Source organism: Pseudarthrobacter enclensis (genome assembly GCF_001457025.1).
GTDB lineage: Bacteria > Actinomycetota > Actinomycetes > Actinomycetales > Micrococcaceae > Arthrobacter > Arthrobacter enclensis.
In genome coordinates this window covers 1-56,598 of record NZ_KQ758602.1, presented here as the reverse complement: position 1 = coordinate 56,598, position 56,598 = coordinate 1, and the positions used below count along the sequence as shown (strand labels likewise).

The window sequence follows — 56,598 nt, the reverse complement described above, 5'->3', positions numbered from 1 at the left end:
GGAGCAGCGGGAAGCTGAGGAACAGGCGGCCACGACGTGGGACATACCGTACACACCGAACTTCATCTCCGATGTCTACGTGACGCCCCGCGGCCCGATGGTCTGGACGGACACCAAGGGGGATTTGCCGCGGGCAATGGGAGACGCCATGCTGCGGGTGCTCCTGGACGAGCTGCGCGTGGAAGGCATCACCGCCCACGTAGTGGGTGCACCTGTGGACGTTTCCCTTGAAGGACTTCCGGTCATCCCGCTCAGCGGGTAGCCGTTAAACACGTTGCCGGCCGTCGCGTCCCCCAAGGATCGCAACGGCCGGCAAAGCGAATCAGTTCTAGCACAAGGAACGGCATTTCCCCTTGTCACAGATGGGAAGCTGACGGGGCCACGTGCTCGGCAGGTCAGTTCTTGGGACCGCCATCACTGGTCGTTCCCAGGTTGGTGGTCTCCGGGTGGGTACTGTGGGCCGGAATATGGTCCCCGTCGGTCCCGGTGGCACTTCCTGTGGTGCCGGCGTCGGACGCGGAGGGCTTGGCGCTGGCTGTGGAATCGGAGGCGTCGCGGTGCATTGCGGACCCGATGACCGTTCCGGCGCGGCGTGCCGCTTCGGTCAGGTGGTCGGCCACATCCGGGGCCTTCTCCTTGATGGTTTCGGTGGCAACACTCACCTTGTCCTGCACGGGCTTGCTGTCCCATACTCCGGCGGCGCGTGCCTTCAGTTTGTCGTAGGCTGCCCTTCCGGAACGAGATCCAAGGACGTAGCCCACTGCGATTCCAACACCCAAAAGAAGCTTGTTTTTCAAGGTGAACTCCTGCTCCGTGAGAAGGTTTCCAAAGGTCGGCGCACCCGGAAGCGGGCTGGCCGGGAAAATGAGAACCGGCCCGGGGAGAGTATCCCCAGGCCGGCTCCCTGGCGTTCCGCTGCTTTAGCGGCGCGCGCTGCTCTTAGTGACCATGCCGTAGATCGCCAGGACGATCAGCGATCCGAGAATCGCCAGCAGCCAGGTCTGCAGCGAGAAGAACTCCTGCAGTCCGCCGCCGAAGATGGCCGAGCCGATCCATCCGCCAAGGAGGGCGCCTACGACGCCGAGCACCATGGTGATGATCCAGCCGCCACCCTGCCGACCTGGAAGAATCGCCTTAGCGATTGCGCCGGCAATAAGTCCGAGAATCAGAAATGCAATAAATCCCATTTTTCGCTCCTCTTCCTAAGTAAGGACGCCCCCGGATCCCGGAGGCAGTTCATCCTCTGCCCCAATAGTAATCATGCTTACTATCGATTTGCCAACCCCGGAGATGCGAATGATGGCTGCTCAGGCCCCGTTCAGTGCCCGGTGACGTCCGAGTCGTTTCCGGCGCCCGGCCCTTCGTCGAGGGCCGCCAATTCCGCGAGATCCTGCGGGTCAAGCTCGAAATCGAAGATGTCCAGGTTCTCCCTCATCCGCTCCGGGTTCGCCGTTTTCGGAATCGTTACCAATCCGTTTTGAACGTGCCAGCGCAGCACCACTTGTCCCGGAGTCCGGCCATGCTTCCCGGCCAACCGGGCCAGGACCGGGGCGTCCAGGATGCCCGCCCCGGAACCACCCAGCGGGCTGTAGGACTCCGTCACAATGCCGTGCCGCGCGTGGAACTCCCGCTCCGCCGTGCGGGTGACGGCAGGGGTCAGCTGGATCTGGTTGACGGCGGGCACTACGTCCGTTTCCGCCATAAGCCGTTCCAGGTGTGCCGGCTTGAAGTTCGACACCCCAATCGAGCGGACTTTTCCCTCTGCCTGGAGCCGTTCGAAAGTCTTCCAGGTGGAAACGTACTCGCCCCGCGAAGGCAGCGGCCAGTGGATGAGCAACAGGTCGACGTAGTCCAAGCCAAGGCGACGCAGCGACCCCTCCAGTCCTTCCACTGCCCTGTCATTCCCCTGGAACTGCCCGTCGAGCTTGGTGGTGACGAACAGGTCGGCGCGTTCAGCGCCGCTCGCCCTGATGCCATGGCCCACGCCGCGTTCATTGCCATATTTGACTGCCGTGTCGATGTGCCGGAACCCGGCTTCAACGGCATGGACGACGGCGGCCGCCGCCTGGTCGTCGTCCAGCGGCCAGGTGCCCAGGCCCACTTGCGGGATGGAGTGTCCGTCATTGAGCGTGATGCGCGGTGCCAGTGTCATGTCACCAGTCTGCCTCAGGCACCGAACGCGCGGAGGATAGTGCCGGCGTTATGGGTCAGCACGGCCCGTGCAGTATCGGATACCTTGTCAGGGTTCTTCTGCTGGCCCAGGAACTTCAGGAAGCGCTGGACGGCCTGTCCTGCCGCAGGGGCGTCGCGGCCTTCCACGGCCTTTTGTGCCTGCTGGACCGCGGCGGTCAGCTGGCTGGCCACCGGGCCGGCAAGATCGCCCGTGTCCACCAGGTCCTCGACGGAGTGCTGGAGGGCCTTGACGCTGCCGGGAAGCCAGGCGGCGCGCAGGGGAACGTTGCCGAAGTCCATGTCTGAGGCCAGGTAGAAGTCGGTGTAGGACGGCTGGTTGTAGGTGGTGTTCTGCCGGGCCACCTCGGCACGGTACTGGGGATCGTGCATCAGGGTGTAGAGCTTGTGGTTGGTCACCTCGGTGCTGAGGTAGATCCGCAGGGCGGAGCTGTCCGCGGTTCGGACCACCATTTCTTCGCGCCAGTCGCCCAGGATGTCCGCCACCAGCCCGGGGGTGCCCTTGGTGCCGTTGTTGGTCCGCGTGCCCTCGGCGGTCAGCAGCCGGCCGCGCTTCCAGTCATCGATGGTGGGCGTCTGGTCACCTGAACCGTTGATGACCTGCGTGGTCATGTCCGCCGCCCACCGGATGCTCATGTTGGTGCCCGGGGCGGTGGTGGAGAGTTTGGTGCCGTCTGCCGCCTGCATCCCGATGGCCCAGTTCTCCAGTCCGGGAACGGACGGATCGACGTCGCCGATCATGCCGCGGCCGGTGTCCTTGCCGGAGTACGCGCCGAACAGCACCTCCCCGGTGGCGGCGTCGCGCATCGCGTAGCCGTACGGCGCGTATGTGGCGCCCTCGTGGACAGTGAAGATCTCCTTGCCGGGGCGCTGGGGGTCGATGTCGGCCACGTGCATGGCGTCGCCGTGGCCCAGCCTCGCTTCGGTCCCCGGGGCGGCGCTGCCGGCCGGCAGCGTGTCGAAGGAGCTGTACAGAAGCGAGCCGTCGTCGTCGAGCGTTGCCGAACCGTAGACGATCTCCTGCTTGCCGTCGCCGTCAACGTCCGCGGCGCTCAGGGAGTGGAAGCCCTGGGTGGTCAGCTTGCCGTACGTGGGGTCCGTGCCGTCGCGGCCATGCGGGGAATCGTTGAACGGGTTGGTCATGGGTGTCCAGCCCGAGTCCACGTTCCAAACCGGGGTGAGGTTGCTGCCGTCCCAGGTGTAGGTGGCCAGGGTGGTGCGGGTGTAATAGCCGCGGGCGAACACGGCGGCGGGCTTCTTCCCATCCACATAGGCGACACCGGCGAGGAAGCGGTCCACGCGGTTACCCGGTTCGATGCGGGCCATGGCGTAATCGCCCCACATCATGCCGTCGTCGGTCCGGCCCGGCTGGTAGGCGACGGTCTTCAGTTCCTTGCCCGTGGCCCCTTCGAAGACGGTCAGGTACTCGGGGCCGGAGACGATGAAGCCTTCGAACGCGCGAAGGTTGTTCCGGGCGCTGCGTGACGGGGCGTAGACGTCCATGAAGTAGTCGGTCAGCGCCTCGGCGTCGGCCTGGGACAGCGGGTACTTGTACTTCGGAGCGATGCCGAAGGCTTCTTCGAGGGTGGCCGGCCAGTTTCCGGCCTTCACCTCGGGGTGTTCCGTCCAGCCCTGGAAGGTCTTCACCATGTGCCGGTAGTAGTCCGCCGCGCTCATCCGGTAGTCGTCGCTGTTCGAGTACCCGGCGTTGAGGTCCTTCTGCAGCATCGTGATGAACGACTCCGCGGCCACGCTGCCGTCCGCGTTGTAGTTGGTGGTCTTGGTGCCCGGCGCGGTCTTCATCATCAGCTCAGCGCGGCCATCGCCGTCGAAGTCGTTGACCAGCATCTGGGTGTAGTGCGCCCCGGAGCGGATATTGACGCCCAGGTCGATCCGGTTCAGCAGCGTGCCGTCGGCCTTGTAGGTGTCCACGTACGTATTGCCGGTGTAGCCCACCTGCGAGACGTCCTTGGAGTTGTTCGGGTCCCATTTCACGATGAACTCATACTGGCCGTCGCCGTCCACGTCGCCTACGGAGGTGTCATTGGCTGAGTACGTGTAGGCCTGGCCCGCGGGGGTCACGCCGTCCGCCGGCTTCTTCAGCGGGATGTCCTTTGAGTTGCCGCCCCAGGGGGTTGCCGTTGCGCTTTCGTCCAGTTCTGCGCCGCCGACGACGGCCCGCACCTGGTACGTCGACGCGGCGGTCCCGGCGGGGTCCTGGTAGTTGGTGCTGTCCGTAACTGTCGCCAGCTTCTGCCCGTCCCGGTACACGTTGAAGTCCGTGCCGGTGAGTCCGGTGGCGGAGGACCCGGTGGCTTCGTTGCCCAGCAGGCGCCAGCTGAGGAACACGCCTTCGGATGTCTTGGCGGCCACCAGTCCGCGGTCCAGGTAGTCGAGCTGGATGCCCGGGGCGCCTGGCTTCGAGGGGGAGGGCCCGACGGCGGACGCCGGCGCTGCGAGGCAGCCCACCGTAAGTGCCAGGCCGAGAGTTGCAACCGACAGGAGTCGTGCGGATGCCTTGGAGGGATTCATCAGTGAATCCTTTCAATCTAAAAGTGGGAAAACGCTTCCCCAGAAATCTAGGGGTGGGGGAGGGGCAGGCGCAAGGCTTGTTTTTGCCCCCGCCACAGGGTATTTAGAACGTTGTAGAAACTACGGCTCGCCGACGCTGGAACGGTGCGGGGACGCTGAACCGGATCAGCGTCCCCGCACCGTTCCAGCGATTTCGGGGCGGCGGCCTACGGGGTCAGGCTCCGGCCCGGGCCCACGTAGTGAGCTTGTCCGAGAGTTGCATGTAGGTTTCGTCCACCTTCTGCAGTTCCGGATTGCTGTCGTGCCACTGCACGATCTCGCGGGCACCGTCCGCGAACGGGATGGTGGCGGCGTAGTCCGGGACCAGGGACTTGATTTTGGTGTTGTCGAACACCACCGAATGCGACCGGTCGCCCAGCAGATTGGGCCCGAGTTCCTGGCTGTGGGCCGCGATGGTTTCCGAGGCCACGTGCACCAGTTCCGGCTCCGGCACTCCGGCGGCGCGGGCGAACAGTCGGTAGACCTGGTTCCACGGGAGGTACTCGTCAGAGGTGATCGTGTAGCTTTCGCCTACCGCCCGCGGCCTGCCGAGCAGGCCAACGAACGCCTTTGCGAAATCCTTACTGTGGGTCAGCGTCCACAGCGAGGTCCCGTCGCCGTGGACCATGACCGGCAGGCCGGCGCGCATCCGGTGGATGTCCGTCCAGCCGCCCACCATGGCGATTTTGGTCCGGTCATAGGTGTGGGACGGCCGGATAACGGTGACCGGGAAGTCGTCCTCCCGGTAGGCCTTGAACAGAAGTTCTTCGCAGGCGATCTTGTCCCTGGAGTACTGCCAGAACGGGTTCTTCAGCGGCGTGGACTCCAGGATGGGCAGCCGGGTGGGTGGCTTCTGGTAGGCCGACGCGGAACTGATGAACACGTACTGCCCGGTCCGGCCGCGGAACAGCTCGAGCCCTGCCTGCGCCTGGTCCGGGGTGTACGAGATAAAGTCCGCAACGGCGTCGAACTCCCTCCCGCCGAGCACCTCGCGGACGGAGCCGGCATCCCGTATATCCGCATGCAGGATCTCGGCCCCGTCCGGGACCGGGCGGGTGGACTGGCCCCTGTTCAGGACGGTCAACCGGTGGCCCAGCGCGACGGCGCGTTCAGCCGCCGCCGCGCTGATAACCCCGGTGCCGCCAATGAAGAGGATGTTTCGCGGTGCCACCGTATCGGCAGCGGGGTGGAGGGTCACCACGCGTAGTCTTCCGGTGCGGTCCTGTGCCCCGGGAAGATGTCGTCCAGCCGCTTGAGTGCATCCGCGTCGAGGGTGACGTCCAGGGCCCGGACCGCCGCGTCCAGCTGCTCCTGGGTCCGCGGGCCCACGATCGGTGCCGTCACGGCGGGCTGGTGCAGCAGCCAGGCGAGGGCTACGTCCCCGGGCTCGTGGCCCAGTTCATCGGCGAAGTCCTCGTACTGGCGGATCTGGTCCTGGTGCTTCTTGAGCGTTTCGGCGGCCCGGCCCTCGGTGCGGCGGACGCCGTCGCGCTCCTTCTTGAGCACCCCGCCCAGAAGCCCGCCCTGGAGCGGAGACCACGGGATGAGTCCCAGCCCGTACTGCTGCGCGGCGGGGATCACTTCAAGCTCGACCTGGCGCATGAACAGGTTGTAGATGGACTGCTCGCTGACCAGGCCGGTGTAGTTGCGCCGGTGGGCGGCTTCCTGGGCCTGCGCAATATGCCAGCCGGCAAAGTTGCTGCTGCCGGAGTAGAGGATCTTGCCCTGCTGGACGGCCACGTCGATGGCCTGCCAGATCTCGTCCCACGGGGTGTTCCGGTCGATGTGGTGGAACTGGTAAAGGTCGATGTAGTCCGTCTGCAGCCGCTTGAGGCTGGCATCCAGGGCGCGCCGGATGTTCAGTGCGGAGAGCTTGGATTCGTTGGGCCGGTCCGTCATGGTGCCGTAGAGCTTGGTGGCCAGCACCGTGTGCTCGCGGCGCTCGCCGCCCTTGGCGAACCAGCGGCCGATGATCTCCTCGGTCCAGCCGCGGTGCCCGGCTCCGCCGTACACGTTGGCGGTATCGAAGAAGTTGATGCCATGGTCATGGGCGGAGTCCATGATGCTGTGCGCGTCGGCTTCTTCGGTTTGCGGGCCGAAGTTCATGGTGCCGAGGCACAGGCGGGAAACCTGCAGGCCGGAGCGGCCAAGGTGGGTGTACTGCATGGGGTGGTCCTTTCAGGGTTCGGCGCTGTCCGGGATTGACTGTCCGGACTTACATCTGGGTGAAGGAGGCGACGGCGGGATCCGAGCCGATGCGGGCGCCGGACTCCAGAGCGGTGAGCGCGGCCAGTTCGCTGTCCGTGAGGGTGAGGGAGGCTGCGGCAAAGTTCTCCCGCATGCGGTCCGGGTTAACGGTCTTGGGGATGACGATGTTGCCGGAGGCGAGGTGCCAGGCCAGTACCACCTGGGCGGTGGTGGCGCCGTGCCCGTTGGCGATGGCGGTGACGGCGTTGCCGTTGAGGTCACCGCCCTGGCCCAGCGGGCTGTAGGCCTCCACCTCGATGCCGTGGCTGCGGCACTTCGCCGCCAGGCCGGCCTGCTGGTAGCTGGGGTGCAGTTCGATCTGGTTCACGGCCGGCACGGTTTCGGACGATTCGAGCAGCGTGTCCAGGTGCTCAGCCAGGAAGTTGGACACGCCAATGGCCCGGATCTGCTTGTTCTCGTAGAGGCGCTCCAGTTCCTTCCAGGCCTGGACGTACAGTCCCTGCGACGGCACCGGCCAGTGGATGAGGTAAAGGTCAACGTAGTCCAGGCCAAGGGCTTTCCGGCTGTTCTGGAAAGCTTCCTGCGCTTTGCCCTGCTCACCGTTGCGCAACTTGGTGGTGACGAAGATTTCTTCGCGGGGGATGCCCGTGGCTGCAATGGCTGCGCCCACCCCGGCTTCGTTGCGGTACCCGGCAGCAGTATCGATATGACGGTAGCCGGCCTCGAAGGCGTCCTCCACGATCCGCTGGGTGTCTTCCGGTGGCACCTGGAAGACTCCGAGGCCAAGCTGGGGGATGGTGACGCCGTTGTTCAGTGTCAGCTCTGACATGATGCTCCTTGGATGTGCTCGCGCTGGTGGTTCTGCCGGCGCTGGGTTGGACGTGCTTGCGCTGGAACCGGCGTGCTGACGCCGGGTGGATGCCGTCTGCCTGACAAAGAGAAAGCGGTTTCCGCTGGCTCACCCTCGAGCCTATGCACTTTTTGCCTGGCCGTCAGCAGGTAGCGGTGATCCCGTGTGTCCTAGGACTGGAAGTCCTACCTTCGTTTGTAGGACCGTGCAGGGACGGAGGGCAGAATGGTCCCCATGGGTCAAAGCGCCGAATTCGGAAAATTCCTCAAAGCCATGCGGTCCCGGCTCAGCCCCGAAGATGCCGGAGCAGGTTCCGTCACCGGATCCCGCCGGGTGCCCGGGCTGCGGCGTGAGGAGGTGGCCCGGCTGGCCGGCGTGAGCACTGACTACTACGTCCGGCTGGAGCAGGGCCGCAACATCCACCCCTCCAGGGCCGTCCTTGACGCGGTGTCCCGGGCCCTGCGACTGAACAGCGGCGAGCAGGCGCACATGATGGACCTGCTCGAAAACTGTGCCGGCGGCCCGCGCCCGTCAGGCCAGCAGGCACAGGGAGTGCGCCCCGCGCTGCGCCAGCTCCTCGAGGCGGTGGGGGACGTGCCGGCCCTGCTGCTCGGCCGCCGCAGCGACGTGCTCGCCGCCAACCGGATGGCCCGCCTCCTCTTCACTGATTTCGGGGCCCTCCCGGCCGGGGAGCGGAACCTGACCCGCTGGCTGATCCTCGACCCGGCGGCCCGGGAACTGTTCCGCGACTGGAAATCGGTGGCGGCGGAAGCGGCGGGGGCCCTCCGGGTGGATGTCGGGAGGCACCCGAACGACCCCCAGGCAAACCAGCTGGTGGGGGAGCTGGCCGTCAACAGCGAACACTTCCGGCAATGGTGGGCCGGTCACCGGGTCGCGAGCCGCTCGGCCGGCATAGTCCGGCTGCACCACCCCGCCGTCGGGGACCTGGAACTGAACTTCGAAAGCCTGGCCCTGCCGGACGATCCCGACCAGGAACTCAGGGTGTTTTCCGCCAAACCCGTCTCGCCGTCGTCGGACGCCCTGGCGCTCCTCGGCAGCCTCGCCGCGGGCGAGGCGGCCCATCCTGCGGAACATTCCGGCCGCCTGCCTGCCGAACCGGCGCCGGAGGCCTAGCGCTCCTGTGCATTTGGCCACACGCACCGGACGACATTGGCCAGAAATCCATTTAGCGCGGGGTGCACGTTCCCTAGGCTGGGGGTACGAACTTCTTCCCCAAGGATGGTCTCAACGATGAAACGCATCGCACTCCTGAAAGAGCGCCAGGCAGGCCCCGCCGGCGCCGCTTCCACCGCCACCGGATCCCACTGCCCGGTGTCCGGCCTGTGGAGCCCGGACCACGATCCCCACACCGTGCTCTCCTTCTTCGAAGGGCACGTTTTTCCCGCGTTCGACGGCGTTCCCACAGTCTGGCGCCGCAGGTCGCCGGGCCAGGCCTACTAAAGCCGGCGCCGCCTCCGGGCAGCAGGCGCACAAAGGGCCGTGAACCCCTGGTTCACGGCCCTTTGGCACCGGCAGTTCCGGCTATTTGTCCTCGAGCCTGAACCCGAGCTTGATGGTGACCTGCCAGTCAGCCACCTTGCCCTCTTCCAGGTGCCCGCGGATTTCCTTGACTTCGAACCAGTCCAGGTTCCGCAGGGTCTGGGACGCCTTGGCGATCCCGTTCCTTACGGCGTCATCCACACCCTCGGTGGAGGTGCCGACAATTTCAGAAATGCTGTACGTGTGATTGGACAACTTCGCTCCTTGTGATCATCGTTGCTCCCGGATGCGGGCCGTTCCTGAAGACTAGTGGGGACTACCCGCGGCTGGCCATACCCCCGGGGCCGCAGGACGGCCGCGGATGCTAGGCGGACGTGCCGTTGAGCACCCTCACGTTGACCAGGGTGGCGCCGCGCCCCGTGGTCTTCAGCACCGGACCGTTCTGCGGCACGTCGGAACTTACGGTCACGTCCCTGACGGTTGCCCCGTCCGCTGCCACCAGCAGGGTCACGCCTTCACTGTTGGTCAGCACCACGTCCGCGGGGTTTCCGGTGGCGCCGGCCAGCGTGATGTTGCGTCGGTCCGCCCACAGCACGGCCGGCTCGTGGTAGGTGCCCGGCCGCAGCCGCACTTCCACGTGCGCGGCGTTCCCGGCCGGGACGGCCCCCACCGCTGCCCTGATGCTGGCGTAGTCGCCGCTGCCGTCCAGGGCCACGGTGATCACGCCCGCCCGGGCGGGGACCGTGCCGCCGATGGGCCCGGCAAACGCCTGGACCAGGGCCGGCACGGCCGGGCCGGGGGAGAGGGCGTAGGGGTATCCGGGAGTGAAGCCCGCCCCGCGGTTGGTGCCGGTGTTGCCGGTGCAGCCGGCAAAGACGTTGCCCCGTGCCACGAGTTCGCCGCCCGGCCCCTGGTGGTGCAGCGGGTTCCGGACATCGCGGAAGTAGTTGTTTTCCACCAGCAGCACGGCGGCGTTGCGGCCCAGCATCCCGTAACTGGAAATGTCCTCCAGGTAGTTGTTGAAGACGTGGGAGGCTGCCGTGTTGTCCAGGGAAGCGTTGCGCTGGTGGGTGTTCCGGATCCAGTTGTGGTGCAGGGTGAACCGGGTGACCACATTCGAGGTCCAGCCCTCGCCGAGTGCCTTGTTGTGGTCCGCGAACACGTTCCAGGACAGTGTCACGTTGTCGCAGTCCTTGCGGACGTCCACCAGTCCGTCGCCCAGCCGGGTGAAGTACATGTGGTCCACCCAGATGTGGTGCGAGGTGTCCATTTGGATCCCGTCGCGGTCGTTGTCCGGCCGTTTCCCCACGAAGTCGCCGGGGATGTAGGAATCCCGGACGGTGAAGTTCCGGAAGATGACGTTGGAAATGTTCACCAGCTTGAAGCCGGCGTTCACCACTGCGGCGCCTTCGCCGGCACCCAGGAAGGACTTGTTGGCCGTTACCGTCAGCTTCTCGTACTGCGGGAACACCAGTTCCCCTTGGATGATGACCACCAGGGGCTCAGCGGACTTCGCAAACTCCCGCAGGTGGCCGGGCGCGGTGGCATGGACCACTGCCCCTCCCGTTCCGCCCGTCGTTCCGGCCAGCCCGTGCGCGGCGACGCAGGCGAATCCCCCTGGCGCAGCCGCCCACGCGTTGCCGCCCTGTGCACGGTCCACGGGCAGGCCCGCGTCGGCGTAGCCCGTGGCGCCCGGGGCCGCCGCGGGAATCGGCCCGGCCGCGACCGCACCCTGGGCGAACAGCCCCGTTGCCGCCAGGCATCCTGCGCCCAGGCCTGCCGCCAGCAGGGAGCGGCGTCCGATTTCCTGGGGAAAGGTCCCGTCCATCTCAACCACGTCCCGTCGGAGTCCAGCCGCCCAGGAAGGCGTTGGGGGTGAACGTGGCTGCTTCCGCATCGGACAGCTGGGGGTGGAACCCGTTCACGTAGGCGCCCGGCCCCGTGTTCCGGTACTCCGCGAACCGGCCTTCGGTCCAGGAATGGCCGCCCATGTCAGCCCAGCCCTGCACGGCGATGTGGTTGCCCAGCACCGAATCACGGATGAGTGCCATCGGGAGGGCGTCCGGATCACTGCTGGCGAACCACGGCCGGCCGAGGCTGACGGTTCCCGGGGCGGCGTCGGAGGTGAGCGTGCTGTTGATGATCAGGAAGCCGTACGGGTTGGAGTTCTTGGTGCTCGGCGCCACGATGTAGCCGTTATTGGTAGTGCTGCCGCGGTCCAGCGAGTGGATGGTGCAGCCATCGAAGACGGCGGTGCCGCGGCCGTACAGGAAGTCCACGTCTCCTTCGATGTAGCAGTTCTTCAGGTAGGTCCTGGCGGTGGCGTCCCGGCCGGCGGTATCTGCAAGATAGGTGTCCTGGTTGCCGAGGAACCGGGTCCCCTCGAACGTCACCCTGTCCCCGATGCTGCGGACGGCGAGCGCCTGGCTGGGGCCGTTTGCCGCCTCGTCGTAAGAGTTTTCGACCGTCAGGTTCCGCACCGTCGTATCAGCTGCGTGGACGGTCAGGGTGGGGCTTCCGGCGGTTCCCCACGTGCCGCCGAAGAACTTCTGGCCGCCGGCGGGCGTGTCGTAGCTGATCACGACGTCGGCCGGGTTGGCGGTGGCGCCCTGGATGGTGAGGTTGGGCCGGTCCGCCCAGACGTTGACCGTCTCTCGGTAGTTGCCGGGCTTGACGGTAATGGTGCGCGCCTGGGTGCTGCCGGCGGGGACGGACCCGATCGCTGCCTGCAGGCTGCCGAAATCTCCGGTGCCGTCCAGGGCGACGGTGATCTCCGTCGTCGTGTTGCGGGCGTTGTTGTCCCGGGGGCCGGCGCCGCTGCTGACGATGCCCGGGACCGCTGCCGCCTCGTCCTTGGTGTAGGAGTAGTTGGCTGCGGGGTCGAAGGCCGTTCCCACATTGTCCTTGCGGCCGCGGGTGGAGTCGAAGATGTTGTCCCGGTTCACGATCTCGGTGCCGGGATCCTTGGCCACAATCGGGTCCTGGACGGCGGTAAAGTAGTTCCCTTCCAGCACCACTTTGGCGCTGTTGCGGCCCATCATGCCGTACTGCCCCACGTCCTGGAGGTAGTTGTTGTAGACGTGGGCGGCTGCGGTGTTGTCCAGGCTGAAGTTCCGCTGCGTGGTGTTCCGGATCCAGTTGTGGTGGATGGTCATCCGGGTGACGGCATTGGGCGTCCACCCCACGCCGAGTGCCTTGTTGTTGTCCGCGAAGATGTTCCACGAGTAGGTCAGGAAGTCCGAGTCCTTGCGGGTGTCGATGAGCCCGTCACCCATCCGTTCGAACTTCATGTGGTCCACCCAGACGTGGTGGCTGGTGTCCAGCTGGATGCCGTCCCGGTCATTGTCCGGACGCTTGCCGTCCCAGTCGCCTGGAATGTAGGAATCCCGGACTGTGAAGTTGCGGAAGATCACGTTGGAGACGTTGATGAGCTTGAATCCGGCGTTGACCACCTCAGCCCCTGCCCCCACACCGATGAAGCTCTTGTTGGCCGCAACCGGGATTTTGACGTACTGCGCGGCTTCGAGCGTGCCGTCGATGAAGATCACCAGGGGCTCGGGCGCGGCGGCGAACTCCTGCAGCTGGGCGATGGTGGTGGCGGTGACGATCCGGCCCGCCTGCCCGCCGGTGGTGCCGTCCAGGCCGTGGCCCGGCAGTGACGCGAAACCGTCCGGTCTCTGCTTCCAGGCCGGTCCCCTGTCCCCGGAGAGGGTGGAGGGGGTGTTGACGGCGGGGGCCAGGGATGGGGCCGGGAGGGGTGCCGCCATGGCCGGCACAGGGGCCAGGCCGGAGAGGATGGCGACGGCGCTTGCCGCGCCCAGGAACCTACGCAAACTCATGCAAAACTCCTTTGTTTTACGTGCCGGGGCAGCCTCCAGCCCGGGCGCGTGCAGTGGTGTTTGTGGCGATGCGTGGAGAGTGTGCCGGGCCGTTCGGACGGCCCAGTGTTATGGCAGGCGCGTGCTACTTAAGGCCCGTAGTGGCGATGCCGTTGATGAGGTATTTTTGGCCGGCGATGAAGAAGCCGATGATGGGGGCGATGGACACCACGGACATGGCGAACATGGGTCCCCACATGCTCTGCCCCTCTGAATCCATGAAGGCGCGCAGCGCCAGCGGGACGGTGTACAGGTCCTGGTTCTGGATGTAGAGCAGCGGTCCGAAGAACTCGTTCCACGTGGAGATGAACGTGAAGATCGCAGTGGTGGCCATGGCGGGAACGCACAGCGGCAGGATGACCCTCAGGAACGTGCGGAACGGTCCGCACCCGTCAATCTGGGCTGCGTCGTCCAGTTCCTTGGGGAGGGCCTTCATGAACTGCACCATGAGGAAGATGAAGAACGCGTTGGTGGCCATGAAGTTGGGCACGATCAGCGGCAGGTAGGTGTCCAGCCAGCCCAGTTGGGAGAAGATGATGTACTGCGGCACCAGGAGCACGTGCCCGGGGAGCATCAACGTTCCCAGCATCAGGGCGAAGAACAGTTTGCGGCCGGTGAACTCCATCCGGGCAAAGGCGTAGGCGGCCAGCGCACAGGAAAAGATGTTGCCGATGATGGAAAACACCACCACGACCATCGAGTTGATCAGGTAGACGTGGAACGGCTGGTTCAGTGCGGTCCAGCCTTCCGCGTAATTGCTGAAGTCCCAGTTTTCCGGCCACAGTCCCAGCTGGCGGAAGATGTCGTTGCTGGGCTTGAAGGAGCTGGAGATCAGCCACAGCAGCGGGTACATCATCACCAGCCCCACCAGGCAGAGGATCAGGTGGCGGGAGAACCGGGTGCCGCGTGTTCCGCTGAGGGCTTCTTCGGGATCCGCCTGCTTGGCCTGTTTGGCGGGTTTGGGCGTGGACTTTGGGGGTGATGCAAGGAGTGCCATGGGGTTGCCTTAGTTGTCGTAGAAGACCCAGAACTTGGATGCGATGAAGTTGATGGCCGTAAAGATGGCGATGATCATCAGCAGCAGCCAGGCCATCGCGGAGGCGTATCCCATCTCGAACTCGGTGAAGCCCTTCTGGTACAGGTACAGGTTGTAGAACAGCGTGGAGTCGGCCGGTCCGCCGGTGCCGCCGCTCATGACGTAGCCCTGGGTGAAGGTCTGGAAGGAGCCAATGAGCTGCATGATGAGGTTGAAGAAGATGATGGGGCTGATCAGCGGGATGGTGATGCTGCGGAACTGCCGCCAGCGGGACGCGCCGTCGATGGAGGCCGCCTCGTAGTACATGGTGGGGACCTGCCGCAGTCCGGCCAGGAAGATCACCATGGGGGAGCCGAAGGTCCAGACGTTCAGCACGATCAGGGTGCTCAGCGAGAAGTTGGGATCGGTGACCCAGGCGGGTCCCGCGATGCCGAACAGTCCCAGGAACCCGTTGATGATTCCCTCGTTGCCGAAGATGTAGCGCCACAGCATGACGATGGCCACGCTCCCGCCCAGCAGCGACGGCAGGTAGTACACGGAGCGGTAGATGGCCAGACCCTGCAGTCCGCGGTTGAGGACCAGTGCGATCAGCAGCGCCACGGCCAGTGAGATGGGGACCGAGACGAACGTATAGATGAAGGTGACCTTGAGCGATTGTCCCAGCCGGGGGTCCTCGGCCATGGCCTGGAAATTCGCCAGCCCCACGAAGTTGGGCTCGGTGAACAGGTTGTAGTCCGTGAACGCCAGGTACAGCGAGGCGAAGAACGGAACGATGGTGAACAGCATGCCCAGGAACCACGGCAGCAGGAACAAATAGCCCGAGCGCTGGTTGCGGCGCCGCGGAGAGCCTTGTTTCCTGCGGCCCGGTGGTCCTGCTGCGATGGTGGCCGCCGCGCCGGGGGCCTGTTTGGTCAGCACAGACATGGTCAGGCTCCTTTCGTGGAGGGGCAGGTGTTACTTGTTGATTGCCGCATTGCTCTTCTCAATGAAGGTCTTGGCGGCATCCGCAGGAGTCACCCGGCCGAACTCCACTTCGGTGGCCAACTGCTTGAGGGTGTCCGCAACCACGCTGGCACCCTTCGGGTAAACGTAGGCCGGCGGGAGTTCGTCCTCCTGGATGGCGGCCATCATGTTGACGAACGCGGTATCGCCCGGGCTGAGCTTGGCGGTGATGGACTCAGCAACGTCGGGGTTGATGGGTACGCCCCGCTGTGTCAGCGTTTCAGCTGCGCCGTCGCTGTCATTGGTGAGGAAGTCCAGGAGCTTGGCAGCTTCCTTGGGGTGCTTGGATTTGGCGGCAATGGACCACAGCATGGTGGGGTCGGCGGAGTATCCGCGCCGCTTTTCGGTGGTTTCACCGGGCATGCGCAGCAGCACCACATTGCCGCCGGCGGCTTCGTTGTAGGCCTTGAAGTTGTTGATCGGGATGATCTGTGACGCCACTGTGCCCTTCGCCAGGTAGGACTGCGCCGCCGAGCCGCCGATCTGTTCGAAGAATCCGGCGGGCGGGTAGCCGCCGGCATTGCGGAGGTCCACGCTGTACTGGAACCATTCGCGGATGGTGTCCTCGCTGACACCGAGCTTGTTGTCCTCGGTGTAGAAGTCCTCGCCGCGCTGGCGGGCCAGGAGGATGGGACCGGTTTCCGTGGACACGTCATAGCCGGCGCCGTACACCTTGCCGCCGGTCTTCTGCGTGACCTCTGTGGCGAATTTGGCGTAGTCGTCCCAGCTCCAGGTCTTGTCGTCCGGGATGGCGACGCCTGCCTGGTCCGTGATGGCTTTGTTGACCACCATGCCGATGGTGGTGACCCCGGTAGCGAGTCCATACAGTTTGCCGTCCACTTCGCCGCGGCTGAGGACGGTGTCCGGAACCTTGTCCAGGTTCAGTTCCGGGAGGGTCTTGAGGTCCGCGAGGGTGCCACGCTGGGCGTATTCGAGGAGGCTGCGGTTGGCCATGGCCAGGACGTCCGGCGGATTGCCGCCTGCGAAGCGGGTGGCCAGCTTGTCCGCGTAGGGGCCGCTGTCCTGGTACTCGCTCTTGACGGTGATGCCCGGGTTCTTCTCTTCGAAGATCCTGATCGCGGCGTCGGTCATCTTGGCGCGGTTTGAGTCGCCCCAGTAGACGAAGTTGAGTTCCACCGGACCCCCTGCCGCGGGCGGGTTGCCGCCGCCGCAGCCACTGAGCGCGAACCCTGCCGCCGTGACCGCCGCTCCGAGGAAAATCCGGCGGGAGAATCCCGTGGTTGCTGTCTTCTTCATTGAATGACGCCTCTCTGTGGCCGCCCGCCGGGCGAGTGCCTGAATTGAAGTTTCGGAAAACTTTCCGCCTTCCGATGTGTTACCGCAACATCCGAGTGCTCAACAAAGCAGCATGGTCGGTTGTGATCGGAAGAAGTGAGTAAACGATTTCTAACAATGCCCACCTGTGACTGTCAACACTTTTTTCAAAACTGACACCCAACCGTAGACGGAAACTTTCGGAATCTATTGCTGATTCTTTTCTGTCTGCCTATGCTGTTCTCCACCACCCGAAACGCCACGGAAGGAGGCGCCCATGGCAACCACTGACGCATGCACCGGGCAGCTGTTCACCCCGGTCAGCGGCGCGGGCCTCGATGCCGACAGTGCTCCCCGGCCGTACTTCCACCCGGTGCGCACCGTCTCCGGCGCAGTGTTGACGGACGTTGCGCCGGCGGACCACATACACCACCTGGGCCTCTCCATCGCCTTCTCGGACCTGAACGGCACCAACTTCTGGGGCGGCTCCACCTATACGCCGGACCGGGGGCCGGTGGTCCTGCCCAACCACGGCCGCCAGCTGGCGGAATCCTGGCCAGGTACGGATGGCATGGGAGGAGCAGGCGGACCGGCGGAGGAGCCCGGGGCCGGGGGCACCGTCCTGTGGGTGTCGGAAGAGGGGGTGGTCCTGGCCAGGGAGCGCCGCACCGTCCGGGCCTTCACCCACTCGGTGCCCGGAACCTGGAGCCTTTCGCTGGACTCCGTCATGGTTCCCGCAGGCGGCATCCCCGCGCTGGAGGTCTCGTCGTCGGCCGTCAAGGGCCGCACCGGCGCCGGATACGGCGGAATCTTCTGGCGTTTTCCCGCTGACTGCTCGGACACCACCGTCTTGTGCGCAGACGGTGCCGGGGAAGACGTTGCCCACGGGTCCCGCTCACCCTGGCTGGCGATCAGCACCGTCACCGGCGGTGCCCCTGCCACCGTGGTCCTGGCGCAGGGCACTCCCGCGCGCCCCTGGTTCATCCGCGCCGGGGAATACCTGGGCGCGGGCCCAGCCGTGGCGTGGTCCCGCAAAGCCGTGGCCGACGCCGCCCATCCGCTCCACCAGGTCCTCCACGCCGTGATCCACGATGGCCGGGTGACCTCCCCGGACCAGGCCCTTCGACTGCTCGAGCACCATCCCGCCGCCAACACGACCAAACATCCCGACAGGACACCATGACCTCCCGAAACGCCGTCCCCGTGTACACCAATCCGGTCCTGAACGCCGACTGGCCGGACCCCGACGCCGTCCAGGTCCGCGGCATGTACTACCTCGTCGCGTCCAGCTTCAACCGGGTTCCCGGGCTGCCGATCCTGAAGTCCCGGAACCTGGTGGACTGGGAGCACGCGGGCCACGCCCTCCTGCAGCTTCCGCAGGGCAGCCACTATTCCCTGGTCCGCCACGGCGGGGGCGTGTGGGCGCCGGCGCTGCGCTACCACGACGGACGGTTCTGGATCTTCTACCCGGACCCGGACCACGGCATTTTCGTCCTGAGCGCCGAAAAGGCCGAGGGGCCCTGGACCGCCCCGCACCTTCTCTACGCCGGCCGCGGGCTCATCGATCCGTGCCCGCTCTGGGACGACGACGGCCAGGCCTATCTGGTCCACGGCTGGGCGAAGAGCCGGATCGGGGTCAAGAACCGGCTCACCGTGCACCGGATGAGCCGGGACGCGGGAAAGCTGCTGGACCACGGCACCACCGTCATCAACGGTGATGACCTGCCGGGGTACACCACCCTGGAAGGACCCAAGTTCTACAAGCGGGACGGCTGGTACTGGATTTTCGCGCCGGCCGGCGGTGTGGCCACCGGCTGGCAGTCGGTGTTCCGGTCCCGGTCGCCGTTCGGCCCGTACGAGGAGCGGCGGGTCCTGGAGCAGGGAAGCAGCGCCGTGAACGGCCCGCACCAGGGCGCCTGGGTCACCAGCCCGCGCGGAGAGGACTGGTTCCTGCACTTCCAGGACCGCGGCCCGTACGGGCGCGTGGTCCACCTGCAGCCCATGGGCTGGGACGCGGACGGCTGGCCGTGGATGGGGGAGCGGGCGTCCGACGGCGGCCCGGGCACCCCGGTTGCCAGCTATCCCTACCCGGCGGGTACTTCGCCGCAGGACGTGGCGCCGCCGGCCAGCGACGACTTCTCCTCGCCGTGGCTGGGGCCGCAGTGGCACTGGCAGGCCAACCCGCGGCACACCTGGTCCTTCCAGCCCGGCGGCGGCAGGCTGATCCTCCAGCCGCAGGCCAACGACCCCGTGAACCTCCGGGAACTGCCCAACATCCTGGCGCAGGTCCTTCCCGGCACTCCGTCCACGTTCACCACCACCCTGGAGTTGCAGGACGTGCCGGCGGGAACCCGGGCGGGCGTGGTGGTGCTGGGCCAGGAGTACGCCTGGCTGGGCATCATCCGCACGGCCGACGGGTACGTCCTGGGCAGCGGCACGGGGGGAGAGGGGCCGCTGGAGACCGCACTGAGCCGGAGCGTCCCCCTGCCGGGCCCGCGGATTGAACTGCAGATCCGCACCGACGCGGCGCCCCGCTCCACCTTCGCCTGGCGGTCCGGCCCCGGGGAGCCCTGGGAGGTCCAGGGGTGGAACTTCGGAGTGGTCCAGGGCCGGTGGATCGGCGCCGAACTGGGCATCTTTGCGGCCTCCCCGCTGGGAGCCCGGGAAGGCGGCAGTGTTATCGTGGGACCCGTGCGCGTGGACACGGCGCCCGTTCGCCGGGGCACCGGCCCGCAGCTCGCCGCCGCAACCACATGACCCCAAGGACTGCCCCGTTGACCGCCTCCCCGCGCCCCAGGATTGCCGACGTTGCGGCTGTGGCGGGAGTCTCGGTGCCCACCGTGTCCAAGGTCCTCAACGGCCGCACCCACGTCTCCGAGGCAACGCGCGCCAAAGTCCAGCAGGCGCTGGAGGAGCTGGACTATTCCAAGCGGAACCCTTCCGCCGTCCAGCCTGGGATGCTCCAGTTGGTGGTCAACAACTTCGATTCCCCCTGGGTGCTCGCCGCCATGGAAGGCGTGGAAACCGCCGCCGACCGGCTGGGGTACGAAGTCGCCTACGTGCGGGCCGCGCACGTCACCGCCGAACGCTGGCGGAAGCTGCGTGAGCCATCAGTGAACCGGCTGGACGGCGTCCTGCTGCTGGCGCCGCGCAGCGGTTCCCCCCTGGTGGCGCTGGCCCGGTCGCTGAGGATCCCGGCGGTGGCCATCGACCCCGAAGGGACCGAGGGCCTGGCCATCCCCAGCGTCAGTCCTGCCTCCTTCTCCGGGGCGCTTGCCGCCGTCGGGCATCTCCTGGCCCAGGGGCACCGCCGGATCGGCATCATTACCGGCCGGAAGCACAGCCCAGGGCACGGCCGGGCCCGCTACGCGGCCTACGCGGCGGCGCTGCACGAGGCGGGCCTGCCGGTCCTGCCGGAACTGGTGCGGGACGGCGACTTCAGCATCGAATCCGGCATGCGGCTGGGCGCGGACCTGCTGGACCTCCCGGAACGGCCCACCGCCATTTTCACCGGCAGCGACCTGCAGGCGCTGGGCGTGATGAACGCCGCTGCGCAGCGCTCGCTGCACGTGCCGGAGGACCTGAGCATCGTAGGGTTCGACGACATCGCCCAGGCTGCGCTGACGTCCCCGCCGCTCACCACGGTCCGGCAGCCGCAGGCACAGCTGGCGTCCATGGCTGTGGGCATGCTGCTGGACCAGCAGGATGGCCAGGGCGCCGTGCCGGCTGCCCTGGAGGTGGCCACCGAGCTGGTGGTCCGCGGAACCACGGCCCCACCCGCCGCCTAGCAGCTACTTGGCAGGCAGCACCAGGTTCTTGAGGTCGTCCAGTGTCTGCTGCATGTGCGCATCCATGGCTTCCCGGGAGCGCGCCGCGTCCCCTGACTTCAAAGCCTCGGCGATGTTCTGGTGGTGCCCGATGGCGTGCTCCTGGATTTCCGGCACCGCCGAGGTTTCGGCCCGGCGTTTTTCCAGCACCCGGTGCAGGGGTTCGAACAGGACTGAGACGAAGACGTTGCCGGACGCCCGCAGGATGACGTCGTGGAAGGCGAGGTCGGCTTCGACGAACGCGCCGACGTCGTTGATGCCGTGGGCGGCCTTCATGGCGGAAATGTAGGCGAAGAGGGACTCGGTATCCGCTTCCGAGATGCGGCCGGCCGCCAGCTCGCAGGCGCCGGTTTCCAGCATGCGGCGCAGCTCGATGAGCTGCACGGACGCCTCGGACTCGTTCTTGCCCTCCGACGCCGCGCGGAGCACCGCTTCCAGCGAGGTCCAGCGGCTGAGCGGGTTGACGAAGGTCCCGCGGCCGCGTTCGACGCTCAGGATCTGCTGGGCCTGAAGCGTCTTCATGGCTTCGCGGACGGTCATCCGGCTGACTTCGTGCCGGGCGCTGAGCTCGTGCTCGCCGGGAACGGTGGACCCGGGCGGGAATTCGCCGTCGATGATGCGGTCCAGCAGATCGTCCGCCACCACGCCGACCAGCGACTTCCGTGCCATGCTTCCCCCGATTCCTGCCCTGTGCCTTTACCCGGCGGATATGTCTGACAAGTCTACTTGCGTCCCTGTATGCCGTGTGCCACACTAGCATTCAAATGCAAGATGTCAGACATCTTACAGATCTATAAGTTCTTCGGTCCGCCGCCCGGATCGCTACACAACGGAGTGCACTGTGACGCTTGAAGCCCACGTCCTGGCCGCCTATCCGGCGGACTTCCCGATTCCCGCCGCCCTCGTGGCGGACGCCTTGGCCGCTTCCAACGCGGAGGATCCCCGCGTCCTGGTAGTGCTCGACGACGACCCCACCGGAACCCAGTCCGTGGCCGATCTTCCGGTCCTCACCCAGTGGGACGTCGAGGACTTCACCTGGGCCTTCAGCCAGTCCAAGCCCGCGGTCTACGTCCTGACCAACACCCGCAGCCTCGATCCCGCCGAAGCGGCCGCCCGCAACGGGGAAGTGGTCCGGAACGCCCTGGCCGCCGCCGGTGCAAGCGCCGATTCAGGCCTGCGGCTGGGGTTCGTCAGCCGCAGCGACTCCACCCTTCGCGGCCACTACCCGCTGGAACCGGACGTCATTGCAGCCACGGTTGCGGAGGCCGGCGGAGGGAAGACCGACGGCGTGGTCCTGGTTCCTGCCTTTCCCGACGCCGGCCGGCTCACCATCGGCGGTGTCCACTACATGCGCGGCACCGGCGAGGCCGCCGGAACGCTGGTCCCGGTCTCCGAGACCGAATTCGCGAAGGACGCGAGCTTCGGCTTCAGCACCTCCGTGATGGCTGACTACGTGGAGGAAAAATCCCATGGCCGCTTCGCCGCGGACTCGGTCATCGTCCTGGACCTGAACATCATCCGTGCCGGTTCGTCGGCGCAGGATCCCGCCATCTCCGCCAAGGCCATCGCCGACGCCCTGGAAGGTGCCACCAACTCCACGCCCATCGTCGCGGACATCGTTACCGAGAACGATTTCCGCGCCCTCGCCCTGGGCCTGGAGGAAGCGGAACGCCGCGGCAAGAAGCTCCTCTACCGGGTGGGTCCGCCGTTCGTCCGCGGCCGCATCGGCCAGGAAGTCCGCAGCCCGCTGACCGCCGAGGAGTCTTACGAGGGCAACACCCCCTCCAACGCGGGCGGCCTGATCGTGGTCGGCTCGCACGTCGGTGTCACCACCCGGCAGCTGAACGTCCTCACCGCGGAACACAGCTCCGCGCGCATTATCGAGATCGACGTCGAAAAGCTCCTCGGCACCGAAGCAGAAGCCGTTGCACACCTGGACGCCACCGTGGATGCCGTGGTCGGTGCCCTCAAAGCCGGCGACGTCATCGTCCACACCAGCCGGCTGCTCATCAAGACCGACGACCCCGCCGAAAGCCTGCGGATCGCGCGCACGGTGTCCGCCGCCGTCGTCGCCGTGGTCAACCGCACCCTGAAGACCTTCCCGCCGCGGTTCGTCATCGCCAAGGGCGGCATCACCTCCTCGGACGTCGCGGCCCACGGCCTCGAAATCCGCCACGCGATCGTCCGCGGTCCCATGTTGCCGGGCATCGTCTCGCTCTGGGAGCCGGTGGACGGACCCGCCCAGGGCATCCCCTACATCGTCTTCGCCGGCAACGTTGGCGACGACGACTCCCTGGCCCAGGTCACCCGCAAGCTCAGCAACACCTTCTAATTCCCACCGCAGCGCAAGAATTCAACGGAGAAACCAAATGACCAGCAACTACACCGTCACCGTCCTGGGCCTTGGCGCCATGGGCCTGCCCATGGCCACCCGCTTGGCTTCCCAGCTGACCGTCCACGGCTTCGACATCGCCGAACCCCGCCTGGAACTTGCCCGCGAGGCCGGCATCGCCACCTTCGGGACCGCCCGCGAAGCGGCCAAGGGCGCCGACGCAGTCCTCCTGGCTGTCCGCAACGGCGAACAGCTCAACGATGTCCTCTTCGGCGAGAACGGCGTGGCCTCCGTCCTGGAGCCGGGCGCCGTCGTGATCCTCGGCAGCACCGTGGGCACCGACGCCATCCCCGCCACCGTGGCCAAGCTGGCCGAATACGGCGTGGACCTGGTGGACGCACCGCTGTCCGGCGGCCCCAAGCGGGCCGGCGAAGGCGACCTGCTCATCGTCGTCGGCGCCTCCCCGGAAGCCCGCGAAAAAGCCGCCCCCGCCCTGGACCTGCTCGCCTCCACCCTCACAGTGGTGGGCGACAACCCCGGCGACGGCCAGGCCCTGAAGACCGTCAACCAGCTCCTCTGCGGCGTGCACATCGCGGCCGCCGCCGAAGCCCTCGCCCTGGCGGACGCGCTCGGCCTGGACCAGGCCAAGACCCTCGCCGCCCTCGAGGCCGGCGCCGCGGGTTCCTTCATGCTCTCCAACCGCGGCCCCCGCATCCTTGAGGCCTACGACGAGGAAGGCGCCGAGGTCCTGTCCCGCCTGGACATCTTCGTCAAGGACATGGGCATCGTGGGCAAGGCCACCCGCGCCGCCGGCCTGGCAGCCCCCGTTGCCGCCGCCGCCGAACAGCTCTACCTGCTGGGCCAGGCACAGGGCCTCGCCGCCGCCGACGACTCCGCGGTCATCAAGGTCGTGGCCCCCGCCAAACGCACCAACTAAGCACCCCCTGCAGCACCCTCCCCCCAACGTACGACGGCGGCGGTCCCCCCTCCGCCGCCGTCGTACCCTCCGCGTTACACCCCTTGGAAACAACCGGCGCCTTATTGCCCGTCATCTGGAAGACTGGCACGTCAAAGGAGACACCCCATCGTGAACCATCTGATTAACCCGCTGATTGTGCGGGCGGCCGATGCCCCGGCCATCAAACCCGCAGTGGAACTTGGCACCCCGCTGCTGCTGACCATCGCCGCCGCAGGCATCGCCCTGCTGCTGGTGCTGATCATCCGCTTCAAGATCCAGGCCTTCGTGGCCCTCCTGGCCGTCAGCATCCTGGTGGGTGTTGCCGCGCAGATCCCGCTCAAGGACATCTTCACCGTGGTCACCACCGGCGTGGGCAGCACCATGGGTAAGGTGGCGCTGCTCATCGCCCTCGGCGCGATCCTGGGCCGCATGATCGAGGTCTCCGGCGGCGTCCAGTCACTGGCCACGCACTTCACCGAAAAGCTCGGGGCCAAGCGCGTTGCCGTGGCCCTCACCGCCGTCGGCTTCCTGGTGGCCATCCCCGTGTTCTTCGAGGTCGGCGTCATCGTGCTGGTGCCGATCGTCTACGCCTTCGCCAAGATCGCCAAGGTCCACCCCATCAAGTTCGGCCTCCCCATGGCCGGCATCATGCTGTCCATCCACGTCGCAGTTCCGCCGCACCCCGGCATCGTTGCCGGCGCGGGCGTCTTCGGTGCCGACATCGGGCTCATCACCCTGATCTCGCTGATCATCTGTGTCCCGCTGGGCTTCCTGTCCTACTGGGTTGCCAGCATCATGAACCGCAAGGACTACGAGCTGCTCCCCGGCGTCAAGGCCCAGGTGGAGGAGTTCGGCTCCGACTCCCTGGTCAAGGTAGGCCACGATGGCCCCGGTGCTGCCGCCATCGCCCCGCCCCGGCCCGGACTGATCATCTTCCTGATCGCCGCTCCGATCGTGCAGATCCTCCTGGGCACCGTTGGCACCCTCACCATCGCCAAGGACAACTACTGGTACGGCGTGGCCTCCTTCATCGGCAACCCGTTCTTCGCACTCCTGGTCGCCGTCACGCTGTCCTTCTTCCTGCTGGCAGTCCGCCGCAACTGGTCGCTGAAGGAAACCGGCGAAATCTTCGAAGGTGCACTGCCTCCCATCGCCTCCATCCTCATGGTGGTGGCCGCCGGCGGCGTGTTCGGCGAAGTCCTCCGCACCTCCGGCATCGGTGCTGCCCTGTCCCACACCCTGGACCACCTGGGCCTGCCGGTCATCGCGCTCGGCTTCATCATCTCGCTGGCACTGCGCGCCGCCCAAGGCTCGGCCACCGTTGCGATTGTGACCACCACCGGCCTGCTGACCTCCGCCGTCATGGAAGGCGGCTACAGCCCGGCGCAGATCGCCGTGATCGTCATCGCCATCGGCTTCGGCGCCCTGGGCCTGTCCCACGTCACCGACGCCGGCTTCTGGACGGTGATCCGCTACTACGGCCTCACTGTCTCCGATGGCCTGAAGACCTGGACCGTGCTCACCACCGTCCTGGGCCTGGCCGGCTTCGCACTGACCTTCGTGGCCTGGATCCTGGTGGGAGGCCTGGGCGTCTGATGCGCACCCAACTCGACCAGCTGGTCACCTCCGCCCTGCAGCAGGGCTCGGCCGTCCCCGCGTTCACGTGCTACGACTTCACCACCGCGCTTGCCGTGGTGGGCGCAGCCGAGGAATCCGGCCGTGGCGTCATCCTGCTGGTGGCCCCCAAGACGGCTGCAACGCCCAACGGCCTGCGGCTCATCGCAGCCCTCCGCGGGCTGGCGGACGCCGCGTCCGTTCCGGTTGCGGTGCAGCTTGATCACGCCTCTGACCTCCAGGTAATGGCCGACGCCGTCGGGGCGGGGGCGGATTCCGTCCTCGCCGACGGTTCGTCCTTGCCTTACGAGGACAACGTTGCGCTGGTGGTCGCCGCCCGGGAACTGCTGGGTGCCGACGTCGTCCTGGAAGCGGAGCTCGGCGGCCTGGCCGGCGACGAGGACCGCGCCTTCTCCGCGGACCAGCCCGCCGCTGAGGCCGGTGTCTCCGTTGCCGGCCTGACCGACTCGGCCCAGGTGGAGGACTTCGTGGCCCGCACCGGTGCGCAGCTGCTGGCCGTCGCCGTCGGCAACGTCCACGGCAAGTACAAAGGAGAGCCTCAGCTGCGCTGGGACGTCCTGCAGGACATTGCCGTGCGGACCCACATCCCGCTGGTGCTGCACGGTGCCTCCGGTATCCCGGCCGAAGAGCTGGTGAAGGCCGCGGCCATGAACGTGGGCAAGGTCAACTTCAATACCGAGCTGCGCACCGGTGTGCTGGCTACCCTGCAGGAGCAGCTCCCGGCGCACCGCGCCGACGGCGAAAACCTGCAGGCGCTCCTGGGGCACTGGAACCGGTCTGCCGGGGAGTTCGCCGGCGCCACGCTGGCAACTCTGACCCGCTAAGCGCACGACGCCGGGAAACTCCGGGGAGGGAGGCTAGGATCGAGCCATGATCCTGGCCTCCCTCCTTTTTGCCTTCCTGGCTGCCGCGCTGCACGTGTTCATCTTCACGATGGAATCCTTGACCTGGACCAAACCGGCCACTTGGAAGCGGTTCAGCATCGAGTCCCAGGAAAACGCGGAGATCACCAAACCGCTCGCGTACAACCAGGGTTTCTACAACCTGTTCCTGGCCATCGGCGCTTTGGTTGGCATCGGGCTGGTGGCCTTCGGCTCGGACGGATCGGCACAGGACGTGGCCGGCTGGACCCTCGTCTTCGCCAGCTGTGGCTCCATGCTGCTGGCTGCGCTGGTCCTGGCCCTGTCCGGACGCAAGTACCTCCGCGCTGCAGCCACCCAGGGCGCAACACCGCTGCTCGCCGTCGTCCTTGGCCTGGTGGCAGTGGCTCTGTGACAGGTGCCGGCTGCCCCCGTGGAGGGACGGCCGCCCGGGCCTGGCGGTGACCCGCGGCGGCGGCGGTCCTTCAACACTCCCGGCGACGGGCGCACAATAGTGCTGTGAACAGGGCCGGGGTACTGCAGGACCCATGACCGGACAGGCAGGCGGGCTACCGCCGGGGCGCCAGGCGGACACGGCAGGCAGCCGCGATCCGGTCATCGACCTTGTCCGGTTTGCCTGCCTGGCCCTCGTGGTGGTGGGACACACCATGATGGTCAGCCCCGTCCTGCATTCCGACGGCACGGTGACCACGCAGAACACCCTCGCGGAGCAGGACTGGTTCGAACCCGTCATCTGGATCTTCATGGTGATGCCCCTGTTCTTTGTCACCGGCGGCATCACGGGCCTGCAGTCATGGCGGCGGTTAACCGCCCACGGTGGAACGGCTGCCCGGTTTGTCCGGGCGCGGCTGCTGCGGCTGGTGCGGCCTGCCACCGCCCTGTTGGCGGCCATGTTCCTGGGACTCGGCACCGCGCTGCTGCTGGGCGTGCACCCGCAGGTGGTGGAACTGATGGCCGCCGGCGCGGGAATGCCCCTGTGGTTCCTGGCCGCCTATCTTGCCGCACAGCTCAACATCCCGTTCCTTGCCGCCCTCCACGCCCGCGCGCCCTGGCTGACCTTTGCCGGGCTGACGGCCCTGGTGGTGGCGGTGGACTGCCTGCGCGGCGCCTTTCCCGCGCTGGCCAACGTCAACCTGCTGTTCCTCTGGTGCGCGGTCCAGCAGCTTGGGTTCCTGCTGGCGGACGGCCACCTGTCCGGCCTCCCGCGCTCAGGCCTGGCCGCTGTGGCGCTGGCAGCGAACGCCTTGCTGGCCACGGTGACGGGGCTTGGACTGTACACCGGAAACATGCTGGTGAACCTCAACCCGCCCAACCTGTGCCTCCTGCTGCTGGGCATCTCGCAGGCGGCGCTCATGGAGTGCGCGCGGCCGGTGCTGCGGGCGGCATCGAGGTTGCCGTGGCTGGGCAGGATGCTGCAGCTGGCCGGTGCCCGTTCCCTGACGGTCTACCTCTGGCACCTGCCCCTGCTGGTGGCGATGTCCGGGCTCCTGCTGCTGGCGCCGGTCCCCAAACCGGACTCGGGAACGCCCGAATGGTGGTGGGCACGTGCCGTGGTCCTTCCGGCGCTGCTGCTCCTCCTGGTGCCCGTCCTCGCGGCCTTTGGGCGGCTGGAAGAGCCTCCGGTGGCGGCACTCGGCCCGGGTGGGAAGCCCGCTGCCGTCGCCGCCGCCGTCGTGGTGGTTTTCCTGCCAGTGGCAGACGCGGCCCTGGGCGGACTCACACTGGCCCTGCTGGGCACCGGTGCGGCCTTGTTCGCGCTGGCGCAGCTGATCCTTGGCGCGGTGCCGGGCTGGGCAGCCGCCAGGCGCTTTCGCCGGTCCCCCCTCCGGTCCTCCCGCCGGTCCTCCTCCGGGCGGCCGGACCGGCCCAGGAGGGGGCGCAGGGGCATTGCCACCGGGGTGAAGTAGTGCCAGTGTCAAACCATGACCGAGAACACGTTGTCCACCGAGGATAGGTTCGCACCCGATGTCACGCTGAGGCGCAATGATGCGCACCACCGGTATGAGCTGCTGGTGGGCGGCCGGCTGGCTGTCCAGTCCTTCTTCCGGGACCTTCCGGGCCACATCGACTTCACCCACACCGAAACCGGCGCGGAGTTCGAAGGGAAGGGCCTGGGAAAGGTGCTGGCCCATTTCGCACTGGACGACGTGGTGGCCACCGGCAAGCGGATCATCCCGCACTGCCCGTTCATCACAAGCTACCTGCGCAAGCATGAGGGCTACGAGCAGTTCGTGGACTGGCCGGAGGGGTAGCCGGTTGCGGGGCGGCGCCCATGGCCGCCGCCGGGTCAGCTGGCCAGGGCGTGGGCGCTGACGGAGGCCGGCTGGCCGGGATCGTCGATGGTGAAACCGCAGGCGCAGCGGTAGGTCACCACAGTGCTGGAGGCGGGCGGTGTGCCCAGCGGGACCATCCCCGTGCCGTCCACGTAGACGGGCTGGCGGATGGGCAGCGCCGACGGGTCGATGCGTTCCATCGGCATGCGGCAGTGCATTCTCGAATTCAGGGTGACCAGCAGCCCCATATCCACGGGCGGGGTGGCCACCGCTGGAGTGCGGCCTTCGGTTGTGCGTTCCCCCAACGCGGACAAGTGGTCTTCGGTTGCGACGGTCATGTTCTTCCTTGGGCTTCTTCACGGGACCGCCGGCCTTGGCTGCCCCGCCGCGGACTGCTTGCGGAGGTTCACTTACCCCAATACCTAAGCATGCTTACTAACCGCCCGGCAAGTCCGGGACCGGCGAAGATGTCCCTCCTGAAGGCCGGTGCGCCCAGGCCGGGACCCGCTGCCGCACATGCTCAGTCGTGCCGGCGCCGCCACTGGTGTGCGTGCCAGAACAGCAAGCCCACTGCGATGGCCAGGCCGGCAGCAATGGCCTGCGGCGCCATGCTGATGGCCAGGTAGGTCAGGGCGGGCGCCGTTCCGGTGATGGGTCCGGAGTTCGAGATGCCGGCCGAAATCCACCAGGCACCCCCTGCCAGCAGTGCTGCGGAGACCGCCCACAGCACCGCGATGTAGGGATTGATGCGAGGGCCCCCGGGGCGGTTCCCCGCGTCCGCGGGAGTGCCCGCTTCGGGAGCCTGCGGTTTGCCGTGCTCGTCCACTTCGCGGAATCCTGCCACGCCGGTTGCCGGCTGTTCCATGCTTCCCCCTTTGGCGTTGCCGGCCGCACTGGGATGGCGCCGGTTACCCTAGCCACGCGCGGTCCCGCTGCGCCCCCGAGGCGTTCACCGCCGGCGGGCCGTCCGTCCGGGCCTGCGGTCAAGGGGGAGGTTCGGACGGCGGCGGATATTGTGCGGCATGGGCCTCGCGGAACACCAGTCAATGACGCCGCGCGCAGGGCGGGAACCGCGGAAATCCGGGGCTGGAAAGAAATAGGGCACAAAAGTTTGCTTAAAAGGGCAACCTAAGTAAGGCTTACCTACGCAATGCTCGACAAATTGCTGACCAAAGGAAGATCCGTGCCGCTGATGCCCCGACTTGATGAGATGCGGGTGGACAACTCCACCAGCCACAACCCACCCCATCAGGACCCGCCGGGGCAGGACTTCGGCTCCCGCGTGGAACTTGCCCTCGGGGCCACCAACCACCTCTTCAATGCCCGCAACTCGCCGCGCTACGTGGCCCAGGTGCTGCAGGGCGTCACCGCCGTGGCAACAAAGCTGGAGCGGACCACCCGGCCGTTCACCGGCGTCGGGCCCTCGGAAATGAAGGCGCGCGTTGGCGCGGTGGACCTGGACACCCCGCTGCCGGACACCGCCGCAGTCCTGCAGGAACTCGAGGAGGTGTACCTCCGCGACGCCGTCTACTTCCATGACCCGAAGTATGCGGCGCACCTCAACTGCCCCGTGGTGATCCCGGCCCTGGTGGGCGAGGCCGTGCTGTCCGCCGTGAATTCCTCGCTGGACACCTGGGACCAGAGCGCCGGTGCCACCATGATCGAGCGGCGCCTCATCGACTGGGCCGCCGGCCGGCTGGGCCTCGGCGCCGGAGCGGACGGCGTCTTCACCTCAGGTGGCAGCCAGTCCAACCTGCAGGGACTCCTGATCGCCCGCAACCACGCCGTGGCGGGGCTCCGCCGGGATCCGGCCAACCACGGGCTGCGCCTGCCCGCGCTGCTGGACACCCTGCGGATCTTCACCTCGCAGGACGGCCACTTCAGCGTGCAGAAATCGGCGTCCATGCTGGGCCTGGGCTACGACGCGGTGGTCACCGTCCCCTGCACGGACAACCACCGCATGGATCCCGCAGCCCTGGCCGCGGCGATGGCGGAAGCGCACGACGCCGGCCTGACCGCCATGGCAGTGGTGGCCACCGCCGGGACCACGGACTTCGGCGCGGTGGACCCGCTGGCCGACCTCGCCGCCCTGGCCCGCGCCTACGGGGCATGGTTCCACGTGGACGCGGCCTACGGCGGAGGGCTGATGGTGTCCGGCCGCTACCGGCACCTCCTGGACGGCATCGGCCTGGCCGACTCCGTCACCGTGGACTTCCACAAGACCTTCTTCCAGCCGGTCAGCTCCAGCGCCCTGCTGGTCCGCGACGCCGCCATGCTGCGCCACATCACCTACTACGCCGACTACCTCAACCCTGAAAGCGCCGCCCTGGCGGACATCCCCAACCAGGTGGACAAGAGCATCCAGACCACCCGCCGCTTCGACGCGCTCAAGCTCTGGATGACCCTCCGGATCATGGGTGCGGACGCCGTCGGCGCACTCTTCGACGAGGCAATCGACCTCGCTGCCCGCGTAGGAACCCTCCTGGACTCCGACGACGACTTCGAACTCGCCGCGCCGCCCCAGCTCAGCACCCTGGTGTTCCGGTACCGCCCGGTCCTGGGCACCGGCGCCCGGCTGTCCGACGAGGAAGCCGACGCCCTCAACCCGGCCATCCGCGCCGCCGTGTTCGCCTCCGGCAACGCGGTGGTGGCCGGAACCACGGTGGCCGGCCGGCATTACCTGAAATTCACCCTCCTCAACGCCGAAGCAACACTCGAGGACATCGCGCAGATCATCAACCTCCTGCGCAGCACCGGCGCGGACCTCCTGGCGAAGGCGGCAACGGCATGAGCACCCCCACGAACCCCGCCGTCCACGACTTCGCCGCCATCGGCGTCGGCCCCTTCAACCTGGGCCTCGCCGCACTCGCCGAACCCCTGGAGGGCCTCACCGGCGTCTTCCTCGAGCAGCGGGACTCCTTCGACTGGCACCCGGGCATGATGCTGGAGCCTGCCCACCTGCAGGTCCCCTTCATGGCGGACCTGGTGACCATGGCGGACCCCACCTCGCCCTATTCGTTCCTGAACTTCCTCAAGCAGACCGGCCGGCTGTATCGGTTCTACATCCGGGAAAACTTCTACCCGCTGCGGGCCGAGTACAACCAGTACTGCCAGTGGGTGGCCGGGCAGCTGCCGTCCGTGCGCTTTGGCACGGCGGTCCAGGAGGTGGCGTACGACGACGGCGTGTACCGGCTGTCCGTGTCCGGTCCGGACGGGCCGGAGGTGCTGCACGCGCGGCGGCTGGTGCTGGGCACCGGCACCTCGCCGTACGTGCCGGCGGCTGCGCAAGGCATCCTGGCGGGTTCCGCCGCCGGGGGCGGGGGACTGGTGTTCCACAATGCCGACTACCTGGCCCGGAAGGCCGAACTGCAGCGCAAGCGCAGCATCACCGTCCTGGGCAGCGGCCAGAGCGCGGCCGAGGTCTACTACGAGCTGCTCCAGGACGCCGACGCCCACGGCTACCAGCTGAACTGGGTAACCCGTTCCGGCCGGTTCTTCCCGCTGGAGTACACCAAGCTGACCCTGGAAATGACCTCGCCCGAGTATGTGGACTACTTCCACCACCTGCCGGCGCAGCAGCGCGACCAGCTCAACAAGCAGCAGAAGAACCTGTACAAGGGCATCAATTCAGACCTGATCGATGCCATCTACGACCTCCTGTACACGCGAAGCCTCACCGGCATGGTGGACACGCAACTGCTGACGCATTCCACGCTCATCTCGGCGGAGTGGGACCACGCCGCCGGCACCCATGTCCTGCACCTGAGCCACGGTGAACAGGGCACCTCCTACACGTTGGACAGCGAGGCCGTGGTGCTGGCCACCGGCTACGGCTACCGGGAACCCGGCTTCCTCGCCGGCATCGGGGACCGGATCGCCCGGGACGGTGCCGGCCGGTTCGCCGTGGACCGGAACTACAGCACCGGCGTGGAGCCGGGGGAGATCTTCGTCCAGAACGCCGAGCTGCACACGCACGGGTTTGTCTCCCCGGACCTGGGCATGGGCGCCTACCGGAACTCCTGCATCCTCCGGGAAATCACCGGCCGCGAGGTGTACCCGGTGGAGCGCAGCATCGCGTTCCAACAGTTCGGCGCGCCTGCAGGGGTTGCCGTGGAGGTGTCCGCTTGAGGTTCGATTTCCGCTGCCTGGACGCCCGCGCCGATGCGCCGCTGCTGCACAGCTGGGTCACCCGGCCCTACGCCTCCTTCTGGGGCATGCTGGCCGCGGACCTGGAGGACGTGGTGGAGGAGTACGCCAGGATCCAGGCCAGCGGCCACCACCACGCCCTGCTGGGGCTCGACGGCGGCGTCCCCGCCTTTCTCATGGAGGAGTACCTTCCCGCCGCGTCACCATTGGCCGGGCTGTACGCCGTCCAGCCCGGCGACATGGGCATGCACCTGCTGGTGGCGCCGCCGCCGGGGGACCCTCAACTCGGCTACACCACCGCCGTCATGGACGCCGTCCTCGGCAGGCTCTTTGCCAAGCCGGGAGTGGAACGGGTGGTGGTGGAACCCGACGCCCGGAACACCAAAATCCACGCCCTCAATGAACGGCTGGGATTCCAGCCCGAAGGCCTGGTTACCCTGCCGGACAAGGAAGCCCTGCTGAGTTTCTGCAGCCGGGCCGACTACCTGGCCGCCCGCAAGGCCCTGCGCGTTAGCGGGGACGCCGCGGACATTACCGCCGCCCAAACCCCGACCACCACCCTGCAGGGAGTTGCACTGTGACCGTCCAGCTTGAATCCACCGTTTCCCTGCCCGGCACAGCGGCCGCCGTACCGCACCTCTCCGGCGAACGCTGGGACGCCGCCAACCGGCACCTGCTCCGCAAGGCGCTCGCCGAGTTCTCGCACGAGCGGATCCTCACGCCGGAACACGTTGCCGCTGCACCCGCCGGCGCCGCGCCGGAGGCCGGCCTGTACCGGGTGCGGAGCGCGGACGGAGTGCACGAATACCGCTTCACCGCCAGGATCCTTGAGCTGGAGCACTGGTCGATCGACGCCGCCTCCCTCCGGCACCTCCAGGACGGCACCGAAGCGCCGCTGGACGTGCTGGAGTTCATCACGGTCTTCCACGGGCCCTTGGGCATCAACCTCCAGATGCTTCCCGTCTACCTCGAAGAGGTCAGCAGCACCCTGGCCAGCTACGCCTACAAGCAGTGGGCCGGCCAGCCGTCGGCCGCCGAACTTGCTGCGGGCATTACCGGTGGCCTGGACGCCGCCGCAGACTTCCAAGCGATCGAGCGGAGCATGACGGAGGGCCACCCCTGCTTCGTGGCCAACAACGGCCGGCTGGGGTTCGGCATCAGCGACTACCTTTCCTTCGCCCCGGAAACCGGGGCGCCGGTGCAGCTGGAATGGATCGCCGTCCACCGCAGCCACGCCGTCTTCACCTCCAGCGAAGGCCTGGACTACACGGCCCACCTGGAGGCCGAGCTCGGGACCCTGCCAGGGGAATTCGCGAGGGACCTTGAGTTGCAGGGCCTTGACCCGAACCACTACTACTTCATGCCGGTCCACCCGTGGCAGTGGGAAAACAAGCTGACGGTAACGTTCGCGGCGGAAATCGCCCGGCGGCGCATCGTCCACCTCGGAACCGGCGCCGACACCTACCAGGCGCAGCAGTCCATCCGGACCTTCTTCAACACCAGCGTCCCGGCCAGGACCTACGTGAAGACCGCCATGTCGGTGCTGAACATGGGCTTCATGCGCGGGCTGTCACCGCAGTACATGAAGGCCACCCCGGCCATCAACGACTGGCTGCGGACACTGATCGAAGCTGAAGGTGCCCTCCAGGAACGCGGCTTCACCATGATCGGCGAAATTGCCGCCATCGGCTACCACAACCGGACCTACGAGGCTGCGTCAGCCACCGGCTCGCCGTACCGCAAGATGCTTTCCGCCCTGTGGCGGGAAAGCCCGCTGCCGCTCCTGCGGGACGGCCAGCAGCTGGCCACCATGGCATCGCTGCTGCACGTGGACGCCAGCGGAAAGCCCATGGTTTCAGCCCTCATCGAGCGCTCGGGGATGCCGGCGGCGGAATGGCTGCGCCGCTACTTCGAGGCGTACCTGGTGCCGCTGGTGCACTGCCTGTTCAGCTATGAACTCGCCTTCATGCCGCACGGCGAGAACGTCATCCTGGTGCTCGAGGACGGCGTCCCGGTCCGGGCCGTCATGAAGGACATCGCCGAGGAGATCGTGGTGATGGGGGACCGGCTGAACCTTCCGGAGGAGGTGGCCCGGATCCAAACGGCCATCCCGGACGGCGAAAAGGTGCTGGCCATCTTCACCGACATCTTCGACTGCATCTTCCGGTTCCTCTCGGCACTCCTCGAGGAGGACGGCATGCTGGGCCAGGACACCTTCTGGGAAACCGCTGCGGCCGCCATCCGGGATTACCAGGACCAGCATCCGGAGCTTGCCGGCCAGTTCGCCCGCCACGACCTGTTCGCCGCCGACTTTGAGCTGTCCTGCCTCAACAGGCTGCAGCTGCGCAACAACCAGCAGATGCTGGACCTCACCGACCCGTCCGGAGGGCTGCAGATGGCCGGGCGGCTGGCCAATCCGCTGGCACGCTTCGGTGGACGGCAGGGGAGCCGGTAGCGGGCGGCAGTGGCTAGTCTTGCAGCATGACGCCTACCACTTCACGGACAACAGCCTTGGTTACCGGGGCCAGCGCCGGCCTCGGTGCCGAATTCGCCCGGCAGCTTGCCGCCGAGGGCTGCGACCTGGTGCTCGTTGCCCGCAACCGGGAACGGCTCGAAGAAACCGCGGCGGACCTGGAACGGCGCTACGGTGCCGCGGCTGAGGTGCTGCCCGCAGACCTGACGGACGACGCCGGCCTGGCCGCCGTCGTCGAACGCCTCGCCGACCCCGGGCGTCCGGTGGGGATCCTGGTCAACAACGCCGGGATCGGGCTGCTGCACAACTTCGAGGACAACTCCGCCGAGGAAGAGCGGCGGCACCTGAAGCTGCACTGTGAAGCGGCCCTGGTCCTCACCCACGCTGCGCTGGCCGGCATGCTGGAGCGGGGCAACGGCAGGATCATCAACGTGGCCAGCATTGCCGCGTTCCTGCCGCGCGGCACCTACTCCGCCGCCAAGGCCTGGCTGCTGAGCTTCAGCCGCTGGGCCAACCTCGCCTACCGGAGCCGCGGCATCCAGGTGACGGCGGTGTGCCCGGGCTTCACGCACACGGAGTTCCACGACCGGATGGGCATGGATAAATCGGTGGCGCCGTCCTGGGCCTGGCTGGCGGCCGGGCACGTGGTGCGGGAGGGCCTGGCGGACAACGCGAAGGGCAAGGCCGTGTCCATACCGTCCAGGCGCTACAAGGTGGTGGCTGCCCTGGCCCGGGTGGCTCCGGCGAAGCTAATGGCGGGACCGCCGCGCCGGCCGAAGTAGGGGCGCCAGCCCCAGCAGCGCGGCAGGACTGCGCGACCCGGACTTCCTGACGGCCACCACCACGGCGATCCCGGTCAAGGCCCCCACCAGGGTCTCGACGGCGCGCTCCAGGATCAGGACGCCGGGGTCCGCGGGTGCGGCGAGCTGGGTCATCAGCAGGATGACCGGCGTGAAGGAGACCATGGCCAGCCCGTAGTGCCGCGTCATGAACAGCTCCGTGGTGAACTGGAAAAGGATCACCAGCAGGGCCAGCAGGACCGTCTGCTGCCCGGGAAAGGCACCCGTGAGCGTCCATGGGCCGGGCAGGAGGACGACGGCGGTGACCACCAGCCCCAGGAACGTCCCCACGATCCGGTGGATGCCGCGGCGGACGCTGCTGGGAAGGTCCGCCCCGGCAAGCGGCACCGCGGCAGCCGCCATGGCCCAATGCGGATGCCCGCTGCCGCTGAGCACCCCGGCGGCTCCTGCGGCGCCGACCGCCAGCACGTAGCGTGCGGCGTGGATCAGTACATCGCGCCGGCCGGCCGCCTGCAGCGCAGGAATGCTGCGCATGGCGCCGCGGTGCCAGGAGCGGCGCCGGAGCCAGCCGCTGAAGCCCACCGCCATGGAGAACGCGGCTGAGCCTGCGGCGATCAGCAGGGCCACGTGCCAGGGAACAGCCATGGGTACCGACGCGCACGCTCCGAGGGCCAGGATGCCAAAGAAGGGTCCGTTGGGCCTCAACCCCACCCGGTCCGAGTACACCGAGCCCGCGCCGGCCAGCACGGCTTCCACGGCCACGAGCCACCAGGAGTGCAGGTGGTTGACGGACAGCAGGACGCCCACCGCCACCCCGCCGAGCAGCACCAGGGCCGCCTGGGACTGGTGCAGGAGCCGCAGCTGGTGCGGCTCGGAGCGGCCGTACATGCCGGTGAGGGCGCCGAACACCGCGTAGATGGTGAGGTCTGCCCGGCCGGCGGCGAGCAGCAGCAGTGACGGGACGGCAACGCTGAGGGCCACCCGCAGAGCGGCCAGGTGGTCGGCGTTGGCGGGCTCCATCCGGTGGAGGGCACGGACCTGCCGCAGGACGCGTTCCATGCCGTACCACCTTTCTGCGTGCGGTCCCGGGTGCTGCCCGGGGCGACGACTCAACCTTAAACGCAAGGACCGCCGCACCCTGCATGGGTGCGGCGGTCCTGTGTAACGGAGCGGAACAGAGGGCCGGTCAGGCGTCGACCGGAGTCTTGCCTCCGTGGTGCGGGTGGGTGTCGAACGGCAGTTCGTCCACGTTGATCAGCGGGTTCTCGTCCTGGGTCTTGACGAGTTCGCGTGCTTCTTCCTCGGTGTCCACGCTGGGCATGGAGCCGGGCAACGGCCGGTTGGCCGATTCCTTGAGGAAGTAGATAGCCACGGCGCCTACCAAGGAGGTGGCCATCAGGTAGTAGGCCGGCATCATGTCGTTGCCGGTGGACTTGATCAGCGCCTCAACGATGAAGGGAGTGGTTCCGCCGAAGATTGCCACCGCAAAGTTGTAGGCGATGCCCATGGCGCCGTAGCGGCTGGACGTGGGGAACTGGGCCGGCAGGGCAGAGGCCAGATTGGCCACGTAGAACGTGACGGGGAAGGCCACCAGGGCCAGGCCGGCAAGCGTGGACCACACTGCTCCGATCCCGATCAGCAGGAAGGCCGGGATGGCCAGGACAACCGTGCTCACCGCGCCGATCCACAGGACGGGGCGGCGGCCGATGCGGTCCGAGAGCCTACCCGTCAGCGGAATGCAGAGGCTCATGATCACCAGGACCGGGATGGTCAGCAGCGTGCCGTGGACCTCGTCGTAGCCCTTGGAGGCGGTCAGGTAGGTGGGCATGTAGGACGTCAATGCGTAGCCGGCGGTGTTGGCGGCTGCCACCACGATCATGGCCACCAGGATGGGGCGCCAGTAAGCCTTGACGATGCCGACGGGTCCCTTGGCGGCGGCGGTGTCGCCGGCCGTGGCGTTCTTGGCGTTCTCCTCCTGGGCGTCCAGGGTTGCCTGGAACTGCGGGGATTCCTCGATCTTGCTCCGGAAGTACACAGCAATCAGGCCCAGCGGACCGGCCACGAGGAACGGGATGCGCCAGCCCCAGTCCTCCATGGTGTCCTGTCCCAGGGTCAGCTGCAGGACGGAGACCAGGGCTGCGCCGATGGCAAAGCCCATGTAGCTGCCCAGGTCCAGGAAGCTGGCGAAGAAGCCGCGGCGCTTGTCGGCGGCGTATTCGCTGACGAACGTGGTGGCACCGGCGTATTCGCCGCCGGTGGAAAAGCCCTGGATCAGTTTGAGGAGCACCAGCAGCCCGGCGGCCCACAGGCCGATCTGGGCGTAGCCCGGCAGCAGGCCGACGGCGAAGGTACTGGCAGCCATGATCATCAGGGTGGCGGCGAGGATCTTCTGGCGGCCCACCTTGTCACCGAGCCAGCCGAAGACCACGCCGCCCAGCGGGCGGGCGATGAAGGTTGCGGCGAACGTTCCCAGCAGGAACAGGGTCTGCGTGGTGGGGTCCGATTCCGGGAGGAAGACCGGGCCCATGGTGGTGATCAGGTAGCCGAACACGCCGACGTCGTACCACTCCATGGTGTTTCCCACGATGGTTCCGCCGAGGGCCTTCTTGAGCATCGGCTGGTCGACGACATTGACGTCGGATTCCTTGAGCCGGCGGCGCGGAAGCAGCTTGGGCTTCTTGGCGGCCTTCACGGCTGCAGGGGTGGTTCCGCCGGCGTTCCTGGCGCCTGCTGAGGGGTCGTTCTTGCTTTGGTCTATGGGCATTTGGGCAACTCCTGTGGAGGTCATTTGCTTGCGACTACTTGCTGCCCCGCTCCGGGCAGGCCTTCAATTTTACGCGGATTTTGTAGCGCACGCCTCGTCGATGCCGTATTGTCAACCCATTTGAGCCCCGTTCGGGCCAACTTCTCCGGGTTGTTTTCCGGTGTTTTCCAGCGCCAGCACTGGGATGCGCGCTGGTTGTGACCATCGTTACCGAATCTTTTTCCACATCGGGTTGTTCAGGCGCCGTTCACGCCGCCATTGTACGCCTGCTGTGATCTGCGCCACGGCAATTCGGGGGTTCACAGGCGCCGGGCCGGTGCCTAAGGTGGAGCAATGGGAATCTTGCTGTTTGAGTAGTCGGCCGCGCGCAGCGGGGAAGGTTCACCGCCGACCGTCACCGAGCCATCACGCCTCGCCGCTGCAGTGTGCTGCAGCGCCTCACGTGCCGGTACCCCCGGCAAACCGCAGGCCCTAGCGGCCTCGCATTCTCCAAGACTTCGTTTCATCGTGGAAAGGAAGAACAATGGCTGACGAACACCGCACATCCAACATCAAACCCGAGCTGGCCGACCACCTCGCGGCGGCCATGGCCACCCCGGACCTCCCGGCCCCGGCGGCCGGCGGCGGGTCCGGACTGCCGCAGCAGAACTCCTGGCCGGACGGCAACGGCAAGCGGCGGCACCCGAAGGACCGGGGGAGCGGCCACGGCCGGATGGGCCACGAGGCCTCCGTTACCGCCGTCCACCGGACCAGCAGGCCGCAGATGCCGCACTCGTCCTAGGAAGGGCGAACCGCATCTTCATTACCGACACGGAAATTCCCTGGCGCACCCCCTATGAGAGGTGCGACAGGGAATTTCCGCGTCCCGGACGAGTTTGCGCGTCGCAGGAGCCGCCGCGCCGGTCCGCGACAGGGACCATCAGGCCTCCCGGACCACCTCGGACGGGTCCTTGTCCAGACGCCAACCCCGCCAGCGCGGATGCCGGAGCCTCCCCGGGCCGGTCCATTCGCCGTAGGTCACTTCACCCACGAGCCGCGGTGCCACCCAGTGGGCGTCCGCGGCGTCAGGCCGGGGGACCTCATGGAACGGGGACGTTTTCCGGGCCAACTGTTCCACCGTCTGCCGCAGCTCCGCCAGTTCACGGCCGCTGAAGCCGCTGCCCACGCGCCCGACGTACTGCAGCTTGCCGCCCTCCGGAATTCCGACCAGCAGCGACCCCACGGTCTCCTGGCGGCCGCCCTTCCCGGGCCTCCAGCCGCCCACCACCACTTCCTGGGTCCGCTCGGTTTTGAGCTTGATCCAGGTGCGGGTGCGTTGGCCGCTGACGTACCTGCTGTCCGTCCGCTTGGCCATCACCCCTTCCAGGCCCAGTTCCTGTGCGCTGTCCATGATGTTGCGGATCGGATCGTCAAGCACCATGGACAGGTCCACCGGGCAGTCGGAGGGCCGGTAGAACTGTTCGAGCCGGCGGCGCCGTGTGGCCAGCGGCAGGCGGCGGAGGTCCTTGTCCCCGTCCTGCAGGAGGTCGAAGAGCACCAGCCGCACGGGAATGGCGGTGCGGGCCCGGGCAACGTCGGCCGCCTTGGTCAGCTTCATCCGCCCCTGGAGGAGGCCGAAGTCCGGCCTGCCGGCAGGGCCGAGGGCGATGATCTCGCCGTCGGCCACGAAGGACTGCTCCGGCCAGCAGGAACGGTCCGTGAGTTCAGGGTAGGTCTTGGTGACGTCGTTGCCGTTGCGGCTGAAAATGCGGATGGATTGCCGGTCCGCCACCAGGATGGCCCTGACCCCGTCCCACTTGAGTTCAACCTGCCAGTCGCTGCCGGCGAGGTCCGCCTCGGTGCCGGACGTGGCCATCATCGGCCTGCGGTCCTCCGGCGGCAGAGGGCCGGTTCCCGCTGATTCTGCGGAATCCTTCGCCGGCCCCGCTCCCTCCGCCGGCGTGACGGACCACGGTGCGTCCCGCCGTCGTGCGCCCTGGTGTTCGCCGTCCATGAGGTGGATGAGCCATTGCTTCTCCGCGTCCTTGTCCCGGCCCCGCCCGGTGTGGATCAGGGCGACCTTGGTGGGGCCGCCCAGGCCCCCGTTCCCGGAGCCGGTGAGGGTCACGATGACTTCCTTGCCGTTGATCCACTTATGCAGTTCGTAGGTGCCGGTGTCCCAGATAAACATCTCGCCCGCACCGTACTCGCCCTTGGGGATGGTGCCGTGGAAGGTGAGGTAGTCCATGGGGTGGTCCTCGGTCTGCACCGCAAGGTGGTTCTTGCCGCCGGACTCGGGAATCCCCTTGGGCAGGGCCCACGAGGCGAGCACTCCTTCATGCTCCAGCCGGAGGTCCCAGTGCAGGCGGCTGGCATGGTGCTCCTGGATGACGAAGGCGTTGCCGCTGCCCGCCTGGCCGCTGAAAGGTTCCGGCGTTGCCCCGGGGTCGCGCATGGAACGGTACTTTTCCAGGCGGGGATTGCCGTCGTCCCGGGCGCCGTCGTGCCCGGCCCCGGCGTCTGCCGCGCCGGCGGAGCGGACGACGGCGGCGAACGGGTCCTTGCCGTCCCGCACCCGCTGCAGCACCTCCTGGTAGTCGAGGTGCTTGAGGCGCGGCGAGCTGATCTCCCGCCACGTCCGCGGTGCGGCCACCATCGGGGTGGGGCGGCCGCGCAGTGAATACGGCACGATGGTGGTCTTGGCCGCATTGTTCTGGCTCCAGTCCACCAGCACCTTGCCCCGGCGGAGGGTCTTTTTCATGTCGCTGACCGCAAGGTCCGGATGGTCGGACTCCAGGGCGCGGGCCAGCTCGCGGGCAAAGGCGGACACCTGGTCCGAGGTCTGCGAGCCGTCCAGCGGGGCATAGAGGTGGATGCCCTTGCTGCCGCTGGTGACGGGCACCGGGTCCAGCCCCACGTCCTGCAGGATGTCGCGGGCCAGCAGCGCCACCTCCCGGCATTCCGGCAGCCCGGCGCCCTCACCCGGGTCCAGGTCCAGGACCAGCCGGTCCGGGTTCAGCTGGTTGCCGTGGGAGTCCACCCGCCACTGGGGAACGTGGATTTCGAGCGAGTTGATTTGCCCGAACCATGTGAGCACGGCGGCGTCGTTGACCAGGGGGTAGTGGATGGTGCGGTCCTTGTGGGTGATTGCTGCCCGGGGGAGCCATCCCGGCGCGGAATCCTCCAGGTTTTTCTGGAAGAAGACCTCACCCGGTTTGTCCGCCGTGCCCACCCCATTGACCCAGCGCTTCCGGGTGGCGGGCCGGTTGGCCGCTGCCGGGATGAGTACATGGGCCACTGCGGCGTAGTAGGCCAGGACATCGGCCTTGGTGGTGCCGGATTCCGGGTAGATGACCTTGTCCAGGTTGGTGAGCGTCAGCTCCCGCCCGGCCACCCGGACACGCTCCTTACCGGCCATGGGTCTTCACCTCCGGCCCTGCGTGCTGTTGACTGGAGTGATGAGAGCCATCTGGAAGGGTGCCATCGCGTTTGGGCTGGTCAACGTGCCAGTCAAGGTCTACAGCGCCACAGAGGATCATGACATCAGTCTGCACCAGGTTCACAACGCAGACGGCGGCAGGATCCGCTACCAGCGCCGTTGCGAAGTCTGCAGCCAGGTGATCGACTACTCGGACATCGAGAAGGCGTTCGAGGAGGATGGCCGCACGGTGATCCTTTCCAAGGACGAGCTGAAGTCCATCCCCGCGGAGAACAGCCACGAGATCGAAGTGGTGCAGTTCGTCCCCTCGGACCAGCTCGAACCGATGATGTTCGAGAAGAGCTACTACCTGGAGCCGGACTCAAAATCGCCCAAGGCGTATGTGCTGCTCCGGCGCGCCCTGGAGGACACGGACCGCGTGGCCATCGTCCAGTTCGCCCTGCGGGAGAAGACCCGGCTGGGCGCGCTGCGGATCAAGGACGACGTCCTGGTGCTGCAGTCCCTCCTGTGGCCTGATGAGGTGCGCGAAGCGAACTTCCCGTCCCTGGACGCCGACATCCGGATTTCCGCGCAGGAGCGGGACATGTCGGCCGCGCTGGTGGAATCCATGGCTGCGGACTTCGAACCGGAGTCCTTCACGGATGACTACCAGGTGCAGCTGCGTACCCTGATTGACGCCAAGCTGGAGCAGGGCGAGTCCCTGGATACCGAAGAAACGTTCGGCGTGGAGGCCGGCGAGGGCGGAAAGGGTGAGGTCATCGACCTGATGGAGGCCCTGAAGCGGAGCCTGGACCGGAAGCGCGGCGGTTCCGCGTCGTCGTCGTCCCCAGCTGGTTCCGGTGACTCTGAGGGCGCAGAGGAGGAGGAAGACGAGGCGGCCAAGCCCGCGCGGAAGTCCTCCGGAGCACGGTCGTCCGGAACCGGGACTGCTGCCTCGAAAACCACCTCAGGTACCCGGTCCACCGCTGCAAAATCCACCGCGTCAAAAACCACGGCAACCAGGTCAACCTCCGCAAAGTCCGGCAGCACCGGCGGTGCAAAATCCGGCACGGCGAAGGCCGCCTCCACCGCATCGAAGGCCACCAAGGCAACGGACAGCAAGCCGGCGGGCAGCAAATCGGCGGCCTCAAAGACCGCAGCGAAGCCGGCCGCGAAGACCACCACCCGGGCGCGGAAGCCCGCCTGAACCGGTCCGCGGGCTGCGGAGGGCCGGCGGCCTGCTGCGGCAGCCTTTACACCATGGTCCTGCGCGGCCAGAATGAGTCGCATCGCAGCCTCCGCTGTGCCCGCAGCGTGCTGACACTCCAACGGCTCGATGAGGAGCGCGGACCATGACTGAACAGACAGATGAGGTACAGGCGGACCGGGCGCTGAAACAGAAGCACCGGGCCATGTGGGCCTCGGGAGACTACCCGGCCCTGGCGGATGAAATGCTCCTGGACCTGGGCGCCATCCTGGTGGAGGCCTGCGGTGTCCGCTCCCGGCACAAGGTGCTGGACGTGGCCGCCGGCTCGGGCAACGCAGCCATCCCTGCGGCCATGATGGGTGCCAAGGTGGTGGCCGCGGACCTCACGCCCGAGCTCTTCGAGGCGGGCCGGCGTGAGGCCGCCAACCGGGGAGTGGGCCTGGAATGGAAAGAAGCCGATGTGGAGGCGCTGCCGTTCGCGGACGGCGAGTTCGACGTCGTCATGTCCTGCCTGGGCGCCATGTTCGCCCCGCACCACCAGCGGGCGGCGGATGAAATCGTGCGCGTCTGCAAGCCCGGCGGCAGCATCGGACTGCTGAGCTGGACGCCGGAGGGATTCATCGGCCAGATGTTCGCCACCATGAAACCGTTCGCGCCGCCCCCTCCGCCGGGCGCCCAGCCAGCGCCGCAGTGGGGAAGCGAGGACCACGTCCGCAGCCTGATGGGGGACAGGATCACGGACGTGACGGCGCGCAAGCAGACCCTGGCGGTGCGCAGCTTCCACCAGCCCATGGATTTTGTGCGCTACTTCAAATCCCATTACGGCCCCACCATCTCGGTGTACAAGTTCCTCGGGGCGGACGCTGACAGGGCGAAGGAACTGGACCAGGCTCTGGCCGGCCTCGCCGAGTCCTACGGCGACGCCCACGGCGACATCCCGTTCCAGATGGAGTGGGAGTACCTGCTGCTGACCGCTCGGAAGGCGTGACATGCCCGGGGGCTTCACGGCAACGTCCACGATCCTCATTGACGCCCCGCGGCAGCGCGTCTGGGACGTCATCACGGACCCTGCCGCCGCAAAGGAGTTCATGTTCGGAACGGACCTGGAAACGGACTGGGCGGTGGGAAGCCCCATCACCTGGTCCGGCGAATGGGACGGCAAGCCCTACCAGGACAAAGGGAAGGTCCTGGCGGTCGACCCCGGGCACAGGCTGGTCCACACCCACTTCAGCGCCCTCAGCGGCGACGAGGACATCCCGGAGAACCACCACACCCTGACCTGGACCCTGCAGGACCGCGACGGCGGAACGCACCTGACGCTCGAGCAGGACAACAACGCCGACGCCGCCGCGGCCGGGCACGCCAAGGGCATGTGGGACAAGCTGCTGGCGGACGTGAAGGGAATCGCCGAGCGCCCCTGAGCGGACGGCGTTAAAGCCAAGCGGCCGCCGTCGGACATTCCCACAAGGGAAGCCCGACGGCGGCCGCCGGCTGCGTGCGCCAGGCGCACCGGTTGCTACTCGGCGTCGTGGTCCGTTTCCAGGATCTGCACCAGGCGCTCCAGGGCGTCATCGGCGCCTGCGCCCTCGGCGCGGAGGACAACCTTGTCGCCGTGCGAAGCGCCCAGGCTCATGAGGGACAGGATGCTGGCGGCGTCCATGGCCTCATCGGCGGGCTCGCCTTCCTTGGCAATGGTGATGTCCAGGTCGAACTCCCCGGCTGCCTCGGCGAAAATCGCGGCAGGGCGGGCGTGCAGGCCCACGCGGCTGGCGACGGTTGCGGTGCGTTCTGGCATTGTTGCTCCTTTTGTCTTTCGGTCCCGGTTCATGGGGCCGTTGAGGTAGTGGATGGGGCCGCGGTCAGACCGTTGCTGGGACGGTCTCCACGGTAGCAGTGGTCTTCGGGGCTGCCCAGCGCTTCAGGGCCACCACGGCCAGGGCGCTGACCACGGTGCCCGCGATGATCGAAACGATGAACATCAGCACGTTGCCGATGGCGAAGAACACGAAGATGCCGCCGTGGGGTGCCTGGGAGGTGACATTGAACGCCATGGTGAGCGCACCGGTGAGTGCGCCGCCCAGCATGCTGGCGGGGATGACGCGCAGCGGGTCGGCCGCGGCGAACGGGATGGCTCCTTCGGAGATGAAGGATGCGCCCAGCAGCCAAGCCGCCTTGCCGTTTTCGCGCTCAGCCAGGCTGAAGAGCTTCTTGTCCAGGACGGTGGCCAGGGCCATGGCCAGCGGCGGAACCATGCCGGCCGCCATGACGGTGGCCATGATCTGCCACGGCGCCTGGTTGGTGGCGCTGCCGGCGCTGAGGCCGGCCACGGCGAAGGCGTAGGCCACCTTGTTGACCGGTCCGCCCAGGTCGAAGCACATCATCAGGCCCAGGATGATGCCCAGGACGATCGCGGAAGCGCCGGTCATGCCGGACAGCCAGCCGTTCAGGGCGGTGGTGAGCCCGGCGATCGGGCCGCCGAGGACCAGGAACATCAGGCCGGAAGCCACGATGGAAGCCAACAGCGGGATGATGACCACAGGCATCAGGCCGCGCAGCCAGCGGGCCACCTGCCAGGTGCCGATCAGGTGGGCGATGTAGCCGGCCAGCAGGCCGCCCACAATACCGCCCAGGAAGCCGGCGCCCATGAAGCCGGACACGGCGCCTGCCACGAAACCGGGGGCGATGCCGGGCCGGTCCGCGATGGCGTAGGCGATGTAGCCGGCCAGTGCGGGCACCAGGAAGCCCATGGACAGGGCGCCGATCTTGAAGAACACCGCACCCAGGTAGATGGCCAGGCCGCCCTCGGGAAGGTTGGCGAAGCTGTTTTCCAAGACCACCTTGTCCGCGACGCCGGTGATGTCGTAGCCGCCCAGCAGGAAGCCCAGGGCGATCAGCAGGCCGCCGCCGGCCACGAACGGGATCATGTAGGAGACACCGGTGAGCAGGGCCCTCTTGAGCTTCTGGCCGATGTGCTCGCCCTTCTCGGCGGCTGCCTGCTCGGCCTGTTCCTCCGCGCCGAAGTGCGGGACCCGGCGTGCGTGCGGGTCCTCTGCCGCCGCCAGCGCCTCCTGGACCATCTTGGCGGGTTCGTCGATGCCGCGCTTGACGGGCGCATTGATCACGGGCTTGCCGGCGAAGCGTTCCTTCCCGCGCACGTCCACGTCCACGGCGAAGATCACGGCATCCGCGGCGGCGATGACGGCCGGGTCCAGCGCCTTGGCGCCTGACGAGCCCTGGGTTTCCACCTGCAGGTCCACGCCGGCTTCCTTGGCTGCGGCCACCAGCGAATCGGCAGCCATGTAGGTGTGCGCGATGCCGGTGGGGCAGGCGGTCACGGCGACGAGCCGCTTGGGCCCGGACCCGGAGGCAGCTGCGGCGGCGGGTGCGGCCGCGGCGCCGGCAGCTGCTGCGGGGGCTGCGCCCGCGGGTGCCTCCGCGGCGTGGGCAGCGGGCTTGTCGGCGAGGGCGCCGTCCACCAGTTCCACGATCTCCGCTTCCGTCCCGGCGGCGCGGAGGGCAGCGGTGAAGTCCTTCTTGATAAGCGAGCGGGCCAGCTTGGAGAGCAGCTTCAGGTGGGCCTGGTCCGCACCGTCCGGTGCGGCGATGAAGAAGATCAGGTCGGCGGGGCCGTCCTTGGCGCCGAAGTCCACCTTCGGATCCAGGCGGGCCATGGCCAGGGTGGGCTCGGTGACTGCGGCGGAGCGGCAGTGCGGGATGGCGATGCCGCCGGGGATTCCCGTGGCAGTCTTCTGCTCGCGGGCGTAGGCGTCGGCGAAAAGGCCTTCCACCTCGGTTGCGCGTCCGGTGGCAGCAACCTTGCTTGCCAGGTGCCGGATCACCGCCTCGGGGTCGTTGCCCAGGTTCCGGTCGAGCTCGACCAGTTCCGTGGTGATGAGCTGAGTCACTGTCAATCCTTTCGAAGGGCCGTGATGGTTACGGCATCCGGGGTGGTTTGGTGCACTGCCGGAACCGTTGAACCGGGCAGGGAGGCGGCGGCGGCACCATGGGCCACCGCCTGACGCAGGCAGTCGGCCGGGGCGGCGCCCCTGCCGTGGGCGAGCAGGTAGCCGGCCAGGGCGGAGTCTCCCGCGCCCACCGTGCTCACTGCGGCGACCGGCGGATGCGTGGCCAGCCACGCGCCATCGGCCGTTACGAGGACAGCTCCCTTGGAACCGAGAGTCGCCAGCACAGCACCCACACCGGAACGCACGACGGCGGACGCGGCCTCGGCGGCAGCCGCCGGGTCCGCTTCCAGGTCGTCCGCTGCGGCCGTGGCGAACCCGGCTGCAGCAGCCAGTTCCGCCAGTTCCTCGGCGTTGGGCTTCAAAAGGTCCGGCATGCCTTCTGCGCCGCCGGTGAGGGCGGCGGCAAGCGGCTGGCCGGACGAGTCGACGGCGATGCGGGGCGCGTCGCCGTCGGCAGCTGCACGCAGGCGGCGGGCCGCCGTCGCGTAGAAATCCGCGGGGAACCCCGGCGGCAGCGAGCCGGCCAGGACAACCCAGCCGGCACCGCGGGAGCTCTCCAGCAGGAGCTTGATCAGCGCCTCCTGCTGGTTGTCATCGAGCACGGGACCGGGTTCGTTGACCTTGGTGGTAACTCCGCCGGGCTCGGTGAGGGCGACGTTGGTGCGCAGCGGCTCATCGATGGGCAGGGAAACGAACGGCACGGAGGTTGCGCGCAGGCCGGCCAGGACGGGGTCGCTGTCCGCCCCGGGAAGGACGGCCAGGGACTCCAGGCCGGAGGCCACCAGCGCCCGTGAGACGTTGACGCCCTTGCCGCCGGATTCCTGCGTCACCGAGACGGCGCGCTGCACCTCGCCGCGCAGCAGCGGGCCCGGCAGGGCGACCGTGCGGTCCAGGCTGGGGTTGGCGGTGAACGTGACGATCATGCGATCACCACGTCAACGTCGGCTTCTTCCAGGGCCGCGGCAAGTTCCGGGCCGGGTTCGCTGTCTGTAATCAAGGTGTCCAGGTCTTTCAGGGAGGCGAACTGGACCAGGGTTTCCGTGTCCAGCTTGGAGGAATCGGCCAGCACCACGATGCGGCGCGCCGAATGGACGAAGGCAGCCTTGACGGCCGCTTCTTCAGGATCGGGAGTGCTGAGGCCAAAGGTCGGGTGGATGCCGTTGGTTCCGACGAACGCGATGTCCGGGCGGATCCGGGCGGCGGCGTCCACGGTGGCCTGGCCGACGGCCACCTGGGTGATGCCGCGGACGCGCCCGCCCAGGATGTGCAGCGCGATGCCGGGGACGCTGGACAGCTTGCCGGCGATGGGCACCGCGTGGGTGATGGCCACCAGCTCGTTGCCGCCTGCGACGTCCGCCGTTTCGATCATGGTGCGCCGTGCCAGCATGTCGGCGAGGACTTCAGTGGTGGTTCCGCCGTCGATCAGGACGCTGCCGGGGGAGTTGCGCGGGATGAGCGCCAGTGCCGCTGCGGCGATCCGGCCCTTCTGGTCGGGACGCTGGATGGCGCGGTCGGTAACGGATTCTTCGGTGGTGCTGAAACGGTCCGCCGCTACGGCCCCTCCATGCACGCGCCGGACGGTCCCGGCATTCTCCAGGGCGGCGAGGTCCCGCCGGACGGTTTCGGTGGTGATGCTGAAGCGCTCAGCCAGCAGGGTCACGCTGACCCGGCCGCTGCCGGCGACAAGCTCGGCAATCTTCTGCTGGCGCTCCTCGGCGAACACGTACCCTCCGTTGCGTAGGTTGCTGCGGGTGATGCCTGCGGCGTGACTGGCATCACACCGATGTTGAGTTACTTGACTTTATCTTTGCTTGTGTTGGTTTGTCAACGGAAACCAACACGAAACAAAATTGTGGCCGGCAACCCCGGAAACGCCGGAGCCGGGCCGGACCAAGGTGGTCCGGCCCGGCTCTGCGGGTTCACTGCGGTTTCTTCCGCGATTGCACTGTCCGCGGTGCGCGGGGGACTCAGATACCGCCGTCGCGGCTTTCATTCCGCGTGATCCGTTCCCCGGTGTTGGGGTCCACCACCGAGCGGGTTTCGCTGACCCGCCGGGTGCGGCCCGGCGAGGCCAGGACCAGGGAAGCGATCAGCCCGATGACGCCCACGGCCATGAGGATGTAACCGACCAGTGCCTGGTCCACGAAGGGGATCAGGCCGGGGGCGATGGCCCAGGCCAGGATGGCCCCGAGGGCGATGAGGAAAATTGACGAGCCGATTCTCATGACTTGCTCCTTAGCTGGCCGCGGGGGCGGCTCCAATAGGGCGGTGCACGGTACTGCGGATAGTGTCGCTGCTGTGGCATTGCCACGGGTATCGCCGCTGTTCAGCGGCCGTTCCAGGGAATTGCCTGGTCAGCATGCTGACAGTTAGGCGTCACGCTACAGTGCGCGATGGGGCGATTCAATGACTGTTGCCGAGTCGTTGCCTGAAGCTGCCGAGGGGGGGGTCGGTGCGCCGCCTCGCTAGTCTGGTCCGATGGAAACAGTTGTGTGGTCCAGGCCTGCGGACCAGCGTGCCGGAACGCCGTTGCTGGTGATGATGCACGGCTATGGCACGGACGAGTCCCGCATGGTCAGGCTGTTTGAGTACCTGCCGCCGGAATTCACCTGCGCCGCGCTGCGGGCCCCCATGCCCATCGGTGAACACTACGGCTGGTTCCTCCTGGACTACTTCCTGGCGAACGACTTCGCTGACGTTGTCTCAGTGGCCGCGAAGGTACACGCCTGGGTGGACTCGGTCCGGGAACAGCACACCAGCGTCAGCCTGCTGGGCTATTCGCAGGGAATGGCCATGGCCAGCACCCTGCTGCGCCTCTACCCCCAGGACTACGCGGCCACGGTGGGCCTGTCCGGCTTCGTCCTGGACAACGACCTCCTGGCCTTGACCGACTCTTTTGACTCCAGGCCACCCTTCTTCTGGGGCAGGGACAAGGCGGACCTGGTGATCAACCCGGATGCCACCACCTTCACGGCCGGCTGGCTCGAGGAGCACACGCTGCTCACGGCGCGTACCTATCCGGGCATGGGACATGCCATGTCAAAGACCGAAATGGCGGATGTGGGCGCCTTCCTGCGCCACTACGTCCTGCGCGGGGCGCGGACGGGCACCTGAGCTGCGTCACGCCCGGCGGTTTTTCGTGTGGCCTGCAAAAAACAGTTGCTGGCTGATTCTGCAAGCGCTTACACTCAACCTCGGTGCCGACCGGCGCCCCGTCCGGGTTTTGCCCTGCGCGGGCCACGAGTTCATGATGGAAAACGAATGTAGATCAGCAAGGCCCCGGATTGCCCACGGTTCCCCGCCGGAGCGGCGCCTGCACCTTGCAGACCACCGGGCATCGAAGCCACCCCATCCTGCGCACCCTCCTCGCAGCACCCTGCTGCCTGAAAGGACCCAACTGCTGATGAACAACTCCGCCCACAACGCACCCGCACTCGGCACGACCACCCCGGCATCTGAGGCGTGGACCGGCGCGTCCGCCATCCTGTTCGACCTCGACGGCGTCCTGACCCCCACCGCCACGGTGCACGAACAGGCCTGGAAGGAACTGTTCGACGGCTTCCTGGCCGGGCATCCCGAGGTGGAGGGCTACCGCGAAAGCGACTACTTCGACCACATCGACGGCAAGCCCCGGTTCGACGGCGTCCGCGACTTCCTGTCGTCCCGCAGCATCCAGCTCCCGGAGGGCCCGCTCGACGACGATCCCGGCAACGTCACGGTGCAGGGACTGGGCAACCGCAAGAACAGGATTTTCAACGACATCGTCAGCGCTGGTGTGGAGCCGTTCGAAGGCTCGGTGCGTTTCCTGGAAGCCGTGCTGGCGCGCGGACTGAAGGTCGCCGTCGTCTCCTCCTCGCGGAACGCCCCCGCCGTCCTGGCCGCCGCCGACCTCAGCAGCCATTTCCCCGTGGTGGTGGACGGCGTGGTGGCCGCCCGCGAAGGCCTGCCCGGAAAGCCCAGCCCCGCCACGTACGCCTACGCCGCTGAACTCCTGGGCCTGCCCAGCGCCGAATGCGTCGTGGTGGAGGACGCGGTGTCCGGTGTCCAGGCCGGCCGCGCCGGAACGTTCCACTCGGTGATCGGCGTGGACCGCGGTGCCGGCCGGGAGGTCCTCCTCGACGCCGGCGCGACGTTCGTGGTCAACGACCTCGCCGAGCTCCTGCCCTGACAAATCCCCGCTAAGCCGGAGCGTGCCGCCACCCCCGGGCGGCACCCATCCGGGCAGGCAGTTCCCCCGAATCCCCTATGCCGGACCTGTGCCGGCTGCACAGCACATGCCAAAGGACCCAACACCATGGCTCTCATCTCTGCGGACCGCGACCGGTTCCCCAACACTCCCTGGCAGCTCGTGGAAACCCGCCACGAGCCGGGAAACGCAGGGACACTCGAAACCCTCTTTGCCCTCGGCAACGGCCATCTTGGCATCCGCGGTGCCCACTGGGCAGCGGCGGACGCCGAGCTGCCCGGCAGTTTCATTAACGGGCTGCACGAAATCTGGGACATCAAGCACGCCGAAAACGCGTTCGGATTTGCCCGGACCGGCCAACGCATCCTCTACATTCCCGATGCCAACAACTTCAGTGTGGTGGTGGACGGGGAGGCACTGAGCCTGGCCGAATCCGACGTCCGTGACTACCGGCGGACCGTCGACTTTTTTACCGGCGTGTACGAATGCCGGATCACGTGGCAGTGCCGGTCCGGCGCCGTTGTGACCACCACCGAGCGCCGCGCCGTGGGATTCGCGTCCCGCGGCAGCCTGGCCCTGTCCCTGGAGGTGGCCGCAGACCGGGACATCTCCCTGGACGTGACCTCCTCCGTCGTCAACCGCCAGGACCAGCCGGTGGAAGACCATTCCGTGCATGATCCGCGCCGAGCCGGCCGCCACGCCGGCCGCGTCCTGCTGCCGCTGCGCCTGGACGGCGGCGACGGGTCGCTCCGCCTCGCCTGGGAAGCTGCGGAGTCCCGGCAGCGGGTGGGCGTCGCCGTGGACCACTGGACCTCCGCCGGGGTGCAGCCCTTTGAAACCCTGGTGGACCAGGACGACAGCAGTGTCCGCTACGTCCTGGCCGTGAGCCCGGACCAACCGTTCCGCCTGGAGAAGAGCGCCAGCTACGCCGCCGGCCGGGCAGTGCTCGACGACGGCACCGACGCCGCAGCCGTTGCCGAGGCCGGGCTGCGCTCCGTGGCGGAGATCTTCGCCGAAAGCGAGGTGCATTTCCGCGCCTACTGGGCAACCTCGGACATCGTGGTGGACGGCGGCGACCCCGGCCTGCAACAGGCCATCCGGTGGAACCTGTTCCAGCTCGCCATGGCCACCGCCCGCGCCGACGTCGCCGGCATCCCCGCCAAGGGGGTCACCGGGTCCGGCTACGAGGGCCACTACTTCTGGGACCAGGAGGTGTACCTGCTGCCGTACCTGACGTACACCAACCCGGAAGGTGCCCGGCAGGTCCTGGAATTCCGCCACGCCATGCTGCCCGAAGCCAAGATCCGGGCCAAGGAACTCAGCGTTGACGGTGCACTGTTCCCCTGGCGGACCATCAACGGGCTGGAAGCCAGTGCGTACTACGCCGCCGGAACAGCCCAGTTCCATATCGCCGCGGCCATCGCTTTCGCCGCCAACCGCTACGTGTGGGCCACGGGCGACACCGCCTTCAGCGAGGGCATGGGCGCCGAGCTGCTGATGGAAACCGCCCGGATGTGGGTGTCCCTTGGCTTCTTCGGCAAGGACGGCCTGTTCCATATCCACGGCGTCACCGGCCCGGACGAGTACACCGCCGTGGTCAACGACAACCTGTACACCAACGTCATGGCCCGGTTTAACCTGCGCGCCGCCGCAGCGCTGGACCACCCCGGCGTCAGCCAGGAGGAACGCCAGCTGTGGCAGGCGGCGGCGGACCGGGTGCAGCTGCCGTTCGATGACCGGATGCAGGTGCACTCCCAGGACAACGACTTCATGACCCTGGAGCCGTGGGACTGGACCACGCCCCGGTCCAAGTACCCGCTGCTGCTGCACTTCCACCCGCTGGTCATCTACCGCCACCAGGTCCTGAAGCAGGCGGACACGGTGCTGGCGATGTTCCTGCAGTGGCAGGATTTCACCGCGGAGCAGAAACAGCGTGCCTTCGACTTCTACGATCCCATCACCACGGGGGACTCCACATTGTCCGCCTGCGTGCAGGGCATCATGGCTGCCGAGGTGGGCTACTCCCGGGAGGCGCTGCGCCACTTCACCAATGCCGCCTTCATCGACCTTGACGACACCCACGGCAACACGATCGACGGTGTACATATCGCGTCCACGGGCGGCGTATGGAGTTCGCTGGTGTGCGGCTTCGCAGGCCTGCGCGACCAGGGCGCCGTGCCCTACTTCGATCCCCGGCTGCCGCGGGAGTGGGACGGGCTGGCCTTCCACCTGAAGCTTCGCGGCCGGCTGCTGCTGGTGCAACTGGTGTCCGGCGCCATCACGCTCACCGTGCAGGACGGCGAACCGCTCGACGTGGACGTGCGCGGCCAGGTGCTGACCGTAGGTGCCGAGCCCGTCAAGGTGCCACTGGAAGCAGTGACGGAACCCGAGCCCACGGTCTTCCCGAGCGGGCTCCCGACGGCCAGCATCCCGGTGGTCCGCCCCAACGGCTGAACCCGCATTGAGTGGCCGGCCGTGACAGTGGCTGTTCCGGCCGGCCGGTTCAGGCGGCGGTGGGTTCCTGGGCCGGATCCAGGGGATGCGCCAGTTCGTCGTCGGGCATGCGTGCGGCCGCGGACGCGATGATTGCCATGACGGGGCACACCAGCCCGGCCACCAGGAAAATCAGCCAGATGGGAAGCACCTCGGCCACCGGCCCTGCCAGCGCCATGGAGACCGGCATCAACGCCAGCGACACGAAGAAATCCAGGCTGGAGATGCGGCCCAGCAGGTGGGAAGGCACCCTGCGCTGCAGCAGCGTGCCCCAGATGACCATTCCTACGCTTCCGGTGGCGCCCCAGACGAACAAGGCCGCCGCGATGGCCCAGAAATTGTGCATGAGTCCGACGGCGGCAAGCGGCAGGCTGCCCACGCCCCAGGACACCATCATGACAGTCAGGTACCGGCGGGGAAGGCGCAGCGATGCGGTCACCAGGGACCCGGCGGCGGCACCCACGCCCATGACGGCCAGCAGGAAACCGAACATGCTGGAGTCCCCGCCCAGCTGGTCGCGGACCAGGAACGGGAGCAGGACTTCGATGGGGCCGATCAGGAACAGCACTGAGATGCAGGCCCAGATCAGGGTCCAGAGCAGCCACGGAGTCTTGACCGTGTAGCTGACGCCTTCGCGAAGGTCCTGCAGGAAGGACGGCCTGGACCCGGACCGGCTCCCGGGGGCTGAAGCCAGCGCATGCCGGCCCAGGAAGTTCAGCACGGCGAACGCCAGCAGGTGGCAGGCGGCAACGCCGGCAACTGCGTACGACGGCGAGAGGGCGGCCACCAGGATGCCGGCCACCGCAGGACCGGCGGCCTGCTGCAGCACGGGGCGCATGGTCCCTTCCATGCCGTTGGCTGCCAGCAGGTCCTCGGCCGGAAGGATCCGCGGCAGGATGGCGGAGTAGGCCGGGAAGAAGAAGGCCGCACCCACACCCAGGACGAAGGCGCCGGCGGCCACGTGCCAGAGTTGCAACGCGCAGGCCATGGCCAGGCCGCTGATGGCAGCGATCACAGCAAGGTTGGCGCCTTCGACGGCGATGATCAAGCGCCGCTGGGGGATGCGGTCAGCCGCGATGCCGCCGGCCAGGACGAACGCCACCAGGCCTACGCTGCCGGCGGCTGCCACCAGGGAAAGTTCCAGGGGGCCGCCGCCGAGGTGAATCACCTGGTAGACCATGGCGACGGCCCACATGCCGGAACCGAAGATGGAGATGGCCAGCGCCGCGATCAGTACCCGGTATTCACGGTGGGCAAAGGGGCGCAAGGCTTTGGGGGCGGGCATAAGCCCCAGTTTAAGCCCGGCGGCTGACACCTGGCCCGCCGGGCACCTGCCTGATGCCGCCCCCGATCCGGCATCAGGCAGGCAAATCTTGTCATGCTGGCAGGACTAGCCCGCCAGGAGGGTGGCTGCTTCCTGGCGGGTGGTGCCGGAGTCCTGGATGCCGTCGGCGATGTGGGCGAGGTTGGCGGGGATGTCGCGGCCTTTTTTGCGCATGGCGGTGGCCCAGAGGCGGCCGGCGCGGTAGGAGGAGCGGACCAGGGGGCCGGACATGACGCCGAGGAAGCCGATGTCTTCGGCTTCGTGCTGCAGGTCGAGGAATTCCTGGGGTTTGACCCAGCGGTCCACGGGCAGGTGCCGTTCGGAGGGGCGCAGGTATTGGGTGATGGTGATCAGGTCGCAGCCTGCGGTGTGGAGGTCGGCCAGGGCTTCGCTGATTTCTTCGCGGGTTTCGCCCATGCCCAGGATCAGGTTGGATTTGGTGACCATCCCGTGGTTGCGGCCCTGGGTGATGACGTCGAGGGAGCGTTCGTAGCGGAACGCGGGGCGGATGCGCTTGAAGATCCGGGGGACGGTTTCGACGTTGTGGGCGAAGACTTCGGGTTTTGAGTCGCAGATCGCGTTGATGTGGTCGGGGTTGCCGGAGAAGTCGGGGATGAGGAGTTCGACGCCTGTGCCGGGGTTCAGTTCGTGGATCTTACGGACGGTTTCGGCGTAGAGCCAGACGCCTTCGTCTTCGAGGTCGTCGCGGGCGACGCCGGTGACGGTGGCGTAGCGCAGGTTCATGGATTGGACGGAGCGGGCCACTTTGGTGGGTTCGAACCGGTCCAGGGGTGAGGGTTTGCCGGTGTCGATCTGGCAGAAGTCGCAGCGGCGGGTGCATTCGGAGCCGCCGATGAGGAAGGTCGCTTCCTTGTCTTCCCAGCATTCGAAGATGTTGGGGCAGCCGGCTTCTTCGCAGACGGTGTGCAGGCCTTCTTTTTTGACCAGGTTCTTGAGCCCGACGAACTCGGGGCCCATCTGGACCTTGGCCTTGATCCATTCCGGCTTGCGTTCCACCGGGACCGCCGCGTTGCGCTGCTCGATCCGCAGCAGCTTCCGGCCTTCAGGTGCCAATGTCATGGTGTTGTTTCCTTTGTTGGGGTTCAGCATTCGACGACGTTGACGGCGAGGCCGCCCATGGCGGTTTCTTTGTATTTGTCGCTCATGTCTTTGCCGGTTTCGCGCATGGTGATGATGACTTCGTCGAGGGAGACGCGGTGGGTTCCGTCGCCCCAGAGCGCCATTTTGGCGGCGTTGATCGCTTTCGCGGCGGCGATCGCGTTCCGTTCGATGCACGGGACCTGGACCAGCCCGCCGATCGGGTCGCAGGTCAGGCCCAGGTTGTGTTCCATCGCGATTTCGGCGGCGTTTTCCACCTGGGCGGGGGTGCCGCCCATGACCTCGGCCAGGCCCGCGGCGGCCATCGA

Annotated in this window: 52 protein-coding genes (1 of these 52 only partly in view); 25 read left to right on the top strand and 27 right to left on the bottom strand. The window is 67.4% G+C overall.

Features of this window, described 5'->3' with window-relative positions:
- On the top strand, positions 1-262 hold the 3' portion of the coding sequence (locus tag AS031_RS10685) for a hypothetical protein (RefSeq protein WP_058268146.1). It extends 185 nt beyond the left edge of the window; the window shows 262 of its 447 coding nt (coding positions 186-447); its start codon lies beyond the left edge, outside the window; its stop codon occupies positions 260-262.
- 133 nt (positions 263-395) lie between these two features.
- Here AS031_RS10685 and AS031_RS10680 read toward each other — a convergent pair whose 3' ends face one another.
- The 7 genes from AS031_RS10680 to AS031_RS10650 all read right to left on the bottom strand — a co-directional run bounded on the left by AS031_RS10680 (position 396) and on the right by AS031_RS10650 (position 7,798).
- On the bottom strand, positions 396-797 hold the full coding sequence (locus AS031_RS10680; protein ID WP_058268145.1) for a hypothetical protein: 402 nt from the start codon (positions 795-797) through the stop codon (positions 396-398).
- A gap of 123 nt (positions 798-920) precedes the next feature.
- Positions 921-1,187 carry a GlsB/YeaQ/YmgE family stress response membrane protein gene (locus AS031_RS10675; protein ID WP_058268144.1) on the bottom strand — a complete coding sequence of 89 codons (267 nt, stop codon included), beginning with the start codon at positions 1,185-1,187 and terminating at the stop codon, positions 921-923.
- Positions 1,188-1,318: 131 nt separating this feature from the next.
- Entirely contained in the window at positions 1,319-2,152 is an 834-nt protein-coding gene (locus AS031_RS10670) for an aldo/keto reductase (protein ID WP_058268143.1), read from the bottom strand.
- Positions 2,153-2,166: 14 nt separating this feature from the next.
- A complete protein-coding gene (locus AS031_RS10665; RefSeq protein WP_058268142.1) occupies positions 2,167-4,722 on the bottom strand; it encodes a rhamnogalacturonan lyase in 2,556 nt (851 codons plus the stop codon).
- Between the two features lie 214 nt (positions 4,723-4,936).
- Complete coding sequence (locus AS031_RS10660) at positions 4,937-5,959, bottom strand: NAD-dependent epimerase/dehydratase family protein (RefSeq protein WP_058268464.1); 1,023 nt, start codon at positions 5,957-5,959, stop codon at positions 4,937-4,939.
- Complete coding sequence (locus AS031_RS10655) at positions 5,956-6,927, bottom strand: aldo/keto reductase (RefSeq protein WP_058268141.1); 972 nt, start codon at positions 6,925-6,927, stop codon at positions 5,956-5,958. The genes AS031_RS10660 and AS031_RS10655 overlap by 4 nt, the downstream gene beginning before the upstream one ends.
- A 49-nt stretch (positions 6,928-6,976) precedes the next feature.
- A complete protein-coding gene (locus tag AS031_RS10650; RefSeq protein ID WP_058268140.1) occupies positions 6,977-7,798 on the bottom strand; it encodes an aldo/keto reductase in 822 nt (273 codons plus the stop codon).
- A 255-nt stretch (positions 7,799-8,053) separates the two neighbouring features.
- Between AS031_RS10650 and AS031_RS10645 the strand changes: the two genes are divergently transcribed.
- Both AS031_RS10645 and AS031_RS10640 read left to right on the top strand, forming a co-directional pair.
- A complete protein-coding gene (locus AS031_RS10645; RefSeq protein ID WP_058268463.1) occupies positions 8,054-8,953 on the top strand; it encodes a helix-turn-helix domain-containing protein in 900 nt (299 codons plus the stop codon).
- 117 nt (positions 8,954-9,070) lie between these two features.
- Positions 9,071-9,280: a hypothetical protein gene (locus AS031_RS10640; protein ID WP_058268139.1), complete on the top strand. Its 210-nt coding sequence runs from the start codon at positions 9,071-9,073 to the stop codon at positions 9,278-9,280.
- Between the two features lie 81 nt (positions 9,281-9,361).
- Here AS031_RS10640 and AS031_RS10635 read toward each other — a convergent pair whose 3' ends face one another.
- From AS031_RS10635 to AS031_RS10610, 6 genes are all read right to left on the bottom strand, one after another.
- Positions 9,362-9,574 (bottom strand): dodecin, encoded by a 213-nt coding sequence (locus AS031_RS10635; RefSeq protein ID WP_058268138.1) that lies wholly within the window; start codon positions 9,572-9,574, stop codon positions 9,362-9,364.
- A gap of 109 nt (positions 9,575-9,683) precedes the next feature.
- Positions 9,684-11,147 carry a pectate lyase family protein gene (locus AS031_RS10630; protein ID WP_058268137.1) on the bottom strand — a complete coding sequence of 488 codons (1,464 nt, stop codon included), beginning with the start codon at positions 11,145-11,147 and terminating at the stop codon, positions 9,684-9,686.
- Between the two features lies 1 nt (position 11,148).
- Positions 11,149-13,158 (bottom strand): pectinesterase family protein, encoded by a 2,010-nt coding sequence (locus AS031_RS10625; RefSeq protein ID WP_058268136.1) that lies wholly within the window; start codon positions 13,156-13,158, stop codon positions 11,149-11,151.
- Positions 13,159-13,282: 124 nt separating this feature from the next.
- Complete coding sequence (locus AS031_RS10620; RefSeq protein WP_058268135.1) at positions 13,283-14,194, bottom strand: carbohydrate ABC transporter permease; 912 nt, start codon at positions 14,192-14,194, stop codon at positions 13,283-13,285.
- 9 nt (positions 14,195-14,203) lie between these two features.
- Positions 14,204-15,157, bottom strand: coding sequence for a carbohydrate ABC transporter permease (locus AS031_RS10615; protein ID WP_058268134.1), 954 nt, complete (start codon positions 15,155-15,157; stop codon positions 14,204-14,206).
- Positions 15,158-15,187: 30 nt separating this feature from the next.
- Entirely contained in the window at positions 15,188-16,492 is a 1,305-nt protein-coding gene (locus AS031_RS10610) for an ABC transporter substrate-binding protein (protein WP_058268133.1), read from the bottom strand.
- Positions 16,493-16,787: 295 nt separating this feature from the next.
- Here AS031_RS10610 and AS031_RS10605 point away from each other — a divergent pair, with 295 nt between their 5' ends.
- The 3 genes from AS031_RS10605 to AS031_RS10595 are packed head-to-tail and all read left to right on the top strand — an operon-like array spanning position 16,788 to position 20,298.
- A complete protein-coding gene (locus tag AS031_RS10605; RefSeq protein ID WP_058268132.1) occupies positions 16,788-17,693 on the top strand; it encodes a DUF6807 family protein in 906 nt (301 codons plus the stop codon).
- Positions 17,690-19,267 (top strand): glycoside hydrolase family 43 protein, encoded by a 1,578-nt coding sequence (locus AS031_RS10600; RefSeq protein ID WP_058268131.1) that lies wholly within the window; start codon positions 17,690-17,692, stop codon positions 19,265-19,267. The genes AS031_RS10605 and AS031_RS10600 overlap by 4 nt, the downstream gene beginning before the upstream one ends.
- 17 nt (positions 19,268-19,284) lie before the next feature.
- Entirely contained in the window at positions 19,285-20,298 is a 1,014-nt protein-coding gene (locus AS031_RS10595) for a LacI family DNA-binding transcriptional regulator (protein WP_228379615.1), read from the top strand.
- A gap of 3 nt (positions 20,299-20,301) precedes the next feature.
- On the opposite strand, the gene AS031_RS10590 is transcribed toward AS031_RS10595, so the two are convergent.
- On the bottom strand, positions 20,302-21,006 hold the full coding sequence (locus AS031_RS10590; protein ID WP_058268129.1) for a FadR/GntR family transcriptional regulator: 705 nt from the start codon (positions 21,004-21,006) through the stop codon (positions 20,302-20,304).
- Between the two features lie 172 nt (positions 21,007-21,178).
- Here AS031_RS10590 and AS031_RS10585 point away from each other — a divergent pair, with 172 nt between their 5' ends.
- The 7 genes from AS031_RS10585 to AS031_RS10555 all read left to right on the top strand — a co-directional run bounded on the left by AS031_RS10585 (position 21,179) and on the right by AS031_RS10555 (position 28,395).
- Positions 21,179-22,669: a four-carbon acid sugar kinase family protein gene (locus tag AS031_RS10585; protein WP_058268128.1), complete on the top strand. Its 1,491-nt coding sequence runs from the start codon at positions 21,179-21,181 to the stop codon at positions 22,667-22,669.
- Positions 22,670-22,706: 37 nt separating this feature from the next.
- Entirely contained in the window at positions 22,707-23,606 is a 900-nt protein-coding gene (locus AS031_RS10580; protein ID WP_058268127.1) for an NAD(P)-dependent oxidoreductase, read from the top strand.
- A 150-nt stretch (positions 23,607-23,756) separates the two neighbouring features.
- Entirely contained in the window at positions 23,757-25,223 is a 1,467-nt protein-coding gene (locus AS031_RS10575) for a GntP family transporter (protein WP_058268126.1), read from the top strand.
- Entirely contained in the window at positions 25,223-26,086 is an 864-nt protein-coding gene (locus tag AS031_RS10570) for a class II fructose-bisphosphate aldolase (RefSeq protein ID WP_058268125.1), read from the top strand. The genes AS031_RS10575 and AS031_RS10570 overlap by 1 nt, the downstream gene beginning before the upstream one ends.
- A 46-nt stretch (positions 26,087-26,132) precedes the next feature.
- A complete protein-coding gene (locus AS031_RS10565; RefSeq protein ID WP_058268124.1) occupies positions 26,133-26,537 on the top strand; it encodes a DUF1304 domain-containing protein in 405 nt (134 codons plus the stop codon).
- A 133-nt stretch (positions 26,538-26,670) separates the two neighbouring features.
- Positions 26,671-28,050 (top strand): acyltransferase family protein, encoded by a 1,380-nt coding sequence (locus tag AS031_RS10560; RefSeq protein ID WP_058268123.1) that lies wholly within the window; start codon positions 26,671-26,673, stop codon positions 28,048-28,050.
- 15 nt (positions 28,051-28,065) lie between these two features.
- Positions 28,066-28,395: a GNAT family N-acetyltransferase gene (locus AS031_RS10555; RefSeq protein WP_058268122.1), complete on the top strand. Its 330-nt coding sequence runs from the start codon at positions 28,066-28,068 to the stop codon at positions 28,393-28,395.
- 35 nt (positions 28,396-28,430) lie between these two features.
- Here AS031_RS10555 and AS031_RS10550 read toward each other — a convergent pair whose 3' ends face one another.
- The gene (locus AS031_RS10550) at positions 28,431-28,754 is read right to left on the bottom strand and encodes a hypothetical protein (RefSeq protein ID WP_058268121.1); all 324 of its coding nucleotides are present in this window, start codon (positions 28,752-28,754) and stop codon (positions 28,431-28,433) included.
- A 182-nt stretch (positions 28,755-28,936) separates the two neighbouring features.
- Entirely contained in the window at positions 28,937-29,281 is a 345-nt protein-coding gene (locus AS031_RS10545) for a hypothetical protein (protein WP_058268120.1), read from the bottom strand.
- A 345-nt stretch (positions 29,282-29,626) separates the two neighbouring features.
- Here AS031_RS10545 and AS031_RS10540 point away from each other — a divergent pair, with 345 nt between their 5' ends.
- From AS031_RS10540 to AS031_RS10520, 5 genes are read left to right on the top strand one after another with little or no spacing between them, the layout of a single operon-like run.
- Positions 29,627-31,207: a pyridoxal phosphate-dependent decarboxylase family protein gene (locus tag AS031_RS10540; RefSeq protein ID WP_058268119.1), complete on the top strand. Its 1,581-nt coding sequence runs from the start codon at positions 29,627-29,629 to the stop codon at positions 31,205-31,207.
- Positions 31,204-32,544 (top strand): lysine N(6)-hydroxylase/L-ornithine N(5)-oxygenase family protein, encoded by a 1,341-nt coding sequence (locus AS031_RS10535; RefSeq protein WP_058268118.1) that lies wholly within the window; start codon positions 31,204-31,206, stop codon positions 32,542-32,544. The genes AS031_RS10540 and AS031_RS10535 overlap by 4 nt, the downstream gene beginning before the upstream one ends.
- Entirely contained in the window at positions 32,541-33,143 is a 603-nt protein-coding gene (locus tag AS031_RS10530) for a GNAT family N-acetyltransferase (RefSeq protein WP_058268117.1), read from the top strand. Before AS031_RS10535 ends, AS031_RS10530 begins: the two co-directional genes overlap by 4 nt.
- The gene (locus tag AS031_RS10525; protein WP_058268116.1) at positions 33,140-35,017 is read left to right on the top strand and encodes an IucA/IucC family protein; all 1,878 of its coding nucleotides are present in this window, start codon (positions 33,140-33,142) and stop codon (positions 35,015-35,017) included. Before AS031_RS10530 ends, AS031_RS10525 begins: the two co-directional genes overlap by 4 nt.
- Positions 35,018-35,043: 26 nt before the next feature.
- Complete coding sequence (locus tag AS031_RS10520; RefSeq protein WP_058268115.1) at positions 35,044-35,817, top strand: SDR family NAD(P)-dependent oxidoreductase; 774 nt, start codon at positions 35,044-35,046, stop codon at positions 35,815-35,817.
- Here AS031_RS10520 and AS031_RS10515 read toward each other — a convergent pair.
- Positions 35,785-36,894 (bottom strand): FUSC family protein, encoded by a 1,110-nt coding sequence (locus AS031_RS10515; protein WP_058268114.1) that lies wholly within the window; start codon positions 36,892-36,894, stop codon positions 35,785-35,787. The two genes, AS031_RS10520 and AS031_RS10515, sit on opposite strands and share 33 nt — an antisense overlap.
- Before the next feature lie 127 nt (positions 36,895-37,021).
- Positions 37,022-38,599 (bottom strand): MFS transporter, encoded by a 1,578-nt coding sequence (locus AS031_RS10510; RefSeq protein ID WP_058268113.1) that lies wholly within the window; start codon positions 38,597-38,599, stop codon positions 37,022-37,024.
- Positions 38,600-39,122: 523 nt separating this feature from the next.
- Here AS031_RS10510 and AS031_RS10505 point away from each other — a divergent pair.
- Positions 39,123-39,380 (top strand): hypothetical protein, encoded by a 258-nt coding sequence (locus AS031_RS10505; protein WP_058268112.1) that lies wholly within the window; start codon positions 39,123-39,125, stop codon positions 39,378-39,380.
- A gap of 138 nt (positions 39,381-39,518) precedes the next feature.
- On the opposite strand, the gene AS031_RS10500 is transcribed toward AS031_RS10505, so the two are convergent.
- Positions 39,519-41,996 carry an ATP-dependent DNA ligase gene (locus tag AS031_RS10500; RefSeq protein WP_058268111.1) on the bottom strand — a complete coding sequence of 826 codons (2,478 nt, stop codon included), beginning with the start codon at positions 41,994-41,996 and terminating at the stop codon, positions 39,519-39,521.
- Between the two features lie 40 nt (positions 41,997-42,036).
- On the opposite strand from AS031_RS10500, the gene ku reads away from it, so the two are divergent.
- The 3 genes from ku to AS031_RS10485 all read left to right on the top strand — a co-directional run bounded on the left by ku (position 42,037) and on the right by AS031_RS10485 (position 44,624).
- Positions 42,037-43,203: a non-homologous end joining protein Ku gene (gene ku, locus AS031_RS10495; RefSeq protein WP_058268110.1), complete on the top strand. Its 1,167-nt coding sequence runs from the start codon at positions 42,037-42,039 to the stop codon at positions 43,201-43,203.
- Between the two features lie 145 nt (positions 43,204-43,348).
- The gene (locus AS031_RS10490; protein ID WP_058268109.1) at positions 43,349-44,191 is read left to right on the top strand and encodes a class I SAM-dependent methyltransferase; all 843 of its coding nucleotides are present in this window, start codon (positions 43,349-43,351) and stop codon (positions 44,189-44,191) included.
- 1 nt (position 44,192) lies between these two features.
- Positions 44,193-44,624, top strand: coding sequence for an SRPBCC family protein (locus AS031_RS10485; protein WP_058268108.1), 432 nt, complete (start codon positions 44,193-44,195; stop codon positions 44,622-44,624).
- Between the two features lie 95 nt (positions 44,625-44,719).
- Here AS031_RS10485 and AS031_RS10480 read toward each other — a convergent pair whose 3' ends face one another.
- From AS031_RS10480 to AS031_RS10460, 5 genes are all read right to left on the bottom strand, one after another.
- Positions 44,720-44,998: an HPr family phosphocarrier protein gene (locus AS031_RS10480; protein WP_058268107.1), complete on the bottom strand. Its 279-nt coding sequence runs from the start codon at positions 44,996-44,998 to the stop codon at positions 44,720-44,722.
- Between the two features lie 64 nt (positions 44,999-45,062).
- On the bottom strand, positions 45,063-47,108 hold the full coding sequence (locus tag AS031_RS10475) for a PTS fructose transporter subunit IIABC (RefSeq protein WP_058268106.1): 2,046 nt from the start codon (positions 47,106-47,108) through the stop codon (positions 45,063-45,065).
- 2 nt (positions 47,109-47,110) lie between these two features.
- Entirely contained in the window at positions 47,111-48,091 is a 981-nt protein-coding gene (locus tag AS031_RS10470) for a 1-phosphofructokinase family hexose kinase (RefSeq protein WP_058268105.1), read from the bottom strand.
- Positions 48,088-48,891, bottom strand: coding sequence for a DeoR/GlpR family DNA-binding transcription regulator (locus tag AS031_RS10465; RefSeq protein WP_058268104.1), 804 nt, complete (start codon positions 48,889-48,891; stop codon positions 48,088-48,090). The genes AS031_RS10470 and AS031_RS10465 overlap by 4 nt, the downstream gene beginning before the upstream one ends.
- 244 nt (positions 48,892-49,135) lie before the next feature.
- A complete protein-coding gene (locus AS031_RS10460; RefSeq protein WP_058268103.1) occupies positions 49,136-49,393 on the bottom strand; it encodes a DUF6458 family protein in 258 nt (85 codons plus the stop codon).
- Between the two features lie 253 nt (positions 49,394-49,646).
- Between AS031_RS10460 and AS031_RS10455 the strand changes: the two genes are divergently transcribed.
- The 3 genes from AS031_RS10455 to AS031_RS10445 all read left to right on the top strand — a co-directional run bounded on the left by AS031_RS10455 (position 49,647) and on the right by AS031_RS10445 (position 53,808).
- Positions 49,647-50,282: an alpha/beta hydrolase gene (locus AS031_RS10455; protein WP_058268102.1), complete on the top strand. Its 636-nt coding sequence runs from the start codon at positions 49,647-49,649 to the stop codon at positions 50,280-50,282.
- 289 nt (positions 50,283-50,571) lie between these two features.
- Positions 50,572-51,336 (top strand): HAD family hydrolase, encoded by a 765-nt coding sequence (locus AS031_RS10450; RefSeq protein ID WP_058268101.1) that lies wholly within the window; start codon positions 50,572-50,574, stop codon positions 51,334-51,336.
- 126 nt (positions 51,337-51,462) lie between these two features.
- On the top strand, positions 51,463-53,808 hold the full coding sequence (locus tag AS031_RS10445) for a glycoside hydrolase family 65 protein (protein ID WP_058268100.1): 2,346 nt from the start codon (positions 51,463-51,465) through the stop codon (positions 53,806-53,808).
- A gap of 49 nt (positions 53,809-53,857) precedes the next feature.
- On the opposite strand, the gene AS031_RS10440 is transcribed toward AS031_RS10445, so the two are convergent.
- The 3 genes from AS031_RS10440 to AS031_RS10430 all read right to left on the bottom strand — a co-directional run.
- Complete coding sequence (locus AS031_RS10440; RefSeq protein WP_058268099.1) at positions 53,858-55,132, bottom strand: MFS transporter; 1,275 nt, start codon at positions 55,130-55,132, stop codon at positions 53,858-53,860.
- A 105-nt stretch (positions 55,133-55,237) separates the two neighbouring features.
- On the bottom strand, positions 55,238-56,251 hold the full coding sequence (gene lipA / locus AS031_RS10435; RefSeq protein WP_058268462.1) for a lipoyl synthase: 1,014 nt from the start codon (positions 56,249-56,251) through the stop codon (positions 55,238-55,240).
- A 23-nt stretch (positions 56,252-56,274) separates the two neighbouring features.
- The coding region (locus AS031_RS10430; RefSeq protein WP_176716538.1) for an L-serine ammonia-lyase, iron-sulfur-dependent, subunit alpha at positions 56,275-56,598 on the bottom strand (324 nt) is incomplete at its 5' end.

What these genes read in the sequence shown, in the direction of transcription:
- AS031_RS10505 (WP_058268112.1), top strand. Translation starts at nt 39,123, where the DNA reads ATGGCTGACGAACACCGCACATCCAACATCAAACCCGAGCTGGCCGAC.
- AS031_RS10555 (WP_058268122.1), top strand. Translation starts at nt 28,066, where the DNA reads ATGACCGAGAACACGTTGTCCACCGAGGATAGGTTCGCACCCGATGTC.
- AS031_RS10440 (WP_058268099.1), bottom strand. Translation starts at nt 55,132, where the DNA reads ATGCCCGCCCCCAAAGCCTTGCGCCCCTTTGCCCACCGTGAATACCGG.
- AS031_RS10470 (WP_058268105.1), bottom strand. Translation starts at nt 48,091, where the DNA reads ATGATCGTCACGTTCACCGCCAACCCCAGCCTGGACCGCACGGTCGCC.
- AS031_RS10620 (WP_058268135.1), bottom strand. Translation starts at nt 14,194, where the DNA reads ATGGCACTCCTTGCATCACCCCCAAAGTCCACGCCCAAACCCGCCAAA.
- AS031_RS10540 (WP_058268119.1), top strand. Translation starts at nt 29,627, where the DNA reads ATGCGGGTGGACAACTCCACCAGCCACAACCCACCCCATCAGGACCCG.
- AS031_RS10570 (WP_058268125.1), top strand. Translation starts at nt 25,223, where the DNA reads ATGCGCACCCAACTCGACCAGCTGGTCACCTCCGCCCTGCAGCAGGGC.
- AS031_RS10625 (WP_058268136.1), bottom strand. Translation starts at nt 13,158, where the DNA reads ATGAGTTTGCGTAGGTTCCTGGGCGCGGCAAGCGCCGTCGCCATCCTC.
- AS031_RS10560 (WP_058268123.1), top strand. Translation starts at nt 26,671, where the DNA reads ATGACCGGACAGGCAGGCGGGCTACCGCCGGGGCGCCAGGCGGACACG.
- AS031_RS10580 (WP_058268127.1), top strand. Translation starts at nt 22,707, where the DNA reads ATGACCAGCAACTACACCGTCACCGTCCTGGGCCTTGGCGCCATGGGC.
- AS031_RS10670 (WP_058268143.1), bottom strand. Translation starts at nt 2,152, where the DNA reads ATGACACTGGCACCGCGCATCACGCTCAATGACGGACACTCCATCCCG.
- AS031_RS10630 (WP_058268137.1), bottom strand. Translation starts at nt 11,147, where the DNA reads ATGGACGGGACCTTTCCCCAGGAAATCGGACGCCGCTCCCTGCTGGCG.
- AS031_RS10510 (WP_058268113.1), bottom strand. Translation starts at nt 38,599, where the DNA reads ATGCCCATAGACCAAAGCAAGAACGACCCCTCAGCAGGCGCCAGGAAC.
- AS031_RS10520 (WP_058268115.1), top strand. Translation starts at nt 35,044, where the DNA reads ATGACGCCTACCACTTCACGGACAACAGCCTTGGTTACCGGGGCCAGC.
- AS031_RS10590 (WP_058268129.1), bottom strand. Translation starts at nt 21,006, where the DNA reads ATGGCACGGAAGTCGCTGGTCGGCGTGGTGGCGGACGATCTGCTGGAC.
- AS031_RS10640 (WP_058268139.1), top strand. Translation starts at nt 9,071, where the DNA reads ATGAAACGCATCGCACTCCTGAAAGAGCGCCAGGCAGGCCCCGCCGGC.
- AS031_RS10535 (WP_058268118.1), top strand. Translation starts at nt 31,204, where the DNA reads ATGAGCACCCCCACGAACCCCGCCGTCCACGACTTCGCCGCCATCGGC.
- AS031_RS10490 (WP_058268109.1), top strand. Translation starts at nt 43,349, where the DNA reads ATGACTGAACAGACAGATGAGGTACAGGCGGACCGGGCGCTGAAACAG.
- AS031_RS10610 (WP_058268133.1), bottom strand. Translation starts at nt 16,492, where the DNA reads ATGAAGAAGACAGCAACCACGGGATTCTCCCGCCGGATTTTCCTCGGA.
- AS031_RS10550 (WP_058268121.1), bottom strand. Translation starts at nt 28,754, where the DNA reads ATGACCGTCGCAACCGAAGACCACTTGTCCGCGTTGGGGGAACGCACA.
- AS031_RS10455 (WP_058268102.1), top strand. Translation starts at nt 49,647, where the DNA reads ATGGAAACAGTTGTGTGGTCCAGGCCTGCGGACCAGCGTGCCGGAACG.
- AS031_RS10480 (WP_058268107.1), bottom strand. Translation starts at nt 44,998, where the DNA reads ATGCCAGAACGCACCGCAACCGTCGCCAGCCGCGTGGGCCTGCACGCC.
- AS031_RS10460 (WP_058268103.1), bottom strand. Translation starts at nt 49,393, where the DNA reads ATGAGAATCGGCTCGTCAATTTTCCTCATCGCCCTCGGGGCCATCCTG.
- AS031_RS10565 (WP_058268124.1), top strand. Translation starts at nt 26,133, where the DNA reads ATGATCCTGGCCTCCCTCCTTTTTGCCTTCCTGGCTGCCGCGCTGCAC.
- AS031_RS10600 (WP_058268131.1), top strand. Translation starts at nt 17,690, where the DNA reads ATGACCTCCCGAAACGCCGTCCCCGTGTACACCAATCCGGTCCTGAAC.
- AS031_RS10675 (WP_058268144.1), bottom strand. Translation starts at nt 1,187, where the DNA reads ATGGGATTTATTGCATTTCTGATTCTCGGACTTATTGCCGGCGCAATC.
- AS031_RS10485 (WP_058268108.1), top strand. Translation starts at nt 44,193, where the DNA reads ATGCCCGGGGGCTTCACGGCAACGTCCACGATCCTCATTGACGCCCCG.
- AS031_RS10655 (WP_058268141.1), bottom strand. Translation starts at nt 6,927, where the DNA reads ATGCAGTACACCCACCTTGGCCGCTCCGGCCTGCAGGTTTCCCGCCTG.
- AS031_RS10645 (WP_058268463.1), top strand. Translation starts at nt 8,054, where the DNA reads ATGGGTCAAAGCGCCGAATTCGGAAAATTCCTCAAAGCCATGCGGTCC.
- AS031_RS10615 (WP_058268134.1), bottom strand. Translation starts at nt 15,157, where the DNA reads ATGTCTGTGCTGACCAAACAGGCCCCCGGCGCGGCGGCCACCATCGCA.
- AS031_RS10605 (WP_058268132.1), top strand. Translation starts at nt 16,788, where the DNA reads ATGGCAACCACTGACGCATGCACCGGGCAGCTGTTCACCCCGGTCAGC.
- AS031_RS10515 (WP_058268114.1), bottom strand. Translation starts at nt 36,894, where the DNA reads ATGGAACGCGTCCTGCGGCAGGTCCGTGCCCTCCACCGGATGGAGCCC.
- AS031_RS10665 (WP_058268142.1), bottom strand. Translation starts at nt 4,722, where the DNA reads ATGAATCCCTCCAAGGCATCCGCACGACTCCTGTCGGTTGCAACTCTC.
- AS031_RS10650 (WP_058268140.1), bottom strand. Translation starts at nt 7,798, where the DNA reads ATGTCAGAGCTGACACTGAACAACGGCGTCACCATCCCCCAGCTTGGC.
- AS031_RS10545 (WP_058268120.1), bottom strand. Translation starts at nt 29,281, where the DNA reads ATGGAACAGCCGGCAACCGGCGTGGCAGGATTCCGCGAAGTGGACGAG.
- lipA (WP_058268462.1), bottom strand. Translation starts at nt 56,251, where the DNA reads ATGACATTGGCACCTGAAGGCCGGAAGCTGCTGCGGATCGAGCAGCGC.
- AS031_RS10445 (WP_058268100.1), top strand. Translation starts at nt 51,463, where the DNA reads ATGGCTCTCATCTCTGCGGACCGCGACCGGTTCCCCAACACTCCCTGG.
- AS031_RS10450 (WP_058268101.1), top strand. Translation starts at nt 50,572, where the DNA reads ATGAACAACTCCGCCCACAACGCACCCGCACTCGGCACGACCACCCCG.
- AS031_RS10500 (WP_058268111.1), bottom strand. Translation starts at nt 41,996, where the DNA reads ATGGCCGGTAAGGAGCGTGTCCGGGTGGCCGGGCGGGAGCTGACGCTC.
- ku (WP_058268110.1), top strand. Translation starts at nt 42,037, where the DNA reads ATGAGAGCCATCTGGAAGGGTGCCATCGCGTTTGGGCTGGTCAACGTG.